The 52,933-nt window shown below is 70.7% G+C and carries 58 protein-coding genes (1 of these 58 cut by a window edge); 32 read left to right on the forward strand and 26 right to left on the reverse strand.

The window, feature by feature from the left end; genetic code table 11:
* On the forward strand, positions 1-1,214 hold a 1,214-nt coding region (gene bamA, locus AC3A6X_RS31250; RefSeq protein WP_487845826.1), incomplete at its 5' end, for an outer membrane protein assembly factor BamA.
* 51 nt (positions 1,215-1,265) lie between these two features.
* Here the strand turns inward: bamA and AC3A6X_RS31255 are convergent.
* From AC3A6X_RS31255 to AC3A6X_RS31265, 3 genes are all read right to left on the reverse strand, one after another.
* Positions 1,266-1,601 carry a hypothetical protein gene (locus tag AC3A6X_RS31255; RefSeq protein WP_487845827.1) on the reverse strand — a complete coding sequence of 112 codons (336 nt, stop codon included), beginning with the start codon at positions 1,599-1,601 and terminating at the stop codon, positions 1,266-1,268.
* On the reverse strand, positions 1,598-2,020 hold the full coding sequence (locus tag AC3A6X_RS31260) for a hypothetical protein (RefSeq protein ID WP_487845828.1): 423 nt from the start codon (positions 2,018-2,020) through the stop codon (positions 1,598-1,600). Before AC3A6X_RS31260 ends, AC3A6X_RS31255 begins: the two co-directional genes overlap by 4 nt.
* An 84-nt stretch (positions 2,021-2,104) precedes the next feature.
* On the reverse strand, positions 2,105-3,097 hold the full coding sequence (locus AC3A6X_RS31265; protein ID WP_487845829.1) for a M14 family metallopeptidase: 993 nt from the start codon (positions 3,095-3,097) through the stop codon (positions 2,105-2,107).
* A 91-nt stretch (positions 3,098-3,188) separates the two neighbouring features.
* Between AC3A6X_RS31265 and AC3A6X_RS31270 the strand changes: the two genes are divergently transcribed.
* On the forward strand, positions 3,189-3,443 hold the full coding sequence (locus tag AC3A6X_RS31270; RefSeq protein ID WP_487845830.1) for a hypothetical protein: 255 nt from the start codon (positions 3,189-3,191) through the stop codon (positions 3,441-3,443).
* Here AC3A6X_RS31270 and rpe read toward each other — a convergent pair.
* Entirely contained in the window at positions 3,433-4,128 is a 696-nt protein-coding gene (gene rpe / locus AC3A6X_RS31275) for a ribulose-phosphate 3-epimerase (protein ID WP_487845831.1), read from the reverse strand. The genes AC3A6X_RS31270 and rpe overlap by 11 nt on opposite strands.
* A 51-nt stretch (positions 4,129-4,179) precedes the next feature.
* On the opposite strand from rpe, the gene apaG reads away from it, so the two are divergent.
* The 5 genes from apaG (at position 4,180) to AC3A6X_RS31300 (ending at position 9,222) form a co-directional block, all read left to right on the forward strand.
* Positions 4,180-4,575, forward strand: a complete 396-nt coding sequence (apaG, locus tag AC3A6X_RS31280) for a Co2+/Mg2+ efflux protein ApaG (RefSeq protein WP_106560783.1) — start codon at positions 4,180-4,182, stop codon at positions 4,573-4,575.
* A 93-nt stretch (positions 4,576-4,668) separates the two neighbouring features.
* Positions 4,669-5,937, forward strand: coding sequence for a cation:proton antiporter (locus AC3A6X_RS31285; RefSeq protein ID WP_487845832.1), 1,269 nt, complete (start codon positions 4,669-4,671; stop codon positions 5,935-5,937).
* Between the two features lie 41 nt (positions 5,938-5,978).
* On the forward strand, positions 5,979-7,097 hold the full coding sequence (locus AC3A6X_RS31290; protein WP_106560795.1) for a YbdK family carboxylate-amine ligase: 1,119 nt from the start codon (positions 5,979-5,981) through the stop codon (positions 7,095-7,097).
* Between the two features lie 16 nt (positions 7,098-7,113).
* Positions 7,114-8,082, forward strand: coding sequence for a thiamine-phosphate kinase (gene thiL, locus AC3A6X_RS31295; RefSeq protein WP_487845833.1), 969 nt, complete (start codon positions 7,114-7,116; stop codon positions 8,080-8,082).
* A gap of 222 nt (positions 8,083-8,304) precedes the next feature.
* Positions 8,305-9,222 carry an aspartyl/asparaginyl beta-hydroxylase domain-containing protein gene (locus AC3A6X_RS31300; RefSeq protein ID WP_487845834.1) on the forward strand — a complete coding sequence of 306 codons (918 nt, stop codon included), beginning with the start codon at positions 8,305-8,307 and terminating at the stop codon, positions 9,220-9,222.
* 42 nt (positions 9,223-9,264) lie between these two features.
* Here AC3A6X_RS31300 and AC3A6X_RS31305 read toward each other — a convergent pair whose 3' ends face one another.
* Together AC3A6X_RS31305 and AC3A6X_RS31310 are read right to left on the reverse strand one after the other, a co-directional pair.
* Positions 9,265-10,683, reverse strand: a complete 1,419-nt coding sequence (locus AC3A6X_RS31305; protein ID WP_487845835.1) for an amidohydrolase family protein — start codon at positions 10,681-10,683, stop codon at positions 9,265-9,267.
* Positions 10,684-10,794: 111 nt separating this feature from the next.
* Positions 10,795-11,544 carry an ABC transporter permease gene (locus tag AC3A6X_RS31310; RefSeq protein WP_487845923.1) on the reverse strand — a complete coding sequence of 250 codons (750 nt, stop codon included), beginning with the start codon at positions 11,542-11,544 and terminating at the stop codon, positions 10,795-10,797.
* Between AC3A6X_RS31310 and AC3A6X_RS31315 the strand changes: the two genes are divergently transcribed.
* Positions 11,455-11,958, forward strand: a complete 504-nt coding sequence (locus AC3A6X_RS31315; protein WP_487845836.1) for a LysR family transcriptional regulator — start codon at positions 11,455-11,457, stop codon at positions 11,956-11,958. The genes AC3A6X_RS31310 and AC3A6X_RS31315 overlap by 90 nt on opposite strands.
* On the opposite strand, the gene AC3A6X_RS31320 is transcribed toward AC3A6X_RS31315, so the two are convergent.
* Positions 11,939-12,754 carry an isocitrate lyase/PEP mutase family protein gene (locus tag AC3A6X_RS31320; protein ID WP_487845837.1) on the reverse strand — a complete coding sequence of 272 codons (816 nt, stop codon included), beginning with the start codon at positions 12,752-12,754 and terminating at the stop codon, positions 11,939-11,941. The genes AC3A6X_RS31315 and AC3A6X_RS31320 overlap by 20 nt on opposite strands.
* A gap of 109 nt (positions 12,755-12,863) precedes the next feature.
* Here AC3A6X_RS31320 and AC3A6X_RS31325 point away from each other — a divergent pair, with 109 nt between their 5' ends.
* A complete protein-coding gene (locus AC3A6X_RS31325; RefSeq protein ID WP_487845838.1) occupies positions 12,864-13,067 on the forward strand; it encodes a hypothetical protein in 204 nt (67 codons plus the stop codon).
* Between the two features lie 3 nt (positions 13,068-13,070).
* Here AC3A6X_RS31325 and AC3A6X_RS31330 read toward each other — a convergent pair whose 3' ends face one another.
* The gene (locus AC3A6X_RS31330; RefSeq protein ID WP_487845839.1) at positions 13,071-14,840 is read right to left on the reverse strand and encodes an ATP-binding response regulator; all 1,770 of its coding nucleotides are present in this window, start codon (positions 14,838-14,840) and stop codon (positions 13,071-13,073) included.
* 32 nt (positions 14,841-14,872) lie between these two features.
* Positions 14,873-15,487, reverse strand: coding sequence for a response regulator (locus AC3A6X_RS31335; protein WP_487845840.1), 615 nt, complete (start codon positions 15,485-15,487; stop codon positions 14,873-14,875).
* Positions 15,488-15,680: 193 nt separating this feature from the next.
* Here AC3A6X_RS31335 and AC3A6X_RS31340 point away from each other — a divergent pair, with 193 nt between their 5' ends.
* The 4 genes from AC3A6X_RS31340 (at position 15,681) to AC3A6X_RS31355 (ending at position 19,446) form a co-directional block, all read left to right on the forward strand.
* Complete coding sequence (locus AC3A6X_RS31340; RefSeq protein ID WP_487845841.1) at positions 15,681-15,956, forward strand: hypothetical protein; 276 nt, start codon at positions 15,681-15,683, stop codon at positions 15,954-15,956.
* A 75-nt stretch (positions 15,957-16,031) separates the two neighbouring features.
* Positions 16,032-16,649 carry a glutathione transferase gene (gene yfcF, locus AC3A6X_RS31345; protein WP_487845842.1) on the forward strand — a complete coding sequence of 206 codons (618 nt, stop codon included), beginning with the start codon at positions 16,032-16,034 and terminating at the stop codon, positions 16,647-16,649.
* A 138-nt stretch (positions 16,650-16,787) separates the two neighbouring features.
* Positions 16,788-17,771: a Bug family tripartite tricarboxylate transporter substrate binding protein gene (locus AC3A6X_RS31350; protein ID WP_487845843.1), complete on the forward strand. Its 984-nt coding sequence runs from the start codon at positions 16,788-16,790 to the stop codon at positions 17,769-17,771.
* A 4-nt stretch (positions 17,772-17,775) separates the two neighbouring features.
* Positions 17,776-19,446: an FAD-dependent oxidoreductase gene (locus AC3A6X_RS31355; protein ID WP_487845844.1), complete on the forward strand. Its 1,671-nt coding sequence runs from the start codon at positions 17,776-17,778 to the stop codon at positions 19,444-19,446.
* 330 nt (positions 19,447-19,776) lie between these two features.
* On the opposite strand, the gene AC3A6X_RS31360 is transcribed toward AC3A6X_RS31355, so the two are convergent.
* Together AC3A6X_RS31360 and AC3A6X_RS31365 are read right to left on the reverse strand one after the other, a co-directional pair.
* Positions 19,777-20,748: an AraC family transcriptional regulator gene (locus tag AC3A6X_RS31360; protein ID WP_309959107.1), complete on the reverse strand. Its 972-nt coding sequence runs from the start codon at positions 20,746-20,748 to the stop codon at positions 19,777-19,779.
* Between the two features lie 2 nt (positions 20,749-20,750).
* The gene (locus AC3A6X_RS31365) at positions 20,751-21,278 is read right to left on the reverse strand and encodes an OsmC family protein (RefSeq protein WP_487845845.1); all 528 of its coding nucleotides are present in this window, start codon (positions 21,276-21,278) and stop codon (positions 20,751-20,753) included.
* A gap of 310 nt (positions 21,279-21,588) precedes the next feature.
* Between AC3A6X_RS31365 and AC3A6X_RS31370 the strand changes: the two genes are divergently transcribed.
* From AC3A6X_RS31370 to AC3A6X_RS31390, 5 genes are all read left to right on the forward strand, one after another.
* Complete coding sequence (locus tag AC3A6X_RS31370; RefSeq protein WP_487845846.1) at positions 21,589-22,401, forward strand: class I SAM-dependent methyltransferase; 813 nt, start codon at positions 21,589-21,591, stop codon at positions 22,399-22,401.
* Between the two features lie 11 nt (positions 22,402-22,412).
* Positions 22,413-23,246, forward strand: a complete 834-nt coding sequence (locus AC3A6X_RS31375) for a class I SAM-dependent methyltransferase (protein WP_487845847.1) — start codon at positions 22,413-22,415, stop codon at positions 23,244-23,246.
* A 70-nt stretch (positions 23,247-23,316) separates the two neighbouring features.
* Entirely contained in the window at positions 23,317-23,703 is a 387-nt protein-coding gene (locus AC3A6X_RS31380) for a hypothetical protein (RefSeq protein ID WP_487845848.1), read from the forward strand.
* Positions 23,704-23,770: 67 nt separating this feature from the next.
* The gene (locus AC3A6X_RS31385) at positions 23,771-24,256 is read left to right on the forward strand and encodes a helix-turn-helix domain-containing protein (protein WP_487845849.1); all 486 of its coding nucleotides are present in this window, start codon (positions 23,771-23,773) and stop codon (positions 24,254-24,256) included.
* Positions 24,249-24,953 carry a nucleotidyl transferase AbiEii/AbiGii toxin family protein gene (locus AC3A6X_RS31390; protein ID WP_487845850.1) on the forward strand — a complete coding sequence of 235 codons (705 nt, stop codon included), beginning with the start codon at positions 24,249-24,251 and terminating at the stop codon, positions 24,951-24,953. Before AC3A6X_RS31385 ends, AC3A6X_RS31390 begins: the two co-directional genes overlap by 8 nt.
* Here AC3A6X_RS31390 and AC3A6X_RS31395 read toward each other — a convergent pair.
* Positions 24,946-26,397 (reverse strand): NAD(P)-binding protein, encoded by a 1,452-nt coding sequence (locus AC3A6X_RS31395; RefSeq protein WP_487845851.1) that lies wholly within the window; start codon positions 26,395-26,397, stop codon positions 24,946-24,948. The genes AC3A6X_RS31390 and AC3A6X_RS31395 overlap by 8 nt on opposite strands.
* A 67-nt stretch (positions 26,398-26,464) precedes the next feature.
* Here AC3A6X_RS31395 and AC3A6X_RS31400 point away from each other — a divergent pair, with 67 nt between their 5' ends.
* From AC3A6X_RS31400 to AC3A6X_RS31415, 4 genes are read left to right on the forward strand one after another with little or no spacing between them, the layout of a single operon-like run.
* On the forward strand, positions 26,465-27,025 hold the full coding sequence (locus AC3A6X_RS31400) for a phosphatidylglycerophosphatase A family protein (protein WP_487845852.1): 561 nt from the start codon (positions 26,465-26,467) through the stop codon (positions 27,023-27,025).
* 5 nt (positions 27,026-27,030) lie between these two features.
* Positions 27,031-27,540, forward strand: coding sequence for a CinA family protein (locus AC3A6X_RS31405; RefSeq protein ID WP_487845853.1), 510 nt, complete (start codon positions 27,031-27,033; stop codon positions 27,538-27,540).
* A 16-nt stretch (positions 27,541-27,556) separates the two neighbouring features.
* Entirely contained in the window at positions 27,557-28,042 is a 486-nt protein-coding gene (locus AC3A6X_RS31410) for a nuclear transport factor 2 family protein (protein ID WP_487845854.1), read from the forward strand.
* Positions 28,039-28,344 carry a GNAT family N-acetyltransferase gene (locus tag AC3A6X_RS31415; RefSeq protein ID WP_487845855.1) on the forward strand — a complete coding sequence of 102 codons (306 nt, stop codon included), beginning with the start codon at positions 28,039-28,041 and terminating at the stop codon, positions 28,342-28,344. The genes AC3A6X_RS31410 and AC3A6X_RS31415 overlap by 4 nt, the downstream gene beginning before the upstream one ends.
* Here AC3A6X_RS31415 and AC3A6X_RS31420 read toward each other — a convergent pair.
* Together AC3A6X_RS31420 and AC3A6X_RS31425 are read right to left on the reverse strand one after the other, a co-directional pair.
* Positions 28,341-29,543: an MFS transporter gene (locus tag AC3A6X_RS31420; RefSeq protein WP_487845924.1), complete on the reverse strand. Its 1,203-nt coding sequence runs from the start codon at positions 29,541-29,543 to the stop codon at positions 28,341-28,343. The two genes, AC3A6X_RS31415 and AC3A6X_RS31420, sit on opposite strands and share 4 nt — an antisense overlap.
* A gap of 37 nt (positions 29,544-29,580) precedes the next feature.
* A complete protein-coding gene (locus AC3A6X_RS31425) occupies positions 29,581-30,354 on the reverse strand; it encodes a UPF0149 family protein (protein WP_487845856.1) in 774 nt (257 codons plus the stop codon).
* Positions 30,355-30,518: 164 nt separating this feature from the next.
* Between AC3A6X_RS31425 and AC3A6X_RS31430 the strand changes: the two genes are divergently transcribed.
* A complete protein-coding gene (locus tag AC3A6X_RS31430) occupies positions 30,519-31,433 on the forward strand; it encodes a BUD32 family EKC/KEOPS complex subunit (protein ID WP_487845857.1) in 915 nt (304 codons plus the stop codon).
* 10 nt (positions 31,434-31,443) lie between these two features.
* Here AC3A6X_RS31430 and AC3A6X_RS31435 read toward each other — a convergent pair whose 3' ends face one another.
* Positions 31,444-31,851 carry a putative toxin-antitoxin system toxin component, PIN family gene (locus AC3A6X_RS31435; RefSeq protein WP_487845858.1) on the reverse strand — a complete coding sequence of 136 codons (408 nt, stop codon included), beginning with the start codon at positions 31,849-31,851 and terminating at the stop codon, positions 31,444-31,446.
* 27 nt (positions 31,852-31,878) lie between these two features.
* A complete protein-coding gene (locus AC3A6X_RS31440) occupies positions 31,879-34,773 on the reverse strand; it encodes a C1 family peptidase (RefSeq protein ID WP_487845859.1) in 2,895 nt (964 codons plus the stop codon).
* A 251-nt stretch (positions 34,774-35,024) separates the two neighbouring features.
* On the opposite strand from AC3A6X_RS31440, the gene AC3A6X_RS31445 reads away from it, so the two are divergent.
* Positions 35,025-35,453, forward strand: coding sequence for a CBS domain-containing protein (locus AC3A6X_RS31445; protein WP_106556987.1), 429 nt, complete (start codon positions 35,025-35,027; stop codon positions 35,451-35,453).
* 6 nt (positions 35,454-35,459) lie between these two features.
* On the forward strand, positions 35,460-36,026 hold the full coding sequence (locus AC3A6X_RS31450) for a GNAT family N-acetyltransferase (RefSeq protein ID WP_309959067.1): 567 nt from the start codon (positions 35,460-35,462) through the stop codon (positions 36,024-36,026).
* A gap of 34 nt (positions 36,027-36,060) precedes the next feature.
* On the opposite strand, the gene AC3A6X_RS31455 is transcribed toward AC3A6X_RS31450, so the two are convergent.
* Both AC3A6X_RS31455 and AC3A6X_RS31460 read right to left on the reverse strand, forming a co-directional pair.
* Positions 36,061-36,249, reverse strand: a complete 189-nt coding sequence (locus AC3A6X_RS31455) for a hypothetical protein (RefSeq protein WP_487845860.1) — start codon at positions 36,247-36,249, stop codon at positions 36,061-36,063.
* 358 nt (positions 36,250-36,607) lie between these two features.
* Positions 36,608-37,852: a THUMP domain-containing class I SAM-dependent RNA methyltransferase gene (locus AC3A6X_RS31460; RefSeq protein WP_487845861.1), complete on the reverse strand. Its 1,245-nt coding sequence runs from the start codon at positions 37,850-37,852 to the stop codon at positions 36,608-36,610.
* Between the two features lie 108 nt (positions 37,853-37,960).
* Here AC3A6X_RS31460 and AC3A6X_RS31465 point away from each other — a divergent pair, with 108 nt between their 5' ends.
* The 6 genes from AC3A6X_RS31465 to AC3A6X_RS31490 all read left to right on the forward strand — a co-directional run bounded on the left by AC3A6X_RS31465 (position 37,961) and on the right by AC3A6X_RS31490 (position 43,114).
* On the forward strand, positions 37,961-38,641 hold the full coding sequence (locus AC3A6X_RS31465) for a response regulator (RefSeq protein ID WP_487845862.1): 681 nt from the start codon (positions 37,961-37,963) through the stop codon (positions 38,639-38,641).
* Entirely contained in the window at positions 38,641-40,539 is a 1,899-nt protein-coding gene (locus tag AC3A6X_RS31470) for a sensor histidine kinase (protein ID WP_487845863.1), read from the forward strand. Before AC3A6X_RS31465 ends, AC3A6X_RS31470 begins: the two co-directional genes overlap by 1 nt.
* Before the next feature lie 157 nt (positions 40,540-40,696).
* Entirely contained in the window at positions 40,697-40,969 is a 273-nt protein-coding gene (locus tag AC3A6X_RS31475; protein ID WP_487845864.1) for a hypothetical protein, read from the forward strand.
* Between the two features lie 273 nt (positions 40,970-41,242).
* A complete protein-coding gene (locus AC3A6X_RS31480) occupies positions 41,243-41,854 on the forward strand; it encodes a cytochrome b (RefSeq protein ID WP_487845865.1) in 612 nt (203 codons plus the stop codon).
* Positions 41,851-42,438, forward strand: a complete 588-nt coding sequence (locus AC3A6X_RS31485; RefSeq protein WP_487845866.1) for a YceI family protein — start codon at positions 41,851-41,853, stop codon at positions 42,436-42,438. The genes AC3A6X_RS31480 and AC3A6X_RS31485 overlap by 4 nt, the downstream gene beginning before the upstream one ends.
* 7 nt (positions 42,439-42,445) lie before the next feature.
* Complete coding sequence (locus AC3A6X_RS31490; protein ID WP_487845867.1) at positions 42,446-43,114, forward strand: YceI family protein; 669 nt, start codon at positions 42,446-42,448, stop codon at positions 43,112-43,114.
* 9 nt (positions 43,115-43,123) lie between these two features.
* Here AC3A6X_RS31490 and AC3A6X_RS31495 read toward each other — a convergent pair whose 3' ends face one another.
* The 7 genes from AC3A6X_RS31495 to argS form a co-directional block, all read right to left on the reverse strand.
* Positions 43,124-44,695 carry a phospholipase D family protein gene (locus tag AC3A6X_RS31495; protein ID WP_487845925.1) on the reverse strand — a complete coding sequence of 524 codons (1,572 nt, stop codon included), beginning with the start codon at positions 44,693-44,695 and terminating at the stop codon, positions 43,124-43,126.
* Positions 44,696-44,730: 35 nt separating this feature from the next.
* Positions 44,731-46,320 (reverse strand): RNA polymerase factor sigma-54, encoded by a 1,590-nt coding sequence (locus AC3A6X_RS31500; RefSeq protein WP_487845868.1) that lies wholly within the window; start codon positions 46,318-46,320, stop codon positions 44,731-44,733.
* Positions 46,321-46,322: 2 nt separating this feature from the next.
* Positions 46,323-47,102, reverse strand: coding sequence for an LPS export ABC transporter ATP-binding protein (gene lptB / locus AC3A6X_RS31505; protein ID WP_106556996.1), 780 nt, complete (start codon positions 47,100-47,102; stop codon positions 46,323-46,325).
* A 14-nt stretch (positions 47,103-47,116) separates the two neighbouring features.
* Positions 47,117-47,818 (reverse strand): lipopolysaccharide transport periplasmic protein LptA, encoded by a 702-nt coding sequence (lptA, locus tag AC3A6X_RS31510; protein ID WP_487845869.1) that lies wholly within the window; start codon positions 47,816-47,818, stop codon positions 47,117-47,119.
* Between the two features lie 109 nt (positions 47,819-47,927).
* Positions 47,928-48,572 carry a thiol:disulfide interchange protein DsbA/DsbL gene (locus AC3A6X_RS31515; RefSeq protein WP_106556998.1) on the reverse strand — a complete coding sequence of 215 codons (645 nt, stop codon included), beginning with the start codon at positions 48,570-48,572 and terminating at the stop codon, positions 47,928-47,930.
* Positions 48,573-48,657: 85 nt separating this feature from the next.
* Positions 48,658-49,386: an SPOR domain-containing protein gene (locus tag AC3A6X_RS31520; protein WP_487845870.1), complete on the reverse strand. Its 729-nt coding sequence runs from the start codon at positions 49,384-49,386 to the stop codon at positions 48,658-48,660.
* Positions 49,387-49,400: 14 nt separating this feature from the next.
* Positions 49,401-51,086: an arginine--tRNA ligase gene (gene argS, locus AC3A6X_RS31525; protein WP_487845871.1), complete on the reverse strand. Its 1,686-nt coding sequence runs from the start codon at positions 51,084-51,086 to the stop codon at positions 49,401-49,403.
* Positions 51,087-51,217: 131 nt separating this feature from the next.
* Between argS and AC3A6X_RS31530 the strand changes: the two genes are divergently transcribed.
* Complete coding sequence (locus tag AC3A6X_RS31530; RefSeq protein WP_487845872.1) at positions 51,218-51,619, forward strand: PsiF family protein; 402 nt, start codon at positions 51,218-51,220, stop codon at positions 51,617-51,619.
* A gap of 86 nt (positions 51,620-51,705) precedes the next feature.
* On the opposite strand, the gene AC3A6X_RS31535 is transcribed toward AC3A6X_RS31530, so the two are convergent.
* Positions 51,706-52,933 carry the 3' portion of a spermidine synthase gene (locus AC3A6X_RS31535; protein ID WP_487845873.1) on the reverse strand. It continues 812 nt past the right edge of the window, so the window shows 1,228 of its 2,040 coding nt (coding positions 813-2,040); the start codon falls outside the window, past its right edge; its stop codon occupies positions 51,706-51,708.

The raw sequence follows: 52,933 nt of genomic DNA on the forward strand, positions 1-52,933 counted from the left end.
GCTTCTTCACCGAAGTGAATGTGGAGACGCAGGAAGTGCCGGGCTCGCCGGACCAGGTGGACCTCGCGATCAACGTGACGGAGAAGCCCACCGGCAGCCTCCAGCTCGGCGCGGGCTACTCGAGCACCGACAAGATCTCGCTGAGCTTCGGCATCACGCAGGAAAACGTGTTCGGCTCCGGCAACTACCTCGGGCTGCAGGTCAACACCAGTTCCTACAACAAGACCATCTCCCTCACGGCGACGGACCCCTACTTCACGAAGGGCGGGATCTCCCGCACGCTGAACGTCTTCCACACCGCGACGCGCCCCTACTACGAGGCCGACGGCAACTACAAGCTGGTCAGCGAGGGCGGATCGGTCAAGTTCGGCGTGCCCTTCGGCGAGCTGGACACGGTGTATTTCGGCGCGGGGCTGGAGCGCTATGTCTTCACGCCGGGCAGCAACGGCAGCTACACGCTGGTGGACGGCAGCTATGTCTACACGGCCACGCCACAGGCCTACCTCGACTACTTCGAATGCACGGGCACGGCGCCGAGCGTCACCTGCGCGAACAACAGCCGCTTCGCCGTGCCCTTCACCATCGGCTGGTCGCGCGACGACCGCGACAGCGCGCTGGTGCCGACGCGCGGGCGGCTGCAGAGCGCAAACGTCGAGCTGGGCGTGGGCAAGGACTTGCGCTACATGAAGAGCGGCTACCAGTACCAGCAGTACTTCCCGCTGTCGAAGCAGTACACGCTGGCGATCAACGGCCAGCTGGGCTACGCCCGGGCGCTGGGCGACACGAGCTTTCCGATCTTCAAGAACTTCTATGCGGGCGGGCTGGGTTCGATCCGCGGCTTCGAGCAGAACTCCCTCGGGCCGCGCGACGCGGTCACGGCGGGCGCGCTCGGCGGCACGCGCAAGGCCATCTTCAACATGGAGTTCAGCACGCCCTTTCCGGGCGCGGGCAACGACAAGACGCTGCGGCTCTACGGCTTCTTCGATGCGGGCAACGTCTTCGCCGAACGCACGAGCGGCCTGACGGATGCGCAGTGGCGCGCGCAGAACAGGATTCGCACGTCGGCGGGCGTCGGGATCAGCTGGATCTCGCCGCTCGGGCCGCTGCGCCTGGCCTATGCGGTGCCGATCACCTACCAGAAGCAGGACGACGCCCACGGCATCGCCGCGGACCGGATCCAGCGGGTGCAGTTCCAGATCGGGACTTCGTTCTGAGGACGAGGGGGCGAGGGGGCCTGTCAACAGGCCCTCGCCAAGCCCCTCGCGTCACCCCTCGGCGAGATGAGCCCTGCGCCTGCAGCCGCCGATGCCGCGCGCTTCCCCTTGCGCCAGCGAATTCGCCACGGCACGCCCATCGTTGGGCGCCGCCGCAGGCCGCCCGCTCGCCAGGATGGGCGCCAGCGTGGCGGCCGCCGCGCTCGGCGCTGCCGGGTCATCGGCCTCGCAGCCGCCCCCGTCCCAGCTCGCCAGCACGATCGCAGCGATGGAGCACAAGCCCGCGATCCAGGGCAGCGCGGCCTCCAGGAGGCTGTCCGCATCGGGCAACTCCTCCACCGCCGGGCCGAGCGCAAAAGCCGGCTGATGCAGCTTGCCGCCACTCATGACAGCGTCCCCCGATTCACGGCGGCCGGCGCGGCTTGGTGGATGTCGCCGGCAGCGGCCAGGGGCATGCGCAGTGTGAGCCCCATCCCGCCCGGCGCCGAGGGCATGGCGTCGCAGGCGAGGCGGACGATGTGCGAGAAGGCCTGCCGCAGCTCGCCCGGGTCCGCCCACACGCCGAGCGCGAGGTCGGGCAGCCGGTGCTCGAGCTCGATGCCGGCTGCGCGCAGCATCGTGCCGCAGGAACGGGACATCTCCTCGAGCGGCGCGCGAAGGTCGAGCCAGCGGCGCTCGACGGGCTCGGTGTCCTCCGGGAGGGCGGGGCCGGCGGGGCGCGGCCGGCGTGCCGCAAGCGCGCGCGGCAGCGCGACGAGAGAAAAGCTCAGGCCGAGCCCGAGAACGACGGCAGGCGAGAGTTCCATGAAGAAGACCTCCGAAGATGATGGCCCGATGCTGGCCGGCAAATACGGAGGAATCTGGGAACGCGCCGGTCGCGGCGCCGCGCTTCAGGCGCCGGGCCGGCGCAGGTCGCGCTCGCTCTCGATGGCGAAATAGAACCACTCGGCGCCGGGCAGCGCCTCCGCGTTCGGGAACACGATGAAGCCGTCGCGCTCGGCCGCCAGCACCCTGCCGTCGGCGCGCACGCCGATGGGCTCCCCCTTCGCCACCGCGTCGAAGGTGGCCCACTCGCGCACGAACTGGTCCTCTTCGCTGTCGCGATCCGTCACGCTGACCAGCCGCAGCAGCGAAGGCGCCGCCGGCGGCCCGGCCTGCGGATCCGGCGCGACCATGCCCAGCAGGCGCAACGCCGCATGGATGGCGCGGTGCGCGACCTCGGGCGCGGCCGGGTCCTGGTGCTGGCCGCATTCGAGCGTGACGCCGTAGCCGCCGCGGCTGCGCATGTATTCGTTGGTGCCCCAGCCGAAGGCCAGCGCGGCCTCGTCGGCCGGCTGGCCGCCGGCACGCTGCGCCAGGCCGGCCGCGTAGATGTCGAGCCAGCCCTCGACCACGCGCGGCGTGCCCATGTGCAGCGCGAGCAGCCCTTCCTCGAACGCGCGCGCGAAGGGTTCGAGCGTGCCGGCGTTGTCGCGCGGGCCGATCATCGCGAAGGCCTCGCCCGCGCTCTGGAAGGAGTGCAGGTCCAGCAGCACGTCGTGGCGCTCCAGCAGCGGGCACAGCAGGTCGGTGATGCGGGCCTCGTAGTCGGCCGGCGCCTCGCCCGCCGGCGTGGGCTTGAACAGGCGGTTGAGGTTGCGCTCGCCTTCGCGCCGCATGAGGCGGCGCGCCAGCGGGTTGGCCACCGGCACCAGGGTGAGCTGGCCGCGCAGCAGCTGCAGCGCGCCGCTGTCCAGTTCGGCCAGGATGCGCTCGATGCCTGCCGTGCCGCAGGTCTCGTCGCCGTGTACGCCGCCCAGGACGATCAGCCTCGGCCCGGGCTCGAGGGAAGTGAATCCGTGAATGCGAAGAAGGTCGGGGACGTGGGGCTGTTGCTCGCTCATCTCGCCGCTGATCCTACAGGGCGGCGCATGGCGGTCCTACCGGGCTTTCCGCGATGCCGTGCCACAAGGAGAAATGACCAAGGAGCAAGCAATGGCCAGCAAGAAGGCGCCCGCGAAGACCGACCCGCTGAAGGACGCCGGCGGCGGCAAGACCAAGGTCGAGCAGGGCGGCGAATCGGCGCCGCGCCTTCCGCACGAGCGCGACCAGTCCTCGGACAGCCAGCAGAACCAGGGCGGTTCCTCCGAGCTGGGCCGCAAGGGCATGGAAGACGTGGAGCGCGGCGTGGTCGACACCGACCGCGGCCCGGAGGCCGACCGGGTCTACAACGAGAAGGTCAGGCGCTAGCCTTGAGCTGCGCGCGCATCTCGGCGATCACGCCCGCGTAACTCTTCGCATTGAATATCGCGCTGCCGGCCACAAAGGTGTCCGCGCCGGCGCCGGCCACGCGCGCGATGTTGTCGGTCTTGATGCCGCCGTCGACCTCCAGGCGGATGTCGCGCCCGCTGGCCTCGATGCGCTTGCGGGCGAGCTCGATCTTGCGCAGGGCCGAGTCGATGAAGCTCTGGCCGCCGAAGCCCGGGTTCACGCTCATGATGAGGATCAGGTCGATGTCGTCGATCGCCCAATCCAGCGGCTCCAGCCCGGCGCCCGGGTTGAACACCAGCCCCGCCTTGCAGCCGGCCGCCTTGATGGCCTGGATGCTGCGGTGCGTATGAGGCGAGGCATCGGGGTGGAAGCTGATGTAGTCGGCGCCCGCCTGCGCGAAGGCGGCGGCCAGCGCGTCCACCGGCTCGATCATCAGGTGCACGTCGATCGGCACCGGCGTGCCGCCGGCCGTCTTCGCGTGCGGCTTGAGCGCCTGGCACACCATGGGGCCGAAGGTGAGGTTCGGCACGTAATGGTTGTCCATGACGTCGAAATGAATCCAGTCGGCACCGGCGGCGATCACATCGCTCACTTCGGCGCCGAGGCGCGCGAAATCGGCCGAAAGGATGGAAGGGGCGATGCGAAAGGTGCTGCTGCTGGTCATGGGGGCGAATTGTCGCAGGCTGTTCCTCCACCAATTGTTAACATCGCGCCGATGTCCAGCCCTCCGATCAACATCCAGGTGGAGCCGCGCTACCTGCCGGACCAGTCTTCTCCCGAAGACCGGGTCTACACCTTCGCTTACACGATCACCGTGACCAACACGGGGCGCGTGGCGGCGCAGTTGATCGCGCGGCACTGGCTCATCAACGATGCAAGCGGACAGACGCAGGAGGTCAAGGGCCTCGGCGTGATCGGCCAGCAGCCGCTGCTGGCGCCCGGGCAGTCCTTCCGCTACACCAGCGGATGCCGGCTGCAGGCGCCCAGCGGTACCATGCATGGGAGCTACTTCTTCGTGACCGAGCGCGGCGAACGCTTCGACGTCGCGATTCCCATGTTCGTGCTGGAAGCCGACACGGGCGGCGCGCCCGTCTCGCGCGTGCTGCACTGAACGCAACCTTCTTCCCCGAGCCATGAACGCCCTGTGCGCTCTGCTCGACGCGCGATGCCTGCCCGGCGCTCGCGCCCCTAACAGATTGGCCTGATGAGTTCTTTCATAACCAACGACCTGCTGGGCTTCTGGTCCGAGTGGCTGCGGCCCTCGGCGGGCCTGCCCACCGTGTTGTGGTCGCTGCTGCTGGCCGCCGCCGCCGCGGCCGGCCACCTCGTGCAACGCTATGCGGGCATGCCCAAGGTGGTCGGCTACTCGATGGTCGGCACCATGGTCGGTCTGGCGGGCTTCGAAGGCGTGATGTGGCCGCTGCAGGGCATCAGCCTGTTCCTGCTCGAGCTCGGCGTGGCCATCGTGCTGTTCGAGGCCGGCGGCCGGCTGCCGCTGCGCTGGTTCCGCCACAACCCGATGGTGCTGGTGCAGAGCCTGCTGGAAGCCACGCTGACCTACTTCTTCGTGTTCTGGGTGCTGCACTGGATGGACGTGCCCGACCCGGTGGCCAACCCGATCGCGCTGATGGCCATCGTGGCCTCGCCGGCGGTCCTGAGCCGGGTGGTGATCGACACCCGCGGCTCCGGCCCGGTGACCGAGCGGGCGCTGACGCTGGCCACGCTCAACACCTTCTATGCGCTGACCCTCGGCTATGCGCAGGCCGGGCTGATCGAGCATGCGCCGCTGGGCCTGTTCCAGAAGCTCTATCCGGTGGCGGTGGTGCTGGGACTGTCCTTCGTGGTGGGCGCGCTGATGGCGCTGTCGCTGCGCTCGGCGCTGCGCGTGATGAGCCCGACCAGCGAGAACACCTCGATCCTGCTGCTCGCGATCATCGCGGCCGGCGCCGCGCTGGCCGCGCACCTGGGCGGCTCGGCTCCGCTGGCGGCGCTGATCGGCGGCGTGCTGCTCAAGGCCCTGCATCCCAAGCCCTGGGTCTGGCCGCGTCAGCTGGGCACCGCCGCCTCGCTGCTCACCATGCTGATGTTCGTGCTGGTGTCGGTGGTGGCGGCCCAGGCCGACTGGAGCCTGCCCATCGCCAGCGTGGTGCTGGCCGTGATCGGCGTGCGCACGGTGGCCAAGATCGCCGGCGTGGCGATCGCCAACCCGGGCAGCGGCGCGAGCTGGCGCCAGGCCCTGTGGGTGGGCTGCGCGATGGCGCCGCTGTCCTCCATCGCGCTGCTGATCACCTCCGGCTTCGTCACCGCCTCGCCGCTGCTGGGCGCGATGATCACGCAGATCGCCCTGCCCGCGATCTTGCTGATGGAGGTGCTGGGCGCAGTGCTCGCCACCGTCGCCATCCATGGCGCCGGCGAGAGCTCCAGGCCCTGGATGCCCGAGGCCTTCAGCATCACGGAGGAGACGCAGCGATGAGCGCAGCGCTGGGCCCGCCCGACTCCCCCGAGAGCCGCGTGCTGCCGCTGGAGCCCTTCAACAAGTCGGTCGCCTTGTCGCTGGGCGTCGAGCTCGAGCTGCAGCTGGTCAACACCCACGACTACGACCTCGCGCCCTATGCCGAGGACATGCTGCGCCTGATGGCCCAGACCCCGCTGCCCGGCAGCGTGGTGCCGGAGATGACCTCGAGCATGATCGAGATCTCGACCGACATCTGCCACTCGGCCAAGGACGTGGTGGCGCAGCTCACGCCCATTCGCGACGCGCTGGTGAAGAATGCCGACAAGCTCAACATCGCGGTGGTGGGCGGCGGCACGCATGCCTTCCAGCAGTGGCACGAGCGCCGCATCTACGACAAGCCGCGCTTTCGCGAGCTGTCGGAGCTCTACGGCTACCTGTCGAAGCAGTTCACCATCTTCGGCCAGCACGTGCACATCGGCTGCCCCGATGCCGACGGTGCCCTGCTGATGCTGCACCGCATGTCGCGCTACATCCCGCACTTCATCGCGCTGTCGGCCTCCTCGCCCTTCGTGCAGGGACAGGACACGCAGTTCGACTCGGCGCGGCTCAACTCAGTGTTCGCGTTCCCCTTGTCGGGCCGCGCGCCCTTCACGCTGTCCTGGAAGGAGTTCGGCAACTACTTCGAGCGCATGACCCGCACCGGCGTCGTGCGCAGCATGAAGGACTTCTACTGGGACATCCGGCCCAAGCCCGAGTACGGCACCATCGAGATCCGCGTGTTCGACACGCCGCTCACGGTGGAGCGCGCCGCGGCGCTGGCCGGCTACGTGCAGTCGCTCGCGGCCTGGTTCCTGCAGGAGCAGCCTTTCACGCCGACCGAGGACGACTACCTGGTCTACACCTACAACCGCTTCCAGGCCTGCCGCTTCGGCCTGGACGCGCTCTACGTCGACCCGGCCACCGGCAGCCACATGCCGCTGCGCGACCACATCCTCATGACGATGACCCAACTCGAATGGCACAGCGAGGCGCTGGACGCCACCCAGGCCCTGGGCCAGCTGCGCACCAGCGTGGAGGCGAACCGCAACGACGCGCGCTGGCTGCGCGAGCGCCAGGCCAAGGAGCGGCTGCTGGCCGAGGTGGTGCGGCAGGCGGCCATGCGCTTCCGCAACGGCTGAGAGGCCGAGGACGACGATGGGCGAGTTCGACCTCATCGAGCGCTACTTCAAGCGTCCCGCGCAGCGCTCCCCGCTGGGCGTGGGCGACGACTGTGCGCTCCTCGCACCGGCGGCGGGCATGCAGCTCGCCGTGTCCACCGACATGCTGGTCGAGGGCCGTCATTTCCTCTCCACCGTCGACCCCGCGCGCCTGGGGCACAAGGCGCTCGCGGTCAACCTGAGCGACCTGGCGGCCTGCGGCGCGAAGCCCCTGGCCTTCACCCTCGCGCTGGCGCTGCCGGCGGTCGACGAGGCCTGGCTCGAGGCCTTCTCGCGCGGCCTGTTCGCGCTGGCCGATGCGCATGGCTGCGAGCTGGTCGGCGGCGACACCACGCGCGGGCCGCTCAACCTCTGCGTCACCGTGTTCGGCGAGGTGCCGGCCGGCGCGGCGCTGCTGCGTTCCGGCGCGAAGCCGGGCGACGAGCTCTGGGCCAGCGGCACGCTGGGCGATGCACGGCTGGCACTGGAGGTCTTTCGCGGCACCCTGGCGCTGCCGCCCGAGGCCTTCGAACAGGCGCGCCGGCGCATGGAGCAGCCCGAGCCGCGCGTCGCGCTGGGCCAGGCGCTGCGCGGCATCGCCAGCGCCGCGGTCGACCTGAGCGACGGGCTGGTCGGCGACCTCGGGCACATCCTCGCCGCCAGCGGCGTGGGCGCGACGGTGGATGCCGACGCCGCTTGCGCCCTGATCGGCATCCCCGCCGCGGCCGCGCTGGACCCGGCGCTGCGCCGCACCTGCGCGCTGGCGGGCGGCGACGACTACGAGTTGCTCTTCAGCGCGCCGCCCGCCGCCGCGGCCGCCGTGCTCGAGGCGGGACGGCAGAGTGCGACAGCGGTTGCGCGCATCGGCCGCATCGAGGCGGCGCCCGGGTTGCGCATCGTCGATGCCCAGGGCGGGCCGGTCGCACAGCAGTTCGCGGCCTTCGATCATTTCCAGGCCAGGGCTTAGCTTGCTGGCCGGGACGGGCACGAAGCAAGCCCAGCGGCGGGCGGTCGAGTTTGAAACCGGAAGCGCGAAGGGCCTGTCGTTGGAAGCTCGCCCGACCCGCACCGCATGCCGGGCTTGGGGGTGTGCGAGGGTCCCGGCCCAGGCTGCGCCTCGTGCGAGATTCAGGGACAATTCCAGCCTTCGCTCCATCCCGGCGACGACCCCCCGGTCCCGCCCGCATCGATGTCCAGCTTCCTGTCCTACAAGCTCCTGATCCCCCTGGTCTTCCTGGCCTCCGGCCTCTACGTGCATTTCCGCGGCCAAGTGCGGCACCGGCTCGGCCGGCAGTTGAGCGACCACTCGACCTTCCTCGCGCCGCTCAACGTGCTGATGTACTGGTTCTCGTCGGTGCCCTCCAAGCCCTACATCGACGTGAAGCAGTTCCCGGAGCTCCAGGTGCTCGAACAGAACTGGCAGACCATCCGCGACGAAGGCCTGGCGCTGTTCGACGAGGGTCACATCAAGGCGGCCGCGGGCTATACCGACATCGGCTTCAACTCCTTCTTCCGCACCGGCTGGAAGCGCTTCTATCTCAACTGGTACGGCGACTTCCTGCCCTCGGCCAAGGGCCTGTGCCCGAAGACCACCGACCTGCTGGCCGGCATTCCCTCCGTGCGTGCGGCGATGTTCGCCATCCTGCCGCCGGGCAGCACGCTGGTGCGGCACCGCGACCCCTTCGCCGGATCGCTGCGCTACCACCTGGGCCTGAGGGTGCCGCAGGATGCGCCGAGCTGCCGCATCTTCGTCGACGGCCAGTCCTACTACTGGAAGGACGGCGAGGCGGTGATGTTCGACGAGACCTACATCCACCACGCCGAGAACCTCACCGACGAGACCCGGCTCATCCTGTTCTGCGACATCGAGCGCCCGCTCAACAACCCGATCGCGCGCTGGATCAACCGCGAGATCGGCTGGCGCATGATCAAGGCCGCCGCCACGCAGAACGAAGAGGGCGAGCCGATCGGCGGGCTGAACAAGGCCTTCGCACAGGTCTACAAGATCCGCGTGCTGGGCAAGCGGCTGAAGGCCTGGAACAAGCCCAGCTACTACCTGGTCAAGTGGGCGATCTTCGGCGGGCTGTTCTACTGGCTCTTCTTCTGAGCTTCTGAGCGCCGCGCAGCGTCGCCGACGCACAGCCCCCGCTCACCCGGCGCGCATCAGCGCTCGCACCTCCTCGCCGGCCTGCGCGCGCAGCCGCTCGAGATCCAGCCCCGGGATGCTGTCGTCCTCCACCACGACTTCGCCGCCGCACAAGGCCCAGCGCAGGCGCGGCCGGCCGCCACTCACGATGGGGCCGACGCCCGGATCGTGCAGGCCGAAGTAGCGCGGGTCGTCCAGGTCGAAGACGGCGAGGTCGGCCGCCTGGCCGACCTGCAGCGTGCCCACGCCCTCGAAGCCGAGCACGCCGGCGCCGCCGGCCGTGGCCCAGTGCACGAGCTGCTCCACCGTCACCGCGTCGCCGCCGGCCTCGCCTTCGCCTTCCGGGCGCGGCCGCGACAACGCCCCGGCCTGCGCGCGATGCACCAGCCAGGCGAAGTGCAGTTCGCTGATCATGTCGGCCGCTTCGTTCGAGGCCGCGCCGTCCACCCCGATCGAGACCGGCACGCCCAGGCGCTCCAGCGCCGGCGCCGGGGCGATTCCGTCGGCCAGCCGCGCATTGCTCTGCGGGCAGTGCGCAATGCCGGTGCCGCTGTCGCCGAGCAGCTTCATCTCGCCAGGCGACAAGTGCACCAGGTGCGCGAGCCAGACATCGCGGCCCAGCCATTCGTTGTCCGCCAGGTACTCGATGGGCAGGCATCCGTGCACCTCGCGGCAGTACTCGATGTATGCCACCGACTCCGACATGTGGCTGTGCAGCGGCAGGCCGAGTTCTCGGGCGGCGCGTGCCACCACCTTGAGCTGCTCGCGCGGCAGCGAGACGTGCACCGAGGTGGGCGCCATCGCCACGCGCCGGCGCGCGCCGGGCCCGCGCTGGTGGAAGCGCGCCGCCGTTTGCTCGACGGCGGCCAGCATCTGGTCCAGCGTCTCGGGCGCCTGGTGCAGGCGCTCGCTGTCCTCGAGCTGGCGCGTGACGGTGGCGCCGCCGCGCAGCAGCATGAAGCGAATGCGCAGCGCTTCTGCCTCCTCGAACAGCAGCGCGGCCGCATCGTGGTCCGCGCCGGGTTGGAACAGGTAGTGGTGGTCCGCCACCGTCGTGCAGCCCGAGCGCAGCAGCTCCACCAGGCCGATGCGTGCGGCCACCCGCAGCCGCTGTTCGTCGAAGCCGCGCCGGAAGGCGAAAGGCACGGCCTGCAGCCAGGGGCTGAGCGTGGCGTCGATGCCGGCCGGCACGCCCTTGAGCAGCGACTGGAACAGGTGGTGATGGGTGTTGACCCAGCCCGGATAGACCACGCAATCGTTCGCGTCCAGCACGCGCTCGCCTTCCTGCGCGGGCAGGCCGCGGCCCATCTCGGTGATGAGGCCATCGGCGATGCGCAGGTCGGTGGCGTCGCTGCGCGCCTGGGCGCCGCGCAGTCCGGTGAAGACGGCGTGCGCGTGCCGGATGAGGAAGCGCGAAGTCATTGGAGTACTTTAGCCTCCGGGCGGCGAAAGCGAAGCGGCCGGCCTTGCGGCGCGTGCGCGAGAGTCCTTGGGTCATGTCGTCGTGTCTCCGTCGTGGTTGTGGAAGAAGCGTCAGCGGTCGGGCCGAAAGGCCCGGCCCAGGGAGGCCGGTGAAATCAGCCGGATCGTGGCCGGGTTGCGCGAGATCAGCACCAGCACGCCGATGGTTGCGAGGTAGGGCAGGGCCGACAGCAGCTGCGCCGGTATCTCGATGCGCAGCCCGGCCCCCTGCACGAACAGCTGCGACACCATGACGCCGCCGAAGAGGTAGGCGCCCAGCATCACGCGCAGCGGCCGCCAGGTGGCGAAGACCACCAGCGCCAGCGCGATCCAGCCGCGCCCGGCCACCATGCCTTCGGACCACAGCGGCGTGTAGAACACCGAGAGGAAGGCCCCGCCCAGCCCCGCCATCGCGCCGCCGAAGGCCACCGCCGCATAGCGGATGGCGATCACCGGATAGCCCACCGCATGCGCCGCGGAAGGCGACTCGCCCACCGCGCGCAGCACCAGCCCGGCACGGCTGCGGTCGAGGAACCAGGCCGTGCCCGCGACCAGCCCCCACGACACGTACACCAGCGCCTGCTGGTTGAACAGCGCCGGGCCGATGAGCGGCAGGTCGGCCAGCCCCGGGATGCGCAGCGGCGTTACGGCGGGCAGCGGCGCGGACTCGTAGGACTTGCCGAAGAAGGCCGCCAGGCCGACGCCGAAGATCGCCAGATCAGCCTGCGCCAGTTGCGTGTTTTCGTCGCGGTCGCCGAGGCCCTCAGCTTCACGCGCGCGGGTGAAGCGCTGGGGCTGCCGCAGTCCAGCGTCAGCACGCAGCTGCGCGAGCTGGAGGATGTGCTGGGCCTGCGCCTGTTCGATAGGCACACCCGCATGCTGCGGTTGACCGAGGCCGGCGCCGAGATCCTGCCGCTCGCGCGCAAGACCCTGGCCGACCTGGACGCGGTGGTCGGCAGCTCGGCCGAGCTCAAGACGCTGGGGCGCGGGCGGGTCTCGATCGCCGCGTCTTCCGTCCAGGCCGCGATGGTGCTGCCGCGCGTGATACGAGAGCTTCTTCGCGGTGCTGCCGGAGGGCCATCCGCTGGCTGCGAGGCGGGAGCTGGCCTGGCGCGACCTGCTCGCCGAGCCGCTGATCGGGCCGCGCAAGGGCAACCCCGTGCGCACGGCGCACCGCGTCGAACCCGAGCGGCCGCGCGGCCCGGCGCTGAACGGATCAGCGCATCAGGCCGTTGAGCTCCACGCCCGAGGCGGCTTCGGCGAAGCCGTCGAAGCGCCCTTCCTGCAGCGTTCGGGCCGCGCGCATGAAGCCGCCCCAGGCCGCGCGCGCCAGCGCGCCGCCGACGCTGACGCGCCGCACGCCCAGCGCGGCGATGTCCTGCAGCGTGAACTCGCTGGTGGTGCCGACCAGCAGGTTGACCGGCTTGGGCGCCACCGCGGCGACCACCGCCTCGATCTGCGCGCGGGTGCGGATGCCCGGGGCGTAGAGGCAGTCGGCGCCGGCCTCCGCATAGGCCTTGAGCCGGGCGATGGTGTCCTCGAGATCGGGCCGCCCCTGGAAGAAGTTCTCCGCCCGGCCGACCAGCAGCGTTTCGCCGCCCTCCTGGTCGATGGCCGCGCGCGCGGCGCGCAGGCGCGCCACCGCCACGTCGATGTTGTACAGCGGATGGTCCGCATCGCCGGTCGAGTCCTCGATAGACAGCCCTGCGACGCCGGTGTCGATGGCCATGCGCACGCTCTGCGCGACGCCTTGCGGATCGGCCGCGAAGCCGCTCTCGAAGTCCGCGTTCACGGGCAGTTCGGTGGCAGCGACCAGCTCGCGCAGGTGGGCCAGGATCTCAGCGCGCGAGAGGGCGCCGTCGGCATGGCCGCGCGACCAGGCGAAGCCGGAGCTGGTCGTGGCCAGCGCCTGGAAGCCCAGGCTTTGCAGGAATCGTGCGCTGCCCAGGTCCCAGGGGTTGGGCAGCACGAAGCAGCCCTCGGCGTGGAGCTGGCGGAAGAGGGCGCGCTTTTCGGCGATGGTACGGGTCATGGGCACCTCGGCTTGAGAGGAGGGGTGGTCGGCTTCGGATGAAGGTCCACCCCGGGTTATAGAGCCGCGCGGCGGCGGCGGGCCCGCGGAACTACTGCAGAATACCCGCATGAACTGGCTCGCATCCCTCTCCATCGCTTTGCTCGTCGCCGGCTGCGGGGTGCCGCCCAACGAGGTCGTCCCGCTGCGCGACGGCACGCTGCGCGCCACGACCTATGTGCAGGCCGGCGACCATTGCCGGGAGAAGGGGTTGACCGCGCGGATGCTGGGGAAGGCGCCGGCGGAGCAGGGCGTGCTGTTTCGCTGCGAGTGAGGCTCAGGCCCGGCGCATTTCGAGCCCCGCGAAAGAGGAATCGAGCTCGCGCCCCATCAGCACCGCGCTCATCGCGCGGTAGAGCTGGCTGGGCAGCACCGGCTTGTGCAGCAGCGGCACGCCGGTCGCGCGCGCCTCGCGCAGCCGCTGCGGCGCGGTGTCGCCGGTGATCAGCAGTGCCGGCAGGTCCGCGCCGAACTCCGCGCGCAAGGCCGCGATGGCTTCGGCGCCGGTGCGCAGCTCCCGCAGCCGGTAGTCGCTGATCACCAGGCCCGGGCGGTGCGCACGCGCCAGGGCCTGCGCTTCCTCGATGGAGTCGGCCACGTCGCAGACGCAGCCCCAGGCGCCGAGCAGCTGGCGCATGCCGGTGCGCACGGATTCGTCGTCGTCGATCACCAGAACGCGCAGGTCGAACACGCGCGCCGGGCCCGGCATCGCTTCGGAGGCGCCTTCGGCCACCACCCCGGCGCGCGCCGCAGGCAAGGCCAGCCGGAAGACGCTGCCGCGACCCGGCGTCGACACCAGCGAGAGCGGCTGCCCCAGCGCCCGTGCCAGGCCCTGGGCGATGGCCAGGCCCAGGCCCAGGCCCTTGCGGCGGTCGCGCTCGGCGTTGCCCAACTGGTGGAACTCGCGAAAGATCGCCTGGTGCTGCGCGGGTTCGATGCCGATGCCGGTGTCCCACACCTCGATCAGCATCTGCTCGCCGCGCGCGCGGCAGGCCACCAGCACGCCGCCCTGCTCGGTGTAGCGGATTGCGTTCGACACCAGGTTGCGCAGGATCAGCGCCACCAGCGCCGGATCGGAGCGCACCGCCGCGTGGGTCTCGCGCGAGCGGTAGACGATGCCCTTCGCATCGGCCTGCGGCGCCAGCTCGTTCTCGATCTTGTTGAGCAGGGGCTGCAGCGGGAAGACCTGCATCTGCGGCTCGACCACGCCGGCCTCGATGCGCGAGAAGTCCAGCAGCGTGTCGAGCATCTCGGCCGAGGCCTGCCAGGTGGCGCGCGCGTTGGCCAGCGCGTCGTACTGGTCGGCCGAGAGCTTGCTGCGCGCCAGCACCTCGAGGAACAGGCCCTGCGCGTGGATCGGCTGGCGCAGGTCGTGGCTGGCGGCGGCGAGGAAGCGGGACTTGGCGAGGTTGGCCTCCTCGGCCGCGCGGTGCGCGGCCTGCGCATGCTCGGTCTCGATGCGCAGGCGCTCGATCAGCTCGTGGTTCTCGAAGCGCAGCCCGATGGCCCGGCGCGCCGCGCGCGAGCCGTTGCGCGCCTGCCCCACCAGGGCCGCGCTGTAGATGATCGCGGCCACCCCGAGGGCGTCGTAGGCCGGGTCGCCCATCGTCCACAGCTTGGCGCCGAGCACGATCAGCTCGGTGGCGCCGAACACGATGAATGCCGGAAAGATCGGTGCCAGCGAAGACATGGAGCTGCCGGCAACGCCCGCCAGCACCGCCAGCACCAGCACGTTGCCGGCCATCGTGGTGGTGCCCAGTGCGGCCCAGGCCAGAGAGCCCCAGGCCGCGCCGTCGATGAGGTTGAGCACCAGCTTGCGCATCAGCAGCCCGCGTGCGCTCGCGGGACTGATCCCGGTGGCGAGCAGCCGCCGCGCGTCCCGCGCGAGGTAGAGCTTGATCAGGATGATGATGCCGGCCCAGGCCCGCATCGCGAGTGCGTTGGATTCGTTGGAGAGCACCCAGACCAGCAACAGCGCCAGCAGGATGGTCGGGATCACCGAGGCGCCGATGTTGCCCAGCTGCAGCCGCAGCTGTTCCACGAGCATGCGGTCCTCGGGCAGGCGCGACGCCTTCACCATCAGGCCACGAGCCCGCGCTGCCGCGCCGCGAAGCCGGCTTCGGAACGGCTGGAGACTTGCAGCGCCGCCAGCACCGCCTGCACATGGCCGCGCACGGTGTTCTCGGACAGGTTGAGCCGCCGGCCAATCAGCTTGTTGGACAGGCCCTGGCACATCAGGTCGAGCACCTCGCTCTGGCGCGGCGTGAGCAGCGGCTGTGCGTCCGCGCCGCCCTCGCCCGCCGGCAGGCCGTCGGCCGCCACGGGCAAGCCCTGGCGCAGCTGGCCGATCACCGCCAGGATCCTGGCGGCCGGCTCGGCCTTGGAGACGAAGGCCGCGGCGCCGCGCTCCATGGCCAGCCGGACCTTCTGCGGCGAGACCTCCGAGGAGAGGATCACGACCAGCGCCTGCGGCCACTTGCGCCGGACCAGCGCGATGCCTTCCAGGCCGTTGAGCCCGTGCAGCTGGATGTCCAGCAGCACCAGCGCCGGCTCCTGCATCGAGGTGCGCAAGGCCTCCTCGAGCGAGGCGGCCTCTGCCACCTCCAGATCGGCGATGCCGGCGGCAAGCACCATGCGCAGCCCGCTGCGGAACAGCGCATGGTCGTCGACGAGGAGGATGCGGGGCGGCAGCATGAGGCAAACAGACAGGGAGGCAGGGAGGCAGGCAGGCAGGCAGGCAGGCGGGAGGGCAGGGGAGAGTCCAGGCATTCTGCCCAAGTCCCCCCTCTCTGCGCCCGGTCCAATTGGACTATTTACGCCATCCGGCGCAGCGGCGACCATCAGGCTCCCAACAATTTCACGCTCCCGTCCCGTCGCCCGCAGTCGAATGAAGCCCCTGGTCGAAATCCAACGCGTCGCATCGAACGCCTTCAGCTACCGCATCAGCGCCTTCGTCGCCGGTGCGGGGCCGGTGGGCGACAGCGGCACGTTCGAATCGCTGGCCTTCTGCCTGTTCGACGCCGGCGCTTCGCTGGGCCCCTATTTCGCGAGCGTGGAACTCAATGTGGACGGCCTCTTCGTGGGCTCTTACCCGATCGACGCGCTGTGCCGCCATCCCAAGCGGCTGGCGCAGCGCATCCAACAACATTTCCAGCCGGCCTGAGCGCGGCGCGCCCGGCGGCGCCGGCCATCGCCGGATGCGCTATGGTCGCAGGCTCCCGGCCACCACGGAATAGTCATGCTGCTGTACGTAGATTCCCAGTTCGCATCGCCTTACGCCATGTCCGCCTTCGTGGCGCTCAAGGAGAAGGGGCTGTCCTTCGACGTCGAGGCGCTCGATCTCGGCGCCGGCGCAAACCAGGCCCCGTCGTTCGCCGGCGTCTCCCTGACGCGCCGCGTGCCCACGCTGGTCGACGGCGACTTCGCGCTGTCCGAATCCTCGGCGATCGCCGAGTACCTGGACGAAGTCTTTCCCGGCCCGCTGCTCTATCCGCGGCACCCCCGATCGCGGGCCCGCGCGCGGCAGGTCCAGGCCTGGCTGCGCAGCGACCTGGGGCCCCTGCGGCAGGAGCGGACCACCGAGGTCGTCTTCTACGGACCGGTTTCGCGGCCGCTCTCGCCGGCGGCGTTCGATGCCTCCCAGAAGCTCATCGCGGTCGCCACCAAACTGCTGAGCCATGGCGGGGACCACCTGTTCGACCAATGGTCCATCGCCGATGTCGACCTCGCGCTGATGCTCAACCGGCTGATCCTGAATGGCGACGAGATGTCGCCGCGCCTGGCCCGCTATGCCAAGGCGCAGTGGGCACGGCCTTCGGTCCAGCTCTGGGTCCGGCAGCCGCGCCCTGCGCTGTAACCAGGGCGCCTGGCTCAACCCTTCTTCGACGCCCGCCGCAGCGTCTCGATGAAGCTGCGGCTTTCTGGCCGTTTATTGATTTACGAATGAATAGCGCTGCCGTCCAATGCGTCCCGGAGACATCGACAAGGAACACGCATGAAGACACTTGCCCGCGCCCTGGGCCTGCTCCTCGCGGCCGCCGCGCTGCTCGCCGCACCCGTGCGCGCCCAGGCGCCCGCCGAGTTCCCCCACAAGCCGATCCGCGTGATCGTCACCTTCCCGCCCGGCGGCAGCGCCGATGCGGTGGTGCGCATGCTGGTGCCGAAGCTCAACGACAGGCTCGGCCAGCCGGTGGTGGTGGACAACCGTCCCGGTGCCGGCGGCAACGTCGGCCTCACGGCGGTGGTCAAGTCGCCGGGCGACGGCTACACGCTGGGCGTGGGGGCGGCCGGGGCGCTGTCGGCCAACAGCAGCCTCTATGCGCAGATGCCCTTCGATCCGCAGCAGGATCTCAAGCCGGTGGCCATGCTGGCTGCCATCCCCTTCGTGATCGTGGGCCATCCCTCCATCGGCGCGAAAACGCAGGCCGAGCTGCTCGCGCTGGCGCGCGCGCAGCCGGGCAAGCTCTCGATCGGCCACGGCGGCAACGGCACGGCCATGCACCTGTCGGCGGCGCTCTTCGCCCAGATGGCGGAGGTGAAGCTGGTGGAGGTGCCCTACCGCGGCTCCGGGCCGGCAGCCGTGGACGCGATGGCGGGCCAGATTCCGCTGGCGATGGTGGACCTGCCCTCGTCGCTGCAGCAGATCAAGGCCGGCAAGCTGCTCGCCTTCGCAGTGACCAGCGCGCAGCGCCTGCCCATGCTGCCCGAGGTGCCGACGGTGGCCGAGTCCGGGCTGCCCGGCTACGACTCCACGGGCTGGTTCGGCGTGGTGGCGCCGGCCGAGACGCCCGCGCCCATCGTCGCGCGCCTGAACGCGGAGATCAACGCCGCGCTCAGGGACGAGCAGATCCAGGCCGCCATGCGCAACCTCGGCGTGGAGCCCGCGCCCGGCACGCCCAAGGCCTTCGACGACTACATCCGCGCCGAAACGAAGAAATGGGCCCAGGTCATCAAGGCGGCCAACATCAAGCTGGACTGAGGACATGCGCGAACAGGAAGAACTGAAGGCCGACGTCCTGGTCGTCGGCGCCGGCCCCGTGGGCCTGACGCTGGCGATGGACCTGGCCGCGCGCGGCGTGAAGGTGCTGGTGGCCGAGACGCGCCGCCATGCCGAGCCGCCCAACGTCAAGTGCAACCACGTGGCGGCGCGCACCATGGAGCAGTTCCGCCGCCTGGGCGTGGCGCAGAAGGTGCGCGATGCGGGGCTGCCGGCCGACCATCCGAACGACGTGGTGTTCCGCACCAGCGTGACGGGCATTGAGCTCACGCGCATTCCCATCCCTTGCCGGCGCGACCGCTACACCGAGACCGAGGGCCCGGACGCCTGGTGGCCCACGCCGGAGCCGCCGCACCGCATCAATCAGCTCTTCCTGGAACCGATCCTGCTCGAGCACACCGCTGCGCTGCCGAACGTGCGATTGCTCAACCGCACGCAGGTGGGCGGCTTCGAGCAGGACGCCGACGGCGTGACGGCCGATGCCACCGACCTCGACACCGGCGACACCCGCCGCATCCGCTGCCGCTACCTGGTGGGCTGCGACGGCGGCAGCTCGGGCGTGCGCAAGCGCATCGGCGCGAAGCTGGAAGGCACGGCCGTGATCCAGCGCGTGCAGTCGACCTACATCCGCGCGCCGCAGCTGCGCGCGCTGATCCCCGGCAAGCCGGCCTGGTCCTACTACTCGGTCAATCCGCGCCGCTGCGGCACGATGTTCGCCATCGACGGGCACGAGACCTGGCTGGTGCACAACCATCTGAATGCCGAGGAGCCGGAATTCGATTCGGTGGACCGCGACCGCTCGATCCGCGAGATCCTCGGCGTGGGCGAGGACTTCGACTACGAGGTGATCAGCAAGGAGGACTGGGTGGGCCGCCGGCTGGTGGCCGACCGCTTCCGCGAGCGCCGGGTGTTCATCGCGGGCGACGCAGCCCACCTGTGGGTGCCCTATGCGGGCTACGGCATGAACGCCGGCATCGCCGATGCGATCAATCTCTCATGGCTGCTCGCGGCCTGCGTGCAGGGCTGGGCCGACGAGCGCATCCTCGACGCCTACCAGGCCGAGCGCCAGCCGATCACGGAGCAGGTCTCGCAATTCGCGATGGACCATGCGCAGAAGATGATCCGCGCGCGCCGCGCCGTGCCGAGCGACATCGAGGCGCCGGGGCCCGAGGGCGATGCGCTGCGCGCCGAGGTCGGGCGCGAGGCCTATGAGCTGAACGTCCAGCAGTTCTGCTGCGCCGGCCTCAACTTCGGCTACTTCTACACGCGCTCGCCCATCATCGTGGCCGACGGCGAGCCGGCACCCGCCTACACCATGGGCGACTTCACGCCCTCCACCGTGCCGGGCTGTCGCGCACCGCACCTGTGGCTGGCCGACGGGCGTTCGCTCTACGACGCCTTCGGCCCCGGCTACACGCTGCTGCGCTTCGATCGCCGCGTCGAGATCGGCGCGCTGGAGAAGGCGGCCCACGAAGCACGCATGCCGCTCGCGGTGCTCGACGTGGACGCCAAGGAGATCCCGCGCGCCTATCGCCATCGCCTGGTGCTGTGCCGCGCCGACCAGCATGTGGCCTGGCGCGGCGATCGCGTGCCGGCGGACGCCGATGTGCTGGTGGCTCGGTTGCGCGGGGCGGCGGTGCAGCTCAGAGACATCTAGGGCCTGTTCACACACGCAGGGCATACCGCAGGCCTCCGTGGACAGGCCCCGTGCCCCCACCCCAGCCCTCCCCCGGAGGGGGAGGGAGCAAGGCGGGGATGCGGACGGGGCGCTTCCATTGGGCGCAGGCGGTATGGCTCCCTCCCCTTCCGGGGGAGGGCTGGGGTGGGGGCACCGGGCCCCTGAGGTGGACGCAACGATCGCCCACCCCAAGCCCGCCCCGCACCGCATGCCGCACGCGCACCTGGCGACGGGCCCATCGTTCTTCCGGACTCGAGCCTGGGCAATGCAGATGATCGAACAGCGCCGCTTCCCGGAGAGCTACCCCAGCTAGTGCAACTGCGCACGCGCCGACCGATTGCGCCGCCATGCCGCCGGCGGGCAGCCGTACTCGCGCCGGAAGGCGCGGCTGAAGGCGGTGTCGGTCTGGTAGCCCACGTCCTCGGCGATGCGCGCCAGCGGGGCGTTGCTGCGGCAAAGAAGATTGGCGGCCAGCAGCATGCGCCACTGCGTCAGGTACTGCATGGGCGCGGTGCCCACCAGCTGCTGGAAGCGCTCGGCCAGCACCGAGCGCGAGCTGCCGGCCGTGCGCGCCAGCTCCTCCAGCGTCCAGGCCTGTGCCGGGCGGCTGTGCAGCGCGGTGAGGGCGCTGCCCACGATGCGGTCGCCCATCCCGGCCAGCCAGCCGGTGCGGCCCTCGCCCTGCTCGCTGGTGTACAGGCGCAGCACCTCGATGAACAGCAGCTCGGCCAGCTTGGCCAGCACGCCGGCGCCGCCGGGGCGCGGCGAGCGCGCCTCGGCCAGGGCATAGCGCACCGAGCTTTCGAGCCAGATGCCGGCATTCGATCCGCGCACGTTGACGCGCAAGAGCCGCGGCAGCCCCGCGAGCAGCAGCCGCGCCAGCCGCGCATCGCAGGCCAGGTAGCCGCAGACCAGGCGCGTGGTGGCACCGCCGCCGCCGTAGGCCAGCATGCGCGGGCGGCGCGACAGCACTTCGTCCAGCCGCGCGCCGGTCGCCGGCGGCAGGCCGGGCTCGGAGGTCATGCGGTGCGCATCGCCCTGCGGGAAGATGATCGCGTCGCCGGCGACCAGGCGCATCGGCGGCTCGCCGGCCAGCTCGACGAAGCATTCGCCTTCGGTGATCAGGTGGAAGATCACCACCCGCTCCGCGCCCGGCTCCAGAAAGGGCGCAGCGGCGTCGGCGCTCGGCGACTGGTAGCACCAGGGCGCGGTGAAGCGGCCATGGATGAAGATCGCGCCCACCAGCCGCACGACGCGCAGGACTTCGGACAGCGCGTCCATGCTCAGGCCACCTCGACCTGCAACGCCAGCGGCGTCGCGTTCTGCGTCGCGTTGGGGATGGGCGAGCGCCGCACGCCGGCCTCGGCCAGCGCGCGCAGGCGCTCCGGCGAGACCCCCTCGGCGGCGATGCGCACCTGCAGCTGCATGTCGTGCGGCCCGGCGTAGATCTCCTGGCCGTCGGTGCCCGCCATGCCGATCACGCCCCGCGTGTCGGACCGGCTGCTCACGCGGACCTCGAGCGTGCCCAGCGCGATGCCCTCGGCCGCCGCGGACATCGCGATGGAAGTGGCGGCGCAGGACGCGATGCCGGCGCGGAACAGCCAGCCGGGCGTGACGCGGTCGCCGGTGCCGCCGAGCTCGCAGGGCATGTCGGTCAGCATGGCGGTGCCGTTGGCGTGGCTGGATTCGACGCGCACGCCGCCCTGCCAGCGGGCGGTGGCCGGCGCGTCGTCGTGGAGGCCCATGTCGGGGCGGCGCTCCAGCGCCGCTTGCGCGCGCTGCATGGCCGCAGCGATGTCTTGCATGCTCATGTCCGTTGCTCTCCGGGTCGACCGAGGACGATGCGGAAATTGTGGGCGCCTGGCCCCCGGAGGCCAACTAGGCCGAACAGCCGATGCCTTCGCGCGGACGCTGGGTCAGCAATCCCGGACGCTGCGCCAGCTCCACGGCCGCCAGCGCCCAGTCGAGGACGATCGGGCAAGCACGGGCGACGCACGGGCAGGACGCCGCGGCCCGCGCGGTGGTCCAGTAGCGGCAGGACGGGAGCCGGGGAGCGGCCACCGTCCCAAGCCCGCAGACCCTTTGCCGGACCCCCGGCCCATCCCCAAGGAGCCATTCGCCATGAACGCACCCGTCGATCTCAACGCCGTCAAGTCCCGCCAGCAGGCGGCCTGGTCCAGCGGCGACTACGCCATCATCGGCACCACGCTGCAAATCGTCGGCGAGCAGTTGGCCGAGGCCTGCGACCTGCGCTGCGACGAAGCGGTGCTCGACGTCGCGGCCGGCAACGGCAACGCGACGCTGGCGGCGGCGCGCCGCGGCTGCAGGGTCACCTCCACCGATTACGTGGCCGGCCTGCTCGACCGCGGTGCCGAGCGCGCCAAGGCCGAGCGCCTGGAGGTGAAGTTCCAGGCCGCCGACGTCGAGGCCCTGCCTTTCGACGACGGAAGCTTCGCCGCCGTGCTCTCCACCTTCGGCGTGATGTTCGCGCCCGACCATGCGAAGTCCGCCGCCGAGATGCTGCGCGTGTGCCGCCCGGGCGGCCGCATCGGCATGGCCAACTGGACGCCCGAGGGCTTCATCGGCCAGATGTTCAAGACCCTGGGCCGGCACCTGCCACCGCCCGCGGGCGTGCAGCCGCCCTCGTTGTGGGGCACCGAAGCGCACCTGCGCACGCTGTTCGGCGACCAGGCCGCGTCGATCCAGGCGACGCCGCGCCTCTTCAACTTCCGCTACCGCTCGGCCGCGCATTTCATCGAGGTGTTCCGCACCTGGTACGGGCCGGTGCTCAAGGCCTTCGCCAGCCTGCCGCCCGAGAAGGCCGTGGAGCTGGAGAAGGACCTGGGCGAGCTGCTGAACCGCCTGAACCGGGCCGGGCCGGACTCGCTGGTGGTGCCCAGCGAATACCTCGAAATCGTCATCACCCGTCGCTGAGTCTCCGAGCCATGGAGCCGCGGCTGCAGCGAAGGATTCAGCGCTACGGCTGGGACCTGGCGGCCGCCGTCTACGAGGCGCGCTGGCAGGCGCAGCTGGCCCCCGCGCACGAAGCCCTGATGGCGCTCGCCTCGCCAGAGCCGCAGGAACGGGTGCTCGACGTGGCCTGCGGCACCGGCCTGATTGCGCTGGCGGCGGCCGAGGCGGTGGGCCCGCAAGGCCATGTGCTCGGCACCGACCTGTCCGATCACATGGTCGATGCGGCGCGGCAGCGCGCCGCGCAGCGCGGCCTGCGCCAGCTCGGCTTCGCGCGCATGGATGCGGAGCAGCTGGCGCTGCCCGATGGCAGCTTCGACCTGGCGCTGTGCGCCCTCGGCCTCATGTACGTGCCCGACCCCGCGCAGGCCTTGCGCGAGATGCGGCGCGTGCTGCGCCCGGGCGGCAGGGCGGCGCTGGCGGTCTGGGGCGAGCGGGCGCGCTGCGGCTGGTCGGCGCTGTTCCCCATCGTCGATGCCGAGGTCCGCAGCGAGGTGTGCCCGCTCTTCTTTCGCCTGGGGCAGCAGGACGCGCTGGCCCGCGAGTGCGCCGAGGCGGGCTTCGAGCGCATCGCGCAGCAGCGCATCGCGAGCACGCTGTGCTACGCCGATGGCGGGGAGGCCTGCATCGCAGCCTTCGCCGGCGGGCCGGTCGCGCTGGCCTGGTCGCGCTTCGGCGACGAGACCCGCGCGCGCGTGCAGGCCCGCTACCTCGAGGCGATCGAGCCCTGGCGCCAAGGCGGCGGCTACCGCATCCCCGGCGAGTTCGTGATCGTGACGGGCACGGTGCCGGCACATCCCTCCCGCTGAGGAGGGCGCCGCTTGCAGAATGCGCCGCCCGGTCGGACCAGGGGCGCCAGCGCCGACCCAGGAGACGCGAATGAACGAAGGCTTTCGCGATTTCGAGCACGCGGGCTGGACCGACCCCGAGGTCTGCGCCGCTTATGACCATCACCTGGCCAGCCTGACGACGCAGTCCATCGGCGCACTGCTCGACGCCGCCCGCGTGGGCGCCGGCAGCGCGGTGCTGGACGTGGCGACGGGCGCCGGCTACGCGGCCGCCGCCGCGCTGGACCGCGGCGCCCGGGTCACCGGCTGCGGCCGGCTGGCCTTCACCGCCTGGGACGCGCCCGAGCTCCGGCAGCGCGACGCGAACGCCGGCGCCATCGACGAGGCCATCCTGGCGGCGCTCGCGCCGTGGCGGAGCGGGCACGGCTACGAGGTGCCGATGCCGGCGGTGCTCGCGGCGGCGACGCGGCCTTCTTGAAGAAACCATCGAAAAACGTCTCTCATTCTTGACATTTCATCGGTTTTGTCAACAATGAGAAACGTTTATGCCAGCTTCCGGCCCTGATCTCACCGCTCAATCCGCAGGCGCCCTGTTCGCCATCGGCGCCACGGTGCGGCGGCGCCGCAAGGACCTGGGCATCAGCGCCGTGGCCGCGGCCGAAGCGGCCGGCATCTCGCGCATGACCCTGCACCGGATCGAGAAGGGCGAGCCGGCGGTCACCATGGGCGCGTATCTGCGGGTGCTCGTGGCGCTGAGCCTCCAAGTGGCAGTCCGGCCGCAGGAGGAGGCTGTTGAGCCTCAAGAAACGCCCCGCCACGGCTGGCTTCCGGCACGCATCCGCATTGCCGATTACCCCTGGCTCAAGGAACTCGCCTGGCAGGTCCACGGCCCGCAGGAACTAACGCCGCGCGAGGCGCTGAGCATCTACGAACGCAACTGGCGGCACCTCGATCCTGCGACGCTGTCGGCGACCGAGCGGGAGCTCGTCGATGCCCTGCGCCTGGCACTCGGGAGCGACCCGGTTGTTTGAGCGGCCGCACCACCGCCGCGTCGCGCGGGTCCTCCAGGCGCTCGACGGGCCGCAACTGCGCGAACGGGGTTGCCTGTTCGGCGGGGGCACCGCCATCGCACTGCGCTTCGGCGAGTACCGCGAATCGGTGGACATCGACTTCCTCGTGTCGGACCTCGGGGCCTACCGCGAACTTCGGCAGGCGCTGACAGGCGTCGACCGACTGGCAACCCTCCAACGGGCAGGGGCCCCGCCGCTCGAGCTGGTCGGCGAGCTGCGCGCCGACCAGTACGGCATCCGCACCCGCCTGCGCGTCGATGAGCAGCCGATCAAGTTCGAGATCGTGTTCGAGGCACGCATCGCGCTGCAGGCACCCGGCAAGACCGATGAAGTCTGCGGCGTACCCACGCTCACGCCCCTGGACATGGCCGCGAGCAAGCTGCTCGCCAATTCCGACCGCTGGCCCGACGACGGCGTGTTCAGCCGGGACCTGATCGACCTCGCGATGATGAAGCCGTCCTTGGCGTTGCTGCGCCAGGCCGTTGCCAAGGCCGAGGGCGCCTATGGCGCTGCCGTGCGCCGCGACCTGCAGCGGGCCATCGACCGCATGCAGGCGCGCACGGGCTGGCTGGAGCGCTGCATGCAGATCATGGGCATGGCGGCTACGCAGGCGCAGGTGTGGCAGCGCATCCGGGCGTTGCGGCGGGTGCTCATCTGAGCTGCGTCGATGCGGCAACAGGCGCAGAAGAGGTAATGGCCTCCAGCAACCCCGGCAGCCGTGCTGCCGCCTGCTTCGCGCCGGCCTTGTAGCGCTGCAGCAGCGCCTGCCGGTCCGCATCGTCCTCCTTCACGGCATGCACCAGCGCGGTCATGCTGTCCAGGCGCGAATGCGCCACCCACTCCATCAGGCCCGGGTGCTTGCCCCAGCGCTGGCGGTTGCCGAGGGAGACAACCCACATCCGGATCCAGTCGGCCGGCACCACCGGCGTCGGGACGACCGCGCACAAGGCGTTCTTCTCGGCCTCGTCGGCGAAGTGGCTTTCCACATACGCGATCAGGGCCGCGCTGAAAACCGGCTGGCAGCTGCGCACCATCAGCAGGTTGATGCGGCCGCCATCGAAGATCGGCAGCGCGGGCGCCGCCGTGATTCCGGCGGCGCTGCAATCGACGACCAGGCAGCCGGGCTCGATCTCGTGGCTGCCCTGCTCGAGCACGACGCGCGCCGCCTCGATCGCCTTCACGCGCCCGAGGCGCACGACGTTGCGGATGCGGCGCAGCTCGCGCAGCTCGGCCTGGGTGACGGTGGCGCAGCGGTACATGGTGGGCTCGACCGCCGGGTCGAGCCGCAGCAGCTGGCCCCGCGCTTCGAGCCGCGCGAACAGGTCCGGGACGGAAGTCGCCGTGGCGATCGCATCGAACTGGGCGACCAGGCTGCCGATCGCCTGGTCGAAGAAATCCATGTGAGGCTGGAAGTTGGCGCGGTCGAGCAGCCAGGCATCGCGCGGCGCGATCCAGCAGATGCGCTGCGGATCGACGCCGTTCTGCAGCAGCCACAGGCAGGCGTCGATGCCGGTCTTGCCTGCGCCGACCACCACGTAGCCGGGCTCGGCCCGGTGGATGCGGGGCAGGTCGTTCACGGGCACGCAGCGCACGCCGGGCCCGAGCGCATAGGCTGGGCGATGGGTGGAAGGGACTGCCGTGCGCGCGTGGGTGGCGTCGACGACTTTGCGGTGTGCCGTGACCGTCCAGCTCTGCCCGCTCAGGATGGAGCGGACGTGGTGCTCGCTGCCGGTGCCCATCTCGCCCTCGCACATCGGGAAATAGCGCACGCGGCCCGAGGGCAGGAAGCGCTGGTTCATCACCTGGTCGTAGTAGTCCAGCACTTCGGCGCCGCCGGCCAGTTCGTAGAGGCCCTGGTTGAGGCCAGCGCTGTCCTTCGTGCCGCTGCCCAGCGCGCGCGAATTGACGCCGTACAGCACCGAAGGCGCATGCAGCCGCACGAAAGGGTAGGCATCGTTCCAGTGCCCGCCGGGCCGGTGGTGTCGGTCCACCATCACGATGCGGGCGTCATCGGATTCGGACAGCAGCGTGTCCGCGAAGGCCATGGCCGTCGCACCGCTGCCGACGATCAGGTAGTCCGTCTCGATGGGGCTGGGCGTCATCTGGCCTCCTGCGTGGTGGATGTGCGCGATCGATGGCAACGCGCATCTTGGGCGACACTGTCGTTCCATGCAATCCGCTTCTCCCTCCGGCGCCATGCCGATCCCGCCCCTGCGGCGCCCCACGCTGCGCTTCATGCTCGCCCACCCCGCGCACCTGATCGCGCTGGGCTTCGGCGCCGGCCTCGCGCCGCGCGCGCCCGGCACCGTGGGCACGCTGTGGGCCTGGGCCGCCTTCGTGCTCATGCAGCGCTGGCTGTCGGCAGGGGCCATCGGGTGGATCATCCTGGCCTCGCTGCCCATCGGCTGGTGGGCCTGCACCGTGGCCGCGCGCCATATGGCCATCGCCGACCCCGGCGCCATCGTCTGGGACGAGGTCGTCGCCTTCTGGCTGATCCTGTGGCTGGTGACCCCGGCCGGGCTGCTGGCACAGCTCGTGGCCTTCGCGCTGTTCCGCCTCTTCGATGCCGCCAAGCCGGGGCCGGTGGCCTGGGCCGACCAGCTCTTCAAGCAACGCCGGGCGACGCCCGCCACCATGTCTTGGAGCGCGGCGGGCTTCGGCATCCTGTTCGATGACCTGGTGGCGGCCTTCTGCACGCTGCTGGTGATCGCCTTCTTCCGCGCCTGGTAGTGACCATGAACAACGCGTCGCCTGCACCCGAATCCGACACGCCCGCACTGGTGCTTGAATTGGCCGAGCTGTTGCAGCAGCAGGGCCGGATGATGGCCACGGCCGAGAGCTGCACCGGCGGGCTGATCGCGGGCGCCTGCACCGATCTGTCGGGCTCCAGCAACTGGTTCGAGCGCGGCTTCGTCACCTACTCGAACGCCGCCAAGACCGAGCTGCTGGGCGTCGACGCGGCGCTGATCGCGGCCGAGGGCGCCGTCAGCGAGCCGGTGGCGCGCGCCATGGCCGAGGGCGCGGTGGCGCGTTCGCCGGCGCAGGTCGCGGTGGCGGTGACCGGCGTGGCCGGTCCGACCGGCGGCAGCGCCGAGAAGCCGGTGGGCACCGTGTGGTTCGGCTGGTCGGTGGCAGGCCGCGTGCGTACCGAGCGCCGGCGCTTCGATGGCGACCGGGCTGCCGTGCGGGCGGCGACGGTGCATCACGCCTTGCGGACGCTTCTGACGTTGTTGCGCGCGGCCTAGGCTACGATCGCCGCCCATGCGCAACGAAGACACCATCCAGCGCCTCTACGAGGCTTTCGCCAGGCTCGACGCCGACACCATGGCCGCCTGCTATGCGCCGGATGCGCGCTTCGACGACGAGGCCTTCTCGCTGAAGGACGGCCGTGAGGTCGGCGCCATGTGGAAGATGCTGTGCGAGGCCACGCGCGCCAAGGGCGCCGATGTCTGGAAGCTCAGCTGGCGCGACGTCCAGGCCGATGGCGCCACCGGCCGCGCCCACTGGGATGCGCACTACCGCTTCAGCGCCACCGGCCGCATCGTCGACAACGCGATCGACTCCGAGTTCGGCTTCACGCCCGAGGGCCTGATCGCCACTCAGCGCGACCGCTTCGACTTCTGGGCCTGGTCGCGCCAGGCGCTGGGCCCGCCGGGCCTGCTGCTGGGCTGGACGCCGATGCTGAAGAACAAGGTGCGCGCCGGCGCCGCGAAAAATCTGGCCGCCTACATGGCGCGCACGTCATGACGATCACCATCACCAACCATCCCGAGAAGCATCGCTACGAGGCCGCCATCGACGGGCAGCTCGCGGGCTACTGCGAATACAACCTGCTCACGAACGCGGTGATGTTCACCCACACCGAAGTGCTGCCCGCCTTCGAGGGCCGCGGCGTGGGCTCGGCCATCGCGCGGCATGTGCTCGACGACGCGCGGGCCCAGGGCCTGCCGGTGATCCCCGCCTGCCAGTTCATCGCCGGCTACATCCGCAAGCACCGCGAGTACGTGGACCTGGCGCGGCCGGAGACGCAGCGCGCCTTCAATATCTAGGGCTGGATCTGGGCCTTGCGGGCCACCGCGCCGGGCGGCGCCGGCAGCCAGGCGAAAGCTGCACATCCCGCCACCAGCAGCGCGGCGATGGCCGCCAGCACGGCGGTGTAGGGCTCGGCGCCCTGCGACTGCGCCACCGAGGCGGCCACGCCGGTGAGCCACTGCATCAGCGCCACGCCGAGGAACATGGCCATGGTGAACACCGCCATCGCGCGGCCGGTGAGCGCGGCCGGGTAGGCCACCCGCACGTCGGCGTACTCCCAGACGATGAAGCCCGACAACAGGCCGATCAGGATGGCGCACGCGATGTCGATCCAGGCCGCGTGGAAGATGCCGATGGCGGCGAACAGCGCCGCATAGACCGCGCAGCAGGCCACGATGCGCCGCCGGCGCGCCGGGCCGTCGCGGTCCAGCCGGCCGAACAGCGGCGGCCCGAACAGCGAGACGACCGACACGATCAGTGCGACGTTGCCGCTCTGCACCAGCGAGTAGCCGTAGCGCTCCGCCAGCAGCGGCCCCAGCCACAGCCCGCGCAGCGAGATGAAGGCGGCATAGGTCACGGCGCCGAGCAGCAGGATGCCCAGCGTGTGCGGCATCGCGAACAGAGTGCCGAACTGGCGCAGCGCGGCGAACATCGATTCCTTCGGCCGCGCTGTCTCGCGCGCCGGCTCGCGCACCCACAGCAGGATGCTGAGCCAGGCCAGCGCCGAGGCCGCGGCCAGCACCGCGAAGCCCATGCGCCAGGAGCGGGCCTCGACCAGCCACGCGAGTGGCGTGCCGGTCAGCAGCATGCCCAGCCCGCCGATGCCCAGCACCAGCCCCGAGACCGAGGCGAAGCGCGCCGCCGGGAAATGCCGCGCGATGAACACGGTACACACCAGGAAGGCCGGCGCGCAGCCGACGCCGATCAGGACCTGGCCGGCGATCAGCAGCTCAAAGTTGGTCGACAGCGCGGACAGCAGCGCGCCCGCGATCGCCAGCGGGAAGGCCGTCAGCACCGTGCGTCGCACGCCGTGCAGGTCGATGCCGACGCCCATGAAGAGCTGCATGGCGCCGAAGGCGAAGTGGAAGGAGCCGGAGAACAGGCCCAGGGCCTGCGCCGAGAGCCCGAACTCGGCCTGCAGCGGGCCGGCCATGATCGCGCCCACGGTGCGGTAGGCCTGGCTCAGCGCGAAGGCGGTGCACAACGTCAGCACCATGGCCCAGGCGCTGCGGGCCGGGAGCGTCAGGCTGGTCTCAGCCGGCACCGTGGCACTTCTTGAACTTCTTTCCGCTGCCGCAGGGGCAGAGGTCGTTGCGGCCCGGCGTCGCTTCCTTGCGCACGGTCTCCACCTTCGGGCCCATGCTGCGCCAGAGCCGGCGCAGGTCGTACACGGCCCAGATCGCGTCGCCGAATTCGTCCACCCGCTGCTGGCTCACGCTGGGCGGGCCGTCCTCGCTGTACATCGAGAGCGTGGGCTTGCCGCGGTCGTCCTCGGTCAGGGCGACGATGGCGTTCAGCGCCTCGTCGAGGATGGCCGCCGCCTCCTTGTCGCGCGGCGGGGTCCATTCCTCGGGCCAGTTCTCCACCGCGTACATGAAGCCCAGCGCCCAGACCTGGGCAAAGGAGGGGATGTCCTCGTCGGCGATCTCGCCCCGCTCTTCTTCCGGCAGGGCCGCGACGGCGCCGCGCGTGTCCAGCACCTCGGGCTGCCAGGCGCGCTCGTCGTCGAGCGACTGCACTTCGGCGTCCAGGCCCTCTTCGGTCTCGCGCCAGCGCCGCTTCCAGCGCCAGGCGAATTCCATGTGCTGCGCCGGCACGAAGCCCTCGCCCAGCAGCACCGGCCAGTATTCGGCGGGCTCGATGGGGCGGCGCATGCACACCAGCGCCGCCATGAAGCCCTCGCAGAACTCCCATTGCGGGGTTTCCTCGTCGTGCTCGCGCATGGTGTCGAGCGCCTGGTCGAGGGCGTCGAAATCGTCGGGGCCGAGGGGAGCGTGGTCGGGGGAGGGGGCAGGGGTCGTGGTCATGGCAATGCGGCGGCAGCCCTCTATGATGCAGCAAGCTCCCGGAGACCCGCCATTTCAGCACCCCTGCCTTCGTTGCTTACGACACGCGACTTCCGCCCGGCGACCGGCGCCGCCTCCGATCCCGCCTCGCCGGCCGGCCGGGCGCAACAGGCAATCCTGGCCCCATGAACGTTGCGAAACGCGGCACGCGCGTGCAGTCGCGCAAGGGGGTGGCATCGGCGCCGGCGCCCCTGGAAACCGGCCCGGCCCCGCTGGAGCCCGGCGATTACGCGGAATTCCTGCGCGCCATGCTGCCGCAGCAGCAGAAGCCGGTGGCCAGCCACCGGCTCGGCAGCGAGCGCGTCTGGCTCAAGAAGGCGGGTCCGCCGCACGGCAAGCTGGGCTACCACCTGATGGCGATGGTGGCCGGCCTGCTGCGGCTGGACGTGCTGACGCCGGTGCCCAACCCCGGCGGCGAGGCCGCCATCGCCACCGAGGCGCGCCGCCTGCGCGCCCTCGGCGCGGCCGGCCTGCGCGTGCCGGCGGTGCTGGCCCAGCAACCCGACGGCCTGCTGATCTCCGACCTCGGCGAAAGCGGCCGGCCGCCGGTGGTGCTGCAGGAGCGGCTGGACCATGCCGCGGCCATCGGCCCGAGCGCGCTTCTCACGGTGTGGCACGAGGGGCTCGACGCCATCGCCAATGTCCACGCGCACGGCACCTACCTGAGCCAGGCCTTCGACCGCAACCTGGTGCAGTGCCCCGACGGCACCATCGGCTACATCGACTTCGAGGACGACCCGGGCGAGGCCCTGCCCCTGGCCGAATGCCAGGTGCGCGACTGGCTCAGCTACCTGCACTCCACCGCGATGCTGGTGCGCGCCGCCTCGGCGGGCGCTGCCGGTACGCACTGGCATGCGGCGCTGGCCGATGCCGGCGACGAGGTGCGCGAGCGGCTGGCGCTGGCGGCGCGGCGCATGCGCTGGCTGCGGCATCTGCCGTCGGGGCGGCGCTGGGGCCGGGACACGCAGCGCTCGCGGGCGGTGGCGCGTCTGCTGTGGCGCTGGTATTGCAGCGATACCGCGCCGCCGACGCGGCGGTAGCCGGCCGGCATCAGCCGCCGGGGATGGCGACCTCGACGCCCAGGCGCGCGAGCGGCCCGCGCATCTCGAGCAGCGCGCGGTCCTTGCTCAACAGCTGCGCGCGCTGCGCCACCGCGAGGTCGACGAAGATCTGGTCGTCAGGGTCGCGGCACAGGCAGGGCGCGCGGTCGGGCTGCTCGTCCACCGGATGCACGCGCCGGTCGAAGGCTGCGAGCACGCCCGGCGCATCGCGGCCGTTGCGCGCCAGGCGCGCGGCCACCAACGGGTAGTCGAGCACGCGCGCCAGCTCTTCGCGCATCGCGGCGGTGGCGATCCATTGCAGCTCGCCCAATTCGAGCGCGGCGAGCAGCGCTGCGCAGCCCGGGTCGTCGAAGACCAGGAGGTCGAGGGCGATGTTGGTGTCGATGACGACGCGCATGGACGGGGATGCTAAGCCGCCGTTCGCTCAGAAGCCCCGCAGGTCATCCACCGCCAGCGCGAGCTTCGCGCCGGTGATGCGCTCGAGCGTGCGCCTCATCAGCGCGACGTCGTTGTCGAAGCCCCCATGCGTCGCCGCCTGCAGCACCGGCTGGCCGCCGGCATCGAGCGCCACCTCGATGCGCGGGCTCTCCACGCGCCGCGTGCGGGCCTCGAGCTTCACGGCCTTGGCAGCCTGGCGCCAGACCGCCAGCGCCTCGCCGGTGTCGGAGGAGCCGTCCCAGCCCGAATAGCTCTCGTCGTTGATGCGGTCCAGCCCCAGGATCGGCGTGTGCAGATCGGCCTCCAGCGCATTGGAGACCAGATACAGCAGCGACTTGCGGTAGATCGGGCCCACCGTGTCGCGGCGCTCGACCTCGTCCGTGAGCAGTTCCAGGTGCAGGCGCTCCATCAGCGCCGCGTCGCCGGCATAGTGGCGGTTCGCGAAGGCCACGGAGCAGGCCGGTGCATAGAGGTTCACCGAGGCGACGCGCTCGCTCAGTCCCCCATCGCGGCCGGCGCGCTTGCGTGCGGCCAGCGCCGTGAGCAGGTGGCCGATGGCGATCGCGCCGGCCGAGTGGCCGACCAGGTGCAGCTCGAACTGCGCACCCCAGTTGCTGCCGAGCGCCTGCATCGCATCCAGCAGCAGGTCGCCGCCGCGCCGCTCGGCGAAGGCCAAGCCGGCGTTCTCCTTCATCTCGCTCCACAACGGCCGTGCCGCCGGCCGTCCGACGCTCTTCTCGACCAGCAGGTCGGTCTGCTCGGTGAACCACTCGCCGAAGCCGGCGCGGGCCGGCTCGCGGCGGAAGGCGTCTGCGATGAGGTTCGCCACCGATTCGAGAAGACCCGTCTTCCACACCAGGAACAGCGGATAGCAGCCGTTGCCGGTGAAGTAACGGCCCATGGCGCTGGCGCGCTTGATCGCCTCCTCCTCGCTATTGAGCCCGCCGTGGACGTAGAGCACCAGGCGCTTGCGCGCCGCCGCCTGCCTGCGGAACCAGTCGTCCGGCAGCACGCAGGCCTGCTGCTGCAGCTTGCGCGGCGGCTCGTCTTCCGTGAGGTAGCGGCTCACGCGGCCGTCGTTGCCCAGCACCACGCTGTGCTGGTAGGCCAGGCCGGTGTCCCACCACTGGCTGCGGTCCGCGGCGGTCAGGCCGGCGGCGCCGCTGCCGCCCACGGCCAGCCGGCCGGCGATCACGCCGGGCACGCCCAGCGAGACCACCCAGGCGTCCATCGCATGCGCCAGCCAGTCCAGGTAGCCCAGCACCGCGAAGCCGCCGGCGCCCCAGTTCCTGCCCCAGGAGTTTTGCAGGATGAAGCCCTGCGCATTGAAGCCGATCAGGGCGAAGGCATGGCCTCCGGTCTCGGAGCGCCGGCCGTCGAAGGCGATGAGCGGCAGGTCCGCATGGCGCTTCGGTGCCGGCGTGATCGGCACCGCGTCCCAGCCCGGGTGCGTGAAGGCCGAGACGAAGACCGCGCGGTGCTGCGCGATCGCGGCCTGCACGTCGGTGATCGAGCGGGTGTCGATGCGGTAGTAGATGCCCAGCGTGTTCTGCGCCGCCCGGCTCGCGTAGCCGTAGGTGGCGGGGTTCGATTTCTCGGGCAGGTAGGGCCAGTCCGGCTCCAGGCAGACGCCGTGGTTGAACCAGCCCTTGAGCGCGCCGCGGCAGCTCGAGCCCTCGTAGTTCTCGCCCTCGTACTCGTCGTGCCGGCGCGCCAGCGTGTAGAGCATGCGCGGGCTCACCGAATCCATCTTCGGCGGCAGGCCGGCCTTGACCCAACGCAGGTAGTTGATGACGCAGCTCAGGCCAAAGCCGGTGCAGGCGCCCTCCCGGCCCTGGTCCAGGATCAGGCCGGCCCGGGTGTAGGCCGGCACGTACTGGCGCACCTCCTCCTGCGGCGGGAATTCGTCGGGCAGGCTGATCGCGCTCGGCTGGAACAGGCGGTCGCGCAGATCGGCCGCGTCCTTGCGGGTGCGCGAAACGATGGAGCGGTGCGAGGGCGTCTCTTCTTCGGCGGCGGCGGCGGCGGCGGCGGCACCGCGCCGGGCGCCGCCCGCGCCCACGCGCGCCGCCGGCCATACGGTGGCGGCGCGCTCGAATACGTCCTTGAAGCGATCGAGGCCATGCACGCCGCCGTTGACCAGGCGGCGGGCCTGCGCGAAGTCGCCGCCCTGGATCGCCTGGCGGAACTTGGTCGCCTTGTCGGAGAGATAGAGCGCCAGCAGCACTGCCGCGACTTCCGGCGCGTTGGCGCGGTCCGGTGCGGTCTCGAGCGGAACCCCGATGCGCTGGCCGTAGCGGGTGTAGTTGTCCTTGCCGGTCAGCTGCACGAAGCCGCGGCCGCGGTAGCGCTCGCCGTCGCCGGTCCGGCTGTTGCCGAGCACGGCGCGCGTGTCGTACAGGCTGAAGGGGGCGCCGCCCGGCGGCGTGTTGAACTTGGAGGGCGCCTCCGCGATCGGCACGAAGCCCTCGGTCTCGGCGCGGATGGTGCCCAGGGCGCCCAGGATCATCGGGCGGTCCGTCAGCTCCGCGACGCCGAGCGCCGCCTCGATGTAGGGCAGGTAGCGCGCGATGTTGGCCGGCTTGGTGGCGGGGAACAGCCGGCTCACGTTGCCGACGTTGAGCGTGAGCTCGAACTTGCCCGCGTCGATCGCGATCAGGTCCAGCAGCAGCTGGCAGCGCGGCCCGACCACGCCGTCGCCGATCAGGCCGACGCCGGCCTGCCAGCGGCGGATCGCGCCGTCGAAGTCCTCGTCGATCGGCGTGCCGGAGGCCTGGAGGGAGGGGAACAGCTTCGCGTCTTCGCCCAGCGCCTTGGCGAGCGCCCGGCGCAGCCGCTCGACATCGTCGCTGGCGCTTCCCTTGCTCATCAGGATGTGCATCGCGGCTCCTCGGGCGGCGGGGGTGTCCGCCGCGCGAGGCATGGTGCGGCGCGCGCCGGCCGCTGTCCATCCGCCGAACCGGCTAGTACGTCGGCTGGGGCGGCGCAGCAGGCCGTCGGCGCTGCGCATTGCCCCCGCTGGCGGGACGTGCATTGCAGCAGGGATGTCGCGCGCAGCGTCTAGGATGGGGGTGCTGGCGCGGCCCTTGCATGGGCCGCAGGCGTTTCACCGTTCTTCGGGAGCTGCGATCCATGAAACCTGTCTCCGAACTGCTCAAGCGCCGCAACTCGGCCGTCTGGCGCATCGAGCCCGGCGCCACCATGTTCGACGCGCTGGAGGCGCTGGCCAGCCACGAGGTCGGCGCGCTGATGGTGATGACGCACGACAAGCTGGTCGGCGTGATCTCCGAGCGCGACTACACGCGCAAGGTGGCGCTGCAGGGGCGCAACTCGAAGGAGGTGCTGGTCGCCGAGCTGATGACGCCCGACGTGCTGACCGTGACGCCCTCCACCCGCACGCGCGAGTGCATGGCGCTGATGAGCCAGAAGCGCATCCGCCACCTGCCGGTGGTGGACGGCGACCGGGTGGTCGGCATGATCTCGATCCGCGATTTGATGGACGACATCATCGCGGACCACGAAGAGACCATCGAGCAGCTGCGCAACTACATCCAGAGTTGAGAAGGCGTGAGCGAACCCGCCGTCGAACTGGTCTGGCCTGCGCGCAAATACCTTCCCGGCTACGTCGCCGCGCTCGAGCGCGGCTGGTCACCCAACAACCTGCGGCCCGAGGCCGGATTCGAGGAGCTGGCGCAGATCCGGGCCAACCCCGCGCGCTTTCTCGAAGGCCTGGTAGACCGCGAGGCCAAGGGGTCGCCGGTTGCCCTGCCTGACGGCACCGTCGTGCCTCGCCTGCCGGGCTATCGCCGCTGGATCTGGGATGGCGAGCTCTGCGGCAGCATTTCCCTTCGCTGGCAGCGCGGCAGCAACGCTTTGCCTGCGTATTGCCTGGGCCACATCGGCTACGGCGTGGTGCCATGGAAGAGCGGCCGGGGCCGTGCCACGCAGGCGCTGCGGCTGATGCTGGGCGAGGCCCGCACCGAAGGCCTGGCCTATGTCGAGATCACCACCAGCCCCGACAACCTGGCCTCGCAGCGGGTGATCGGCGCCAACGGCGGCGTTCTCATCGAGGAGTTCGTCAAGATGCCCGAGCTGGGCGGCACGCCCGAACTGCGCTTCCGCATCGATCTCTGAGGGGCCCGCTCCCCGGTCTGCGGCCGGGTCTTCTTCAGCGCTGCGGGGCCCGTGCCGATTGCTGCGACAGCAGGAAGAGCCGGATGCGCCGGCAGGGCCACAGGCCGCTGCGGTCGAGCGACTGGGCCTGGTCCAGCGCACTCTCCTTCTCGGCGGGGCTGGGCGGTGAAGTCGCCCGATCACGCGCGTGAGCGGGCGGATGGGCATTCGTCCGTTGGCACATGACAAGGCTCCTTCGCGCTGAAGGGCCGCGCGACAGGGACGGCAAGCTGCGGCCGCGCGCGTCGATGCAGGCATGCACCGATCGCCGCAAACCTCAGCGACGAGAAACGGACCGGGAGGGAGGGAGAGATCGCTTGCCGGAGACAACAAGCGTCACGCTGCAGCGGCTTCGGCGCGCAGCGCGGGGAAGCTGCGCTACTGGGGTGCCGAATGTGCCGCACCTGCCGAGGTACGCATCACATCACTGATCCAACTGGCACTGTCCACGCACGAGGCTCCGAAGTAAAAGATGCGGGATTGTTGCCAAGCAACATGATCGGGTCAACCGAGGGCGCGCGTGCCCCTCCATTCTGTGTGCTTTAAGCAACCGCCTTGCTGCGCGCGGAGCCCGCCACCATGTCGAAGCGGAACAGCCGGCATTCGATCGGGCCGTTCCACATCGGCACGCGGCGCGACTCCTTGAGCCGCATGCGCTTGGGCAGCTGCAGGTCGGGCGTGAGCACCCACGCGGTCCAGCCGGCATAGTGCTTCTTCCAGTGGCTCGCGAGCTGCACGAAGAACTCGCCGCCGTCCTCGGTCTGCGCCTCCTCGCGGCTGCTGCGGCTGCCGCGGCCGTCGCGGGCCACCCCCCCGACCTCGATGCGCTCGCCGTAGGGCGGGTTGAGCACGATCACGCCCGACTCGGCCGGCGGCATGCGCTGCAACGCGTCGCCGCCGCGCAACTGCACGGCGCCGGCGACGCCTGCGCGCTCGGCATTGCGCTCGGCGAAGTCGACCATGCGGTGCGATACGTCGGAGCCGAAGATGACGGCCGCCGGCGCCTGCTTCGCCGCGGCCTGCGCCTCGGCCTTGAGCTGCGACCACACATGGGCCTGGAAAGGCAGCAGCTTCTCGAAGCCGAAGCGCCGCTGCGCGCCGGCCGCGATGCCCTGCGCGAGCTGCGCCGCCTCGATGGCGATGGTGCCGCTGCCGCAGCAGGGGTCGTAGAGCGGCGCCTGCGAGACCTCGCCGCGCTCGGGGTTCCACCAGCCGCTGGCGGCCAGCATGGCGGCTGCCAGGGTCTCCTTCAGCGGCGCGTCGCCCTTGTCCTGCCGCCAGCCGCGCTTGAAGAGCGGCTCGCCGGACATGTCGATGTAGAGGGTGCAGTGCTCCGTGTCGAGGTGCGCGAAGACGCGCGCGTCGGGCCACTGGGTCTCGATGCTGGGCCGCACGCCGTTTGCCTTGGCGCGGAAGCGGTCGGCGATCGCGTCCTTGATGCGCAGGGTCGCGAAGTTGAGGCTCTTGAGCGGGCTGTGCTGGGCCGTGGTCTCGATCTTGAAGGTGTTCTTCGGCGTGAACCAGAGCTCCCAGGCCACGCCGCCGGCGATGGCGTAGAGGTCGTGCTCGCTGCGGTAGGGCGCATGGGCCAGCTCGATCAGCACGCGCTGCGCGAGACGGCTGTGCAGGTTGAGCTTGAGCGCCTCGCGCCAGTCGGCGCGCACGCGCACGCCGCCGCGCAGGACCAGGAGCTCGTCGCCGGCGCGGCCGGTCAGCGCATGCACCTCCTGGGCAAGGAAGTCCTCCACGCCGGCGGCGCAGGGCAGGAAAAGGGAGAGATCGTTCATGGCGGGGATGGCCGGCCAGTATCCCATGCGCCCCGTACCGCGTTTGCGCTATGGCCGCGCGCGACCCCGGTGGGAAAATCCCCCAGTCGCATTGCCACAGGGGCTGCCATGACCACCAGCGTGCTGATCGTCGAAGACACACCCGAGTTCATGCGCCGCTTCTCGGATGCGGTGCTGGCCGATCCGGGCCTCGCCCTCGCGGGCGTGGTGGGCACCGGGCGCGCGGCGCTCGCGATGCTGGACGCCCAGCCGCCCGACGTGATGCTGGTCGACCTGGGCCTGCCCGACATCGATGGCGTGGAGGTGATCCGCCACGCGGCGCGCCACCATCCGCAGTGCGACGTGCTGGTGGTCACCATGTTCGGCGACGACCAGCACGTGGTGGACTCGATCGAGGCCGGCGCCACCGGCTACCTGCTGAAGGACGCGGGCGCCGGGCCCATCGCCGCCAGCATCCACGAGCTGCGCGCCGGCGGCTCGCCCATCAGCCCCAGCATCGCGCGGCGGGTGCTGGCGCGCTTTCGCATCAGCGCGGCGCCCACGCCGTCCACGCCGGCCGCACCGGCCCTGCAGCCGGCGCCCAAGGACGCCACGCCCTCGCCGCTGACGGAGCGCGAGACCGAGATCCTGCGCCTGGCCGCCAAGGGCCTGAGCTTCGAGACCATCGGCGAGCTGACCGAGATTTCGCCGCACACCGTGGTGGCGCACGTGAAGAAGATCTACCGCAAGCTGGCCGTGCACTCGCGCGGCGAGGCGGTCTACGAAGCGAGCCAGATGGGGCTGCTGTGATGCGTCGCCCCGGCGCGCGGGCGGCCGGGTTGGCGCTGGTCTTTCTGATCCTGGCCTGCCTCGCAGGCAGCGCGCGGGCCGCGCTTCAATCGCCGCGGCAGGCTGCCGTGCTCGCGGCGCCCGCGGTCGAGCGCTCGCCCCCGCCGCCCGGCGCCGCCTGGCGGCCGGTGACCCTGCCCGACGACGCCGGCTACTCGCGCCCGTCGCTGGCGCGGGCACCGGCGTGGTACCGCGTCGGCTTCGACTACCCGGACGATCCGGTCCGCCAGACGCAATGGGCCGTCTATGTGCCCTACTTCTACGACGGCGGCGAGATCTGGCTCAACGGCAGCCTGATCGGCAGCGTGGCGGAGCGCAGCGCGGCGGTCCATGCGCGCACCTACCGGCCGCAGACGGCGCTGTTGCCCGCATCGCTGCTGCGCCCCGGCTACAACGAGCTGGCGATCCGCGCGGCGGCGCCGAGCGACTATCCGCTGCGCTTCGCACAGCTCAGCATCGGCCCGCGGGACGAGATCCAGCCGCTGCACAACCAGCGCATGTTCTGGGTGCGCACGGTGCCGGAGCTCACGGTCCTGGTGTCCGTGCTGGTCGCCGGCTTCGTCGCCTTCATCTGGTGGCGCCGCCCGAGCGAGTCGCTCTACGGCCTGTTCGGCCTGGCGGCCGTGCTGTGGGCGGTGCGCACCATGACCTTCCTGATCGACGCCCTCCCCATCGGCCTGTGGCAGTGGTGGCGGGTGCTCTACCAATGCGCCACCGGCGGCTTCGTGATCGTGATGGCGGTGTTCACGCTGCACTACGCTGGCATGCGCCGGCCGTGGCTTGATCGAGGGCTGGTCGCCTACGGGCTGGTGGGGCCGCTGTGGTTCGCGCTCGGCGGCTTCGCGGCCGAGCAGGCCATCGCGCGGTGGTGGCTGGGCGGCATGGTGGGGGTGGGGCTGCTGATCATCGCGGTCGCAGTCCGCTACGCGCGGCGCCGCGGCACGCTGACGGCGGCGGCGCTCTCGGCCGTGATGGCCTTCGCGGTGCTGGTGGGCATCCACGACTACCTGCTGACCTGGGACCCGCGCCTGCTCGGGCGCTTCTTCCCGGAATGGACGGGCCACCGCATCCACCTGCTGCACTACGGCTCCAACACCCTGCTGGTGGCGATGGGCGCGCTGCTGACGGCGCGCTTCCTGCGCACCCTGCATTCGCTGGAGGAGCTCAACCGCACGCTGGAGTCGCGGGTGGCCGACCGCGAGCGCGCCCTGGCCGCCAACTACGCGCGCCTGGCCGCGCTGGAGCGCGAGCATGCCGCCGCGGAAGAGCGCCAGCTGATCATGCGCGACTTGCACGACGGCCTGGGCTCGCAGCTCTTCACCTCGCTGTCGCGGGTCGAGCGCGGGGACATGGACGAGGACCAGATCGCGGTCACGCTGCGCGCCTGCATCGCCGACATGCGGCTGGCGCTGGACGCCCTGGCCTCCGGCGAGCACGACCTGGGCGCGGCCCTGGGCAACTTCAGGTTCCGCTGGGAGGCGCAGCTGCTTGCGGCCGGCGTGCGCTCCGGCTGGGACATCGACCTGCCGGAGGACGGGACCACGCTCTCGCCGCATGCCGCGCTGCAGCTGTTGCGGGTGGCGCAGGAGGCGCTGACCAACGTGCTCAAGCACGCCCACGCCACGCGGGTAGAGGTGAAGCTGCGCCGCGCCGGCGAGATGCTGGAGATGGAGATCGAGGACAACGGGCGCGGCCTGGGTGCCGATCCTGGACGGCAGGGCGGCGGCCATGGCCTGCACAACATGCGCTCGCGGGCCCAGCGGCTGGGCGGCACGCTCGAGCTGCGCCCGGCGGCGGCCGGCGGCTGCTGCGTCGTGCTGCGCCTGCCGATGACGGTGCCCGCGGCGGCGACAGCCTGAGCGCCGCCGGCTCGCCCGAAGGCGCGCGCCCTCGGCGCCGCCCTCCCGCGATAGCGGGATGCCTGGCGCGAATGCGGAATTCTTCAAGGAGCGCTTCCCTTCTAGATTCCATCCATGCGCACGTCGCGCGTCTCGATGGAGCAAGGAAGGAATCGCCATGCAACCGCATCCGCACACCGCCTTCGTCAACCGGCCGGCCCGCCGGCGCAGCCGCATGCAGCAGTTGCTGCTCGGCTCCGTCGCACTGGCGGCGGCGATGCTCGCGGTGCTGGTCCTGCTCGGCCACTGGCAGGCCGAGGCAAGCCCTCCCACCGCGCCCACGTTCGCGTCGCCCGCGCCCGCCGGCAGCGGGGACCCCTCGGTCCCGGCCGCCAGCGAGGCGCTGCGCAACGCCCCGCCGGTGCCCGACGAAGCGGTGAGCACCTTCTGAGCACCTCGCCATCGAAGGAAAGATCGCCATGAAGACGCTGGAAAACCCCGAGCTGCACGACGCCCCCTGGCTGGTGGTGCCCTTCGTGCTGATGCTGGTGCTGGGCCTGGGCCTGCTGCTGATCGCGCGCTGGAGCATCGGTTAGGGCCTGTTAACGCTATGCAAGGCGTCCTTCCCTCCAACGCGACCCCTTGCATAGCGTTAACAGGCCCTGGCTAGGCGCAGCGGGCGGGACGGGCGCTCGGGCAGCGCCCGTAGCCTTATGCTCTGCCCATGCACGCCGAGCCGCTGAATCCCCAGGCCACAGCCGCCCCCCGCGTCCCCGCCCGGCGCTACGGCGCGGTGGCGATGACGCTGCACTGGCTGCTCGCGCTGATGATCCTCACGTCCTTCAGCGTCGGCCTCTACATGACGGGACTGCCTTTCTCGCCGCAGCGGCTCAAGCTCTTCAACTGGCACAAGTGGGCCGGCATCACCATCCTGGGGCTGACGGCGCTGCGGCTGCTGTGGCGCCTGTCGCATCCGCCGCCGCCGCTGCCGGCCTGCATCGTGGAGGCCATGCCGGGCTGGCAGCTGGTGGCGCACCGCGGCACGCACCTGCTGCTCTACCTGCTCTTCTTCGCAGTGCCGCTGGCCGGCTGGGCCTACAGCTCGGCGCTGGGCTTTCCGATCGCCTGGTTCGGCGTCGTGCCGCTGCCGGACTTCGTGCCCGTGAACAAGGAATTCGCCGAGGCGGTGCTGAAGCCCCTGCACCACGGCACCGCCTACGCGCTCGGCGCCGTGGTGCTGCTGCACGCGGCGGCGGCGCTCAAGCATCACTTCGTCGACCACGACGGCCTGATGGACCGCATGTGGCCTTTTTCGCGCCAGGGACACGCCCGATGAGCCTTCTTCGCCCCGCGTGGCGCGCCCTGTGCGCGGCCGCGCTGACCCTCGCTTCGGCCGCCGCCGCGAGCGGCGCCGAGCCCATGGCCCAGCTCGCGCCGGGCTACAGCCAGATCGGCTTCGTCAGCAAGCAGATGGGGGTGCCGGTCGAAGGCCAGTTCCGCAAGTTCGATGCCCAGATCGCCTTCGATCCGAAGAAGCCCGAGGGCGGCACCGTGGCGCTGCAGGTCGACATGGCCAGCGCCACGCTGGGCGTGCCGCAGAGCGATGCCGAACTGCCCAAGGCGCCGTGGTTCGACACCGCGCGCTTCCCCAAGGCCAGCTTCCAGTCCACCGCGATCAAGGGCCTGGGCGGTGGCCGCTTCGACATCGCCGGCCGCTTGACGATCAAGGGCCATACCCAGGAACTCGTGGTGCCGGTGACGATCACCCAGTCGGCAGACCGCTCGACCGCCACCGGAAGCTTTACGATCCAGCGCCTCGCCTTCAAGGTCGGCGAGGGCGAATGGACCGACACCTCGATGGTCGGCGACGAAGTGCAGGTGCGCTTCAAGCTGGTCTTGACCGGCCTGCGTCCACTTTGACTTTGCCATGCAAGCACCCAACGCCATGCCCCAGCCCGTCACGATGATCATCCAGTCCGTTGCCGCCGCCGCGTTGGCGGCCGCCGCATTCCTGGCCGCCGCGCAGACCGCGCCGGAGATGGCCGCCCAGCCGGCCGGCGGGCCGGTCAAGGGCGCGAGCTACGTGGTCGACCCCACGCACACCTTCGTGATGTACGAGATGGGCCACTACGGCACCACCACCAACCGCGGCCGCTTCAGCACCAAGGACGGCACCATCAAGATCGACGGCACGGGCAAGAGCGGCAAGATCGACATCACGATGGACATCAGCTCCATCAACACCGGCGTCGACCTGCTCAACCGCCACGTGCTGAGCAAGGACTTCTTCAACGTCGCCGAGTTTCCGGTCGCCCGCTTCGTGGCCGACAAGATCGACTTCAGCGGCGACAAGGTGACCGAGGTCGACGGCTCGCTGACGCTGATGGGCCAGACCAAGCCGGTCAAGCTCAAGGCCAGCCGCTTCGGCTGCTACCTCAGCCCGTTGATCAAGCGCCAGGTCTGCGGCGGCGACTTCGAGACTACCGTGGAGCGTAGCAACTGGGGCATCAACTGGGGCATCCCCTTCGGCTTCGAGGACCGGGTGCGGCTCCTGGTGCAGGTGGAGGCGGTGAACATCACGGGCGGGCCGAGCTGAGCGCAGGCGCTACAACAGACTCTCCGGCGCCAGCGGCGCCAGAATCTCCAGCATCACGCGGTCCCACAGGGTGGAGTCGGGCTCAGTGGTCAGCACCTGCTCGACGCCGGCCTCTTCGCTCACCCATTCAATGCGCTCGGTGCCCGGCGCGAAGCGCACCTTGTAGGCGCCCTGCTGCTTGAGCACCTCGATCAGCTTGAGCACCTGCTGCGCCATCTCGCGGCTGAAGATGATCAGCCCGATCTCGGTGTTGTGCACGTCGGAGCGCGGGTCGAAGTTCATCGAGCCGACGAAGAGGGTGCGCCCGTCGATCACGGCCGACTTGGCGTGCAGGCGCCCGATCTGCGTGCCGAAGAGACCCAGGCGCACGCTGCGCCGGGTGCGCTGCGAGCTGAGTTCGTAGATCTCGGCGCCGAGCTTGAGCATGTCTTCGCGGTAGCGCCGGTAGCCGGTGTGCACCACCGGCTCGTCGGTGGCGGCCAACGAGTTGGTGACCACGCTGATCTTCATGCCGCGCCCACGCACCTCGCGCATCGCCTCCAGCCCGCCCTTGCCGGGGATCAGGTAGGGCGAGACGATGGTCACGTCGGAGCGCCCGCGCCGGATCTGCTCGATCACGTTGTAGCGCACGCTGTCGACGTCCAGCAGTGGAATGCCGCCGTAGGTCACCTGCTTGCCGATCACGCGCTCGGGCGAGTCGGCGTAGGCCTCGGCCCGGGTCCAGATGAGGTCGAGCTTGCCGACCTTGAGGTCCTCCACGATCGGGCTGTAGCCCAGCACGTCGTTGGGCGCGGGCGGGCGCGGGGGCGGCGTGGTCTGCGGGCTGGTCGCCTCCTCGAAGCGGCGCTGGCGCTCCTCGCGCGGCACGCCGGAGGCGACCACGGTCTCGATCGGCCGCACGTACTCGCTGTTCCAGTACTGGTCGAACAGGCTCGCCAGCCGCGGGATGAGGGCGCCCGCGACGAAGGTGTCGAGATCGATGAAGTTGGCGCCGGCCGTCTGCGTGAAGTACTCGTTGCCGATGTTGCGCCCGCCGGCCACCGCCATCGCGCCGTCGGCGATGAAGAGCTTGTTGTGCATGCGCCGGTTGACGCGGCTGAAGTCGAAGAGCGAGGCCGAGAAGCGCCTGAGCATGCTGCCGCGCCCGGCCGGGAAGGGGTTGAAGAGGCGCAGCTCGAGGTTGGGCGTGGCGGCCAGGGCGAGCAGCAGCGCGTCCTCGCCCGAGGTGTAGAGGTCGTCCATCAACAGCCGCACGCGCACGCCGCGCCGGGCCGCGTCGCGCAGCGTGCGCAGCAGGTAGCGGCCGGTCTCGTCGTTGTGGATCTGGTAGTACTGCACGTCCAGCGTGCGCTCGGCGCGCCGCGCCAGCTCGAGCCGGGTGTTGAGCGCGAAGTCGCCGCCCGGCATGAGGCGGAAGCCGCTCAGGTCGGGGTCGGGCTGGGCGCTTTTCGCGATGCGGCCCAGCGTGGTGTCGGGGGAGAGCGGCACCGCCTTCGAAGGCGTGCGCTCGAACTCGGCAGGCAGCATGGCACAGCCGCTGGCCAGGAAGAGCACCCCCATCAGCGCCAGGCCCAGACGCATCCACTGCGGCCAGAGGCTTGGGCGCGCGCTCATCGCTACAGGGCCTTGCGCAGGTTGGCCGGCGCGATGCGCAGCGCCTCACGGTACTTGGCCACGGTGCGGCGCGCGCACTCGATGCCCTGCTCCTTGAGCATCTCGGAGACCTGGCTGTCCGACAGCGGCCGCTTCGCATCCTCGGCGCTCACGAACTGCTTGATCAGCGCGCGCACCGCGGTGCTGGAGGCGTTGCCGCCGGTCTCGGTGCCCAGCGCCGAGCCGAAGAAGTACTTGAGCTCGACCGTGCCGTAGGGCGTGGCCATGTACTTGGCGGTGGTCACGCGGCTGATGGTGGACTCGTGCAGGCCGAGCTCGTCGGCGATCTCGCGCAGCACCAGCGGCCGCATGGCGAGCTCGCCGTGGACGAAGTAGTTCTTCTGCCGCTCCACGATGGCGTTGGAGACGCGCAGGATGGTGTCGAAGCGCTGCTGGATGTTCTTGATGAACCAGCGCGCCTCCTGCAGCCGCTGCGACAGCGCCTGGCTGCCCTCGCCCTTGTGGGCCTTCAGCGCGCCGGCGTAGATGTCGTGCACGCGCAGCCGCGGCATGACCTCGGGGTTGAGCATGACGCGGAAGCGGGCGCTGGTGCCGTGGCCGATGCGCGTGACGATCACGTCGGGGATGACCACGTTGCGCTCGACGTCGACGAAGCGGCGCCCGGGCTTGGGCTCCAGCCGGGCGATCAGCTGGAGGGCGGAGCGCACCTCCTCTTCGTTGCTGCGGGTGAGCGTGGCCAGGCGCTTGAAGTCGCGCTTGGCGAGCAGCTCCATCGGGTGCTTGCAGATCGCGATCGCAGTCCGCCGCACCTGCACCTCTTCCTCGGTGTCGTCCTTTTCCTGCTCGGCGCGCAGCTGGATGGTGAGGCACTCGGCCAGGCTGCGGGCGCCGACGCCGACCGGCTCCAGGCTCTGCAGCAGGCCCAGCGCGACCTGGAAGTGGTGCACCAGCTCGTCGAACTGGTCGTTGTCGTCGCCGGCCAGGCCCGAGGCCAGGGCCGGCAGCGAGTCCTCGAGGTAGCCGTCGTCGTTGAGCGACTCGATCAGGAAGCGCAGCGCGGCGCGGTCGTTCTCCTCCAGGCGCAAGGACAGCGCCTGGCGGTGCAGGAAGGACTGCAGCGACTCCTGGCTCCTGGCCAGCTCGGTCGCATCGGGGCGCTCGTCGTTGCCGAGGTTGTTGGCGCGCGCGGGGGCATCGCCGCCCCATTCGCTGTCGTCCGGCGCCAGGTCGACCGTGCCGTCGCCTTCCCAGTCGGGCTCGCTCTCGGGGGCATCGGCGGCTGCCGCCGTCTCGCTGTCGGCGGGGGACGCCGGCGCAGTGTCGGCAGCGGCCGGGGCGGGCCCGGCGACGAAGTCGCTCTCGCCTTCGGCCTGGCGGTCGTCATCGCGCACCGGCGCATCGGCGGATTCGAGCCCGAACTCCTCGCGCGGGGCTTCGTCGGCGGTGCGCTCCAGGAACGGGTTCTCGTCGAGCATCTGCTCGACCTCCTGGCTCAGCTCGAGCGTGGACAGCTGGAGCAGCCGGATCGACTGCTGCAGTTGCGGCGTGAGCGCCAAGTGCTGCGAGACCCGCAGCGAGAGCCCTTGCTTCATCTCTACATCCGGAAGTGCTCGCCGAGATAGACGCGCCTGACCTCGGCGTTGTCGACGATCTCCGAGGGCGTGCCTTGTGCCAGCACATGCCCGTCGCTGATGATGAATGCGTGATCGCAGATGCCCAGCGTCTCGCGCACGTTGTGGTCGGTGATGAGCACGCCGATGCCGCGCTCCTTCAGGAAGTTGATGATCCGCTGGATCTCGATCACCGCGATCGGGTCGATGCCGGCGAAGGGCTCGTCCAGCAGGATGAAGCGGGGCTGGGTGGCCAGCGCGCGCGCGATCTCGACGCGGCGGCGCTCGCCGCCCGACAGCGCCAGCGCCGGCGAATCGCGCAGGTGGTCGACGCGCAGGTCGTGCAGCAGCTCGCTCAGGCGCTCCTCGGTGCGCTGCTTCGACAGGGGCATCGGCCGGCCGTCGCCGTTCGGCTCGCGCTGCAGCTCGAGCACCGCGCGCACGTTCTCCTCGACCGTCAGCTTGCGGAAGATCGAGGCCTCCTGCGGCAGGTAGCTCAGGCCCATGCGGGAGCGGCGGTGGATCGGCATGTGCGCGATCGGCACGCCGTCGATGCTGATTTCGCCCGCGTCGGCCCGCACCAGGCCGACGATCATGTAGAAGGAGGTGGTCTTGCCGGCGCCGTTGGGGCCCAGCAGGCCCACGACCTCGCCCTTCTCGACGCCCAGCGAGACGTCCTTGACCACCTTGCGGCTGCCGTAGGTCTTCTGCAGGCCGCGCGCCTCCAGGCGGCTGTTCAGCACATCGTTGCGGCCGTTGAGCATGCCCCGGTCCTCCGTCACTTGCGCTCTTCCCCGCCGAGGGTGCTGCTCGAGCGCAGGCCGGTGCCGCTCGCCGGTGCCGGCGCCGCGGCAGGGGCCGCAGCCGCCGGCCGGGTGCCGGCCGCGGGCGCCGAGGCGGCCGCCTTGGGCGTCAGGATGGCCCGCACGCGCCCGCCCGGCGGCGCCGCCACGGCCGCGTTGGGCGGCAGCGAGGAGCCGTTGACGGTGAAGGTGTCGTTGCTCTGGTCGTAGACGATCAGCGGTCCGCTGCTCTCGTCGTTCACGGTCGCGCCGTAGAGCCGGCGCATCACCGCGCGGCGGATGAATTTCACGTTGTCGGCGCGGCTGTCGTACTCGATGACCTCCGACTCGCCCTCGATCCACTCGTCGGTGCCGGCGTCGCGCTTCTGCTTGTAGTAGGCCAGCTTGCCGGGCGCGGCCGTGACCACGCCGTACTGGTAGCCGTCCGGGTCCTGCCGCACGTCGATGCGGGTGCCGCGGATGATGATCGTGCCCTTGGTCATCACCACGTTGCCGGTGAAGACGCTGGTCTGCTTGAGGTCGTCATAGCGCATCGCATCGGCTTCGATGTTCATCGGCTTGGTGCGGTCCGCCTTCTCGGCCTGCGCCATCGGCACCAGGCCGGCCAGCATCGAGGCGAATACGAAAGCACGACAAAGGTGGTGGGAACGGGGGAAGGTAAGAAGTAGCGAAGTCATAAGGCACGAAACTTGCTGGCGGAGATTGTATGCGGCCTCATCGACCGGACTTCGATCGCTCGGATGAAAAAGCCCGCCGAAGCGGGCTTTCCTAGGGGGAGGGGCGAATTCAGGCGCTCTTGCGGGCTTCGCCGATCAGGAAATCGGTGACCTGCAGGGCGCGCTCCATGCTTTTCGCGAGGTCGCCGTCGACGTACCAGCGCCCGGCAATGCCGATCGAGGGCACGCCGGCCACCTGGTAGGCGTCCTGCAGCTGCTTGGCGCGCTGGATCTTGCTCGCCACGCTGAAGGACTTGTACTGCTCGGTGAACTTGGCCTTGTCCAGGCCGTTGGCCGCGACCCAGTCGATGATCTGCTGCTCGCCCGAGAGGTTCTGGCGCTGCTGGTGGATGGCGTTGAACACCTTGAGCTGGTATTCGTCGACCTTGCCCATGGCCTCGAGCGCGTAGTAGAGCTTCTGCTGCGGCTGGAAGCTGGCCTGGAAGGCGACCGGCACCCGCTTGAAGGCCACGTGCGGCGGCAGCTTCTTGATCCAGGCCTCGAGGGTGGGCTCGAAGGCGTTGCAGTGCGGGCAGTTGTACCAGAAGAACTCGATCACCTCGACCTTGCCGGCCGGCGCGTCGACCGGCACCCGCTTGTCGAGCACGGCATAGTCGGTGCCGGCCTTGGGCCCCAGCGTCTGCGCGTGGGTCGGGGTCATCAGAGGAAGCAGCCCCAGCGAAGTGGCGGCCAGCGAAAAATCACGACGTTTCATGTGTAAGGTTCTCCTGTGCGGCTGACAGAGCCCGCGATGCCGCCGGAGTTCCCGGGGGACGGCGCGAGCGTAAAAAGAGGATGGCTCAGCGCTGCACGCGCACCAGGGCCGATTCGAGGCCGCCGCCGTCGAGCCGTTCCTTGAGCCGGTCGGCATCTTCCTTCTTGTTGAAAGGCCCGGCGCGCACCCGGTAGACGGTGCGGCCGGCCTGCTCGCGCTCGGTAACCCGCGCCTCCACCCCCATCAGCGAGAGCCTGGCGCGCTGCGTCTCGGCATCCTCGGGGGTGCGGAAGGCGCCGGCCTGCACGAAGTACATGAAGGGGTCGCTGGCGCTGGGCGCCGCGGCGGCGGTGGTGGTGCCGGGGCCGGCGCCCGCGCCCGAACGGGCCCGCGCGAGATCGCCGATGGGGTCGCTCGACGGCGGCAAGGGGTTGGCTTCGGCCGGCACGGGCGGGCGCGCGGCGCGCTGTTGTTGCTGCTGTTGCTGAGCGGTCGGAGGGACCACCACCGGGGCCGGCGCGGTCTGCGGGACGCCGGGGGCCGCGGCGGAGGGCTGCGGCGCCACGGGGGCGGCCGGCGGCTCGGGCGGACGCACGGGGCCGGCCTTGCCGGCCAGGGGGGCGTTGGGGTTCCAGTCGCGGTTCTTGCGTGCCTCGGCCTCGTCCTGCTCGGGGCCTCCGCGCTGCGTCTTGGTCATGAAGGGGATGGGCACCTTGGTCACGTAGACCGCGATGCCCAGCGCCACGCCCAGGCCCAGCACCAGCCCGACGATCAGGCCGATGACGATGTTGCCGCGTTGTCGTCTTGTAGTCATGTGGAGGATAGCAATCACATCTTGCGCGGCGCGCTCACGCCGAGAATCGCGAGGCCATTGTGCAGCACCTGCGCGCACGCGGCGACCAGTGCCAGGCGGGCCCGCTTCACCGGCTCGTCGTCGACCAGGATGCGCTCGGCGTCGTAGTAGCTGTGGTAGCTGGCGGCCAGCTCGCGCAGGTAGAAGGTGACGTCGTGCGGCGCGAAGTCCTGGGCCGCGGCGGCCAGCATGTCGGGGTACTTCGCCAGCATCAGCAGCAGGGCCTGGGCGGCCGGGCTTTCGAGCGGCGAGAGCTCGGCCTGCGCCAGCGTCGCCACGTCGCCGCCCCAGGCCGCCAGCACCGAGCAGATGCGCGCGTGGGCGTACTGCACGTAGTAGACCGGGTTGTCGTTGTTCTGCGCCAGCGCGAGGTCGATGTCGAAGGTGTATTCGGTGTCGGGCTTGCGGCTGAGCAGGAAGAAGCGCACGGCGTCGGTGCTGGTCCACTCGATCAGGTCGCGCAGCGTGACGTAGCTGCCGGCGCGCTTGCTGATCTTGACCTCCTCGCCGCCGCGCATCACGCGCACCATGGTGTGCAGCACGTAGTCGGGATAGCCGGAGGGGATGCCCTCGCCGGCTGCCTGCAGGCCGGCCCGTACGCGCGCGATCGTGCCGTGGTGGTCGGTGCCCTGGATGTTCACCACCTTGTGGAAGCCGCGCTCCCACTTGGCGATGTGATAGGCGACGTCGGGCACGAAGTAGGTGTAGCTGCCGTCGCCCTTGCGCATCACGCGGTCCTTGTCGTCGCCGTAGTCGGTCGACTTCAGCCACAGCGCGCCGTCCTGCTCGTAGGTCTTGCCGGCATCGACCAGCTTCCTGACCGTGGCCTCGACCCGGCCGCTGGTGTAGAGGCTGGACTCCAGGTAGTAGTTGTCGAAGCGCACCTGGAAGGCCTTGAGGTCCAGGTCCTGCTCGTGGCGCAGGTAGGCCACGGCGAACTGGCGGATCGAGTCGATGTCCTCCACATCGCCGCTGGCGGTGTATTCGCGATCGTCCGAGCGCACCGTCTTCTTCGCCTTGAAATCGTTGGCGATGTCGGCGATGTACTCGCCGTTGTAGGCCTGCTCGGGCCATTGCGGATCGCCCGGCTTGAAGCCCTTGGCACGCAGCTGGGTGCTGGTGGCGAGGGTCTGGATCTGCACGCCGGCGTCGTTGTAATAGAACTCGCGCCACACCTGCGCGCCCTGCGTGGCGAGCAGGTTGCAGATGGCGTCGCCCAGCGCGGCCTGGCGGCCGTGGCCCACGTGCAGCGGGCCGGTGGGGTTGGCGGAGACGAATTCGACCAGCACGCGCTCGCCTTGGCCATCGCGTTTGGCGGTCTCGCGGCCGAAGGCCTCGCCGGCGGCCAGCACCTCGCGCACCACCTGCTGCTTGGCAGCAGTCTTGAGGCGGATGTTGAGGAAACCGGGGCCGGCGATCTCGATGGCGTCGACCCATTGCTGGAAGGCGGGCGTGGCGCGCAGCGCGGCGCTGATGTCCTCGGCCAGTTCGCGCGGCTTGCGCGAGAGCGGCTTGGCGAGCTGCATGGCAGCCGTGCAGGCGAGGTCGCCGTGGGCCGCGACCTTGGGCGATTCGAAGACCGCCTTGGCGCCGGAGCCGGGGGAAAGGGATTCGAGCGTGTTCGCGAGCGCCGCGAGCAGCTCCTGTTTGACCAATAGCATCGCGGGATTTTACCGGGGGCAAACCCGGCCCTCGGCCGCTGCGGTCATCCTCCGCACGGCAGCGGCCGTTAGCAAGGGCGGCCCCGGCCCCGGGGCCCCTGTCACCACTCACCTCAGAGGACACCCACACCATGAAGAAGCTTCTCTCCCTGATGGCCATGGCCGCCTGTCTTTCCGTCGGCGCCGCGCATGCGCAGGACAAGGCCGCTCCGGCCGCTCCCGCGACGCCGGCTGCTCCCGCCGCCAAGACCGCTCCCGCTCCGGCGATGCCCGCCACCCCTGCCACTCCGGCCACACCTTCTGCCAAGGCCCCGACCGCTCAGCAGAGCAAGATGGCGACCTGCAACAAGGACGCCGCAGACAAGAAGGGCGACGAGCGCAAGGCCTTCATGAAGACCTGCCTCTCGGCCAAGCCGGTGACCCAGCAGGACAAGATGAAGACCTGCAATGCCGACCCCAAGGCCAAGGCGCTGAAGGGCGATGAACGCAAGGCCTTCATGAAGGAATGCCTCTCCGCCAAGCCGGCCGCCTGAGCCTCGCGCTTCCTCGATTCAAGCCCGGCGGGCAGCTGCCCGCGGGGCTTTTTCATGACTCCCGGGACGATCGGCCTGCCCGGCGGCTACCTCAGCACGCTGAACAGGTTGTTGAAGTCGTCGGTCCACGGCGCCAGGTCCGCGGCCGCCTCGTGCTGCGTGGCGGCGCTGCGCACCGGCTCGCGCTCGAGCGCCTGCGGATCGCGCGCCACCAGCATCCAGATGCTGCGCTCGACGTCGATCTCGTCCGGCGTGTCGTCGATCAGCGCCGTGTGCAGGCCGCGCACCTGCGCGAGCTTCGCCACCACCGTGTCGAGATGGAGGTAGCGGTTGGAGACATGGAAGGCGATGACGCCGCCGGGCTTCATGTGGCGCAGGTAGATGTCCATGGCCTGCACCGTCAGCAGGTGCGCAGGCACCGAGTCGGCCGAGAAGGCGTCCACGGCCAGCACGTCGAAGCCCTGTGGCGCTTCGCGTTCGAGCTGCAGGCGGGCGTCGCCGAGCACGCGCTCGATGCGCGCGTCGCTGTCGCGCAGGTAGCTGAACTCCGTGTCGGCCAGCTCGAAGACGCGCGGGTTGATCTCGTAGACGCGGTAGACGTCCCCCGGCCGGCCGTAGGCGGCCAGCGTGCCCGCGCCCAGGCCGATGAGCCCCACGCGGCGCGGGCCGGCCGGCGCCGCCTCGATCGCCCGGCCGACGCCGGAGCTGTTGCTGTAGTAGGAGCCGGGCCAGCGGCGGTTCGCGGGCGACAGGTACTGCTCGCCGTGCAGCGTCGCGCCGTGGTAGAGGCGCCGCACCCGGTCGTCGGGCAGGATGCCCGAGTCCACCACCATCATCGCGCCGTAGAAGTTGCGGTCCATGCGCCTGGCGCGCGCGTCGTCGCGCAGCTCTTCGGCCAGGAACCAGCCGCAGCAGGCCGCCATCGCCAGCGATGCCAGCACCCCCATGCGCCGGTGCCGCCAGACCAGCGCCGCGGCGAGCGCGCACAGCACCAGCCCGATGCCCAGCTCGTAGAAGGTCGGCAGCACATGGGGCGCGACCAGACCGACCAGCGCACCGCCGGCCGCGCCGCCCAGCGAGAGCATCAGGTAGAAGCGTGTGAGGTACGACGGCCCCGGACGCAGGCGCGCCGTCTCGCCGTGCAGGCACAGGCACAGCAGGAACAGCCCGACCAGGTAGATCGGCAGGCCGGTGCGCAGGTGCGAGCCGATGCTGTCCTGCAGTCCGTAGGCGCACAGCGCCAGCATCGCGGCCGCGAGCGGCAGGACCACCGCACGGCGGTACCAGCGGTCGCTTTCGAAGCTGAGGATGAAG

The sequence above is a fragment of the Variovorax sp. Soil_C_12 genome, assembly GCF_057657375.1.

What these genes read in the sequence shown, in the direction of transcription:
- AC3A6X_RS31255 (WP_487845827.1), bottom strand. Translation starts at nt 1,601, where the DNA reads ATGAGTGGCGGCAAGCTGCATCAGCCGGCTTTTGCGCTCGGCCCGGCG.
- AC3A6X_RS31260 (WP_487845828.1), bottom strand. Translation starts at nt 2,020, where the DNA reads ATGGAACTCTCGCCTGCCGTCGTTCTCGGGCTCGGCCTGAGCTTTTCT.
- AC3A6X_RS31265 (WP_487845829.1), bottom strand. Translation starts at nt 3,097, where the DNA reads ATGAGCGAGCAACAGCCCCACGTCCCCGACCTTCTTCGCATTCACGGA.
- AC3A6X_RS31270 (WP_487845830.1), top strand. Translation starts at nt 3,189, where the DNA reads ATGGCCAGCAAGAAGGCGCCCGCGAAGACCGACCCGCTGAAGGACGCC.
- rpe (WP_487845831.1), bottom strand. Translation starts at nt 4,128, where the DNA reads ATGACCAGCAGCAGCACCTTTCGCATCGCCCCTTCCATCCTTTCGGCC.
- apaG (WP_106560783.1), top strand. Translation starts at nt 4,180, where the DNA reads ATGTCCAGCCCTCCGATCAACATCCAGGTGGAGCCGCGCTACCTGCCG.
- AC3A6X_RS31285 (WP_487845832.1), top strand. Translation starts at nt 4,669, where the DNA reads ATGAGTTCTTTCATAACCAACGACCTGCTGGGCTTCTGGTCCGAGTGG.
- thiL (WP_487845833.1), top strand. Translation starts at nt 7,114, where the DNA reads ATGGGCGAGTTCGACCTCATCGAGCGCTACTTCAAGCGTCCCGCGCAG.
- AC3A6X_RS31300 (WP_487845834.1), top strand. Translation starts at nt 8,305, where the DNA reads ATGTCCAGCTTCCTGTCCTACAAGCTCCTGATCCCCCTGGTCTTCCTG.
- AC3A6X_RS31305 (WP_487845835.1), bottom strand. Translation starts at nt 10,683, where the DNA reads ATGACTTCGCGCTTCCTCATCCGGCACGCGCACGCCGTCTTCACCGGA.
- AC3A6X_RS31320 (WP_487845837.1), bottom strand. Translation starts at nt 12,754, where the DNA reads ATGACCCGTACCATCGCCGAAAAGCGCGCCCTCTTCCGCCAGCTCCAC.
- AC3A6X_RS31325 (WP_487845838.1), top strand. Translation starts at nt 12,864, where the DNA reads ATGAACTGGCTCGCATCCCTCTCCATCGCTTTGCTCGTCGCCGGCTGC.
- AC3A6X_RS31330 (WP_487845839.1), bottom strand. Translation starts at nt 14,840, where the DNA reads ATGCTCGTGGAACAGCTGCGGCTGCAGCTGGGCAACATCGGCGCCTCG.
- AC3A6X_RS31335 (WP_487845840.1), bottom strand. Translation starts at nt 15,487, where the DNA reads ATGCTGCCGCCCCGCATCCTCCTCGTCGACGACCATGCGCTGTTCCGC.
- AC3A6X_RS31340 (WP_487845841.1), top strand. Translation starts at nt 15,681, where the DNA reads ATGAAGCCCCTGGTCGAAATCCAACGCGTCGCATCGAACGCCTTCAGC.
- yfcF (WP_487845842.1), top strand. Translation starts at nt 16,032, where the DNA reads ATGCTGCTGTACGTAGATTCCCAGTTCGCATCGCCTTACGCCATGTCC.
- AC3A6X_RS31350 (WP_487845843.1), top strand. Translation starts at nt 16,788, where the DNA reads ATGAAGACACTTGCCCGCGCCCTGGGCCTGCTCCTCGCGGCCGCCGCG.
- AC3A6X_RS31355 (WP_487845844.1), top strand. Translation starts at nt 17,776, where the DNA reads ATGCGCGAACAGGAAGAACTGAAGGCCGACGTCCTGGTCGTCGGCGCC.
- AC3A6X_RS31360 (WP_309959107.1), bottom strand. Translation starts at nt 20,748, where the DNA reads ATGGACGCGCTGTCCGAAGTCCTGCGCGTCGTGCGGCTGGTGGGCGCG.
- AC3A6X_RS31365 (WP_487845845.1), bottom strand. Translation starts at nt 21,278, where the DNA reads ATGAGCATGCAAGACATCGCTGCGGCCATGCAGCGCGCGCAAGCGGCG.
- AC3A6X_RS31370 (WP_487845846.1), top strand. Translation starts at nt 21,589, where the DNA reads ATGAACGCACCCGTCGATCTCAACGCCGTCAAGTCCCGCCAGCAGGCG.
- AC3A6X_RS31375 (WP_487845847.1), top strand. Translation starts at nt 22,413, where the DNA reads ATGGAGCCGCGGCTGCAGCGAAGGATTCAGCGCTACGGCTGGGACCTG.
- AC3A6X_RS31380 (WP_487845848.1), top strand. Translation starts at nt 23,317, where the DNA reads ATGAACGAAGGCTTTCGCGATTTCGAGCACGCGGGCTGGACCGACCCC.
- AC3A6X_RS31385 (WP_487845849.1), top strand. Translation starts at nt 23,771, where the DNA reads ATGCCAGCTTCCGGCCCTGATCTCACCGCTCAATCCGCAGGCGCCCTG.
- AC3A6X_RS31395 (WP_487845851.1), bottom strand. Translation starts at nt 26,397, where the DNA reads ATGACGCCCAGCCCCATCGAGACGGACTACCTGATCGTCGGCAGCGGT.
- AC3A6X_RS31400 (WP_487845852.1), top strand. Translation starts at nt 26,465, where the DNA reads ATGCAATCCGCTTCTCCCTCCGGCGCCATGCCGATCCCGCCCCTGCGG.
- AC3A6X_RS31405 (WP_487845853.1), top strand. Translation starts at nt 27,031, where the DNA reads ATGAACAACGCGTCGCCTGCACCCGAATCCGACACGCCCGCACTGGTG.
- AC3A6X_RS31410 (WP_487845854.1), top strand. Translation starts at nt 27,557, where the DNA reads ATGCGCAACGAAGACACCATCCAGCGCCTCTACGAGGCTTTCGCCAGG.
- AC3A6X_RS31415 (WP_487845855.1), top strand. Translation starts at nt 28,039, where the DNA reads ATGACGATCACCATCACCAACCATCCCGAGAAGCATCGCTACGAGGCC.
- AC3A6X_RS31420 (WP_487845924.1), bottom strand. Translation starts at nt 29,543, where the DNA reads ATGGTGCTGACGTTGTGCACCGCCTTCGCGCTGAGCCAGGCCTACCGC.
- AC3A6X_RS31425 (WP_487845856.1), bottom strand. Translation starts at nt 30,354, where the DNA reads ATGACCACGACCCCTGCCCCCTCCCCCGACCACGCTCCCCTCGGCCCC.
- AC3A6X_RS31430 (WP_487845857.1), top strand. Translation starts at nt 30,519, where the DNA reads ATGAACGTTGCGAAACGCGGCACGCGCGTGCAGTCGCGCAAGGGGGTG.
- AC3A6X_RS31435 (WP_487845858.1), bottom strand. Translation starts at nt 31,851, where the DNA reads ATGCGCGTCGTCATCGACACCAACATCGCCCTCGACCTCCTGGTCTTC.
- AC3A6X_RS31440 (WP_487845859.1), bottom strand. Translation starts at nt 34,773, where the DNA reads ATGCACATCCTGATGAGCAAGGGAAGCGCCAGCGACGATGTCGAGCGG.
- AC3A6X_RS31445 (WP_106556987.1), top strand. Translation starts at nt 35,025, where the DNA reads ATGAAACCTGTCTCCGAACTGCTCAAGCGCCGCAACTCGGCCGTCTGG.
- AC3A6X_RS31455 (WP_487845860.1), bottom strand. Translation starts at nt 36,249, where the DNA reads ATGTGCCAACGGACGAATGCCCATCCGCCCGCTCACGCGCGTGATCGG.
- AC3A6X_RS31460 (WP_487845861.1), bottom strand. Translation starts at nt 37,852, where the DNA reads ATGAACGATCTCTCCCTTTTCCTGCCCTGCGCCGCCGGCGTGGAGGAC.
- AC3A6X_RS31465 (WP_487845862.1), top strand. Translation starts at nt 37,961, where the DNA reads ATGACCACCAGCGTGCTGATCGTCGAAGACACACCCGAGTTCATGCGC.
- AC3A6X_RS31470 (WP_487845863.1), top strand. Translation starts at nt 38,641, where the DNA reads ATGCGTCGCCCCGGCGCGCGGGCGGCCGGGTTGGCGCTGGTCTTTCTG.
- AC3A6X_RS31475 (WP_487845864.1), top strand. Translation starts at nt 40,697, where the DNA reads ATGCAACCGCATCCGCACACCGCCTTCGTCAACCGGCCGGCCCGCCGG.
- AC3A6X_RS31480 (WP_487845865.1), top strand. Translation starts at nt 41,243, where the DNA reads ATGCACGCCGAGCCGCTGAATCCCCAGGCCACAGCCGCCCCCCGCGTC.
- AC3A6X_RS31485 (WP_487845866.1), top strand. Translation starts at nt 41,851, where the DNA reads ATGAGCCTTCTTCGCCCCGCGTGGCGCGCCCTGTGCGCGGCCGCGCTG.
- AC3A6X_RS31490 (WP_487845867.1), top strand. Translation starts at nt 42,446, where the DNA reads ATGCAAGCACCCAACGCCATGCCCCAGCCCGTCACGATGATCATCCAG.
- AC3A6X_RS31495 (WP_487845925.1), bottom strand. Translation starts at nt 44,695, where the DNA reads ATGCGTCTGGGCCTGGCGCTGATGGGGGTGCTCTTCCTGGCCAGCGGC.
- AC3A6X_RS31500 (WP_487845868.1), bottom strand. Translation starts at nt 46,320, where the DNA reads ATGAAGCAAGGGCTCTCGCTGCGGGTCTCGCAGCACTTGGCGCTCACG.
- lptB (WP_106556996.1), bottom strand. Translation starts at nt 47,102, where the DNA reads ATGCTCAACGGCCGCAACGATGTGCTGAACAGCCGCCTGGAGGCGCGC.
- lptA (WP_487845869.1), bottom strand. Translation starts at nt 47,818, where the DNA reads ATGACTTCGCTACTTCTTACCTTCCCCCGTTCCCACCACCTTTGTCGT.
- AC3A6X_RS31515 (WP_106556998.1), bottom strand. Translation starts at nt 48,572, where the DNA reads ATGAAACGTCGTGATTTTTCGCTGGCCGCCACTTCGCTGGGGCTGCTT.
- AC3A6X_RS31520 (WP_487845870.1), bottom strand. Translation starts at nt 49,386, where the DNA reads ATGACTACAAGACGACAACGCGGCAACATCGTCATCGGCCTGATCGTC.
- argS (WP_487845871.1), bottom strand. Translation starts at nt 51,086, where the DNA reads ATGCTATTGGTCAAACAGGAGCTGCTCGCGGCGCTCGCGAACACGCTC.
- AC3A6X_RS31530 (WP_487845872.1), top strand. Translation starts at nt 51,218, where the DNA reads ATGAAGAAGCTTCTCTCCCTGATGGCCATGGCCGCCTGTCTTTCCGTC.